Source organism: Lientehia hominis (genome assembly GCF_021044755.1).
GTDB lineage: Bacteria > Bacillota > Clostridia > Lachnospirales > Lachnospiraceae > Lientehia > Lientehia hominis.
In genome coordinates, this window is the sequence record NZ_JAJNOR010000002.1 from 1 (window position 1) to 57,671 (window position 57,671).

The 57,671-nt window shown below is 49.0% G+C and carries 56 protein-coding genes (1 of these 56 running past the window's edge); 8 read left to right on the forward strand and 48 right to left on the reverse strand.

Annotation, left to right across the window (positions count from 1 at the left end; genetic code table 11):
• The 7 genes from LQE92_RS04880 to LQE92_RS04910 form a co-directional block, all read right to left on the reverse strand.
• On the reverse strand, positions 1-353 hold a 353-nt coding region (locus tag LQE92_RS04880; protein ID WP_231061884.1), incomplete at its 3' end, for an aldolase/citrate lyase family protein.
• A gap of 5 nt (positions 354-358) precedes the next feature.
• Entirely contained in the window at positions 359-1,573 is a 1,215-nt protein-coding gene (locus LQE92_RS04885) for a hypothetical protein (protein ID WP_231061885.1), read from the reverse strand.
• Between the two features lie 17 nt (positions 1,574-1,590).
• The gene (locus LQE92_RS04890) at positions 1,591-2,550 is read right to left on the reverse strand and encodes a D-2-hydroxyacid dehydrogenase (RefSeq protein WP_231061886.1); all 960 of its coding nucleotides are present in this window, start codon (positions 2,548-2,550) and stop codon (positions 1,591-1,593) included.
• A gap of 100 nt (positions 2,551-2,650) precedes the next feature.
• A complete protein-coding gene (locus tag LQE92_RS04895; RefSeq protein ID WP_147595999.1) occupies positions 2,651-3,445 on the reverse strand; it encodes an HpcH/HpaI aldolase family protein in 795 nt (264 codons plus the stop codon).
• A 71-nt stretch (positions 3,446-3,516) separates the two neighbouring features.
• Positions 3,517-4,653: a glycerate kinase gene (locus tag LQE92_RS04900; protein WP_231061887.1), complete on the reverse strand. Its 1,137-nt coding sequence runs from the start codon at positions 4,651-4,653 to the stop codon at positions 3,517-3,519.
• A gap of 154 nt (positions 4,654-4,807) precedes the next feature.
• Positions 4,808-5,764 (reverse strand): phosphoglycerate dehydrogenase, encoded by a 957-nt coding sequence (locus LQE92_RS04905; protein ID WP_231061888.1) that lies wholly within the window; start codon positions 5,762-5,764, stop codon positions 4,808-4,810.
• Between the two features lie 21 nt (positions 5,765-5,785).
• Positions 5,786-6,697: a dihydrodipicolinate synthase family protein gene (locus tag LQE92_RS04910; protein ID WP_147596002.1), complete on the reverse strand. Its 912-nt coding sequence runs from the start codon at positions 6,695-6,697 to the stop codon at positions 5,786-5,788.
• A gap of 255 nt (positions 6,698-6,952) precedes the next feature.
• Here LQE92_RS04910 and LQE92_RS04915 point away from each other — a divergent pair, with 255 nt between their 5' ends.
• From LQE92_RS04915 to LQE92_RS04925, 3 genes are read left to right on the forward strand one after another with little or no spacing between them, the layout of a single operon-like run.
• A complete protein-coding gene (locus tag LQE92_RS04915) occupies positions 6,953-7,846 on the forward strand; it encodes a shikimate dehydrogenase family protein (RefSeq protein WP_231061889.1) in 894 nt (297 codons plus the stop codon).
• Positions 7,847-7,873: 27 nt separating this feature from the next.
• A complete protein-coding gene (locus LQE92_RS04920; RefSeq protein ID WP_231061890.1) occupies positions 7,874-9,004 on the forward strand; it encodes an aldo/keto reductase in 1,131 nt (376 codons plus the stop codon).
• A 16-nt stretch (positions 9,005-9,020) separates the two neighbouring features.
• Positions 9,021-10,217, forward strand: coding sequence for a hypothetical protein (locus LQE92_RS04925; protein WP_231061891.1), 1,197 nt, complete (start codon positions 9,021-9,023; stop codon positions 10,215-10,217).
• 34 nt (positions 10,218-10,251) lie between these two features.
• Here LQE92_RS04925 and LQE92_RS04930 read toward each other — a convergent pair whose 3' ends face one another.
• The 9 genes from LQE92_RS04930 to LQE92_RS04970 form a co-directional block, all read right to left on the reverse strand.
• Entirely contained in the window at positions 10,252-11,379 is a 1,128-nt protein-coding gene (locus LQE92_RS04930; protein WP_231061892.1) for a CdaR family transcriptional regulator, read from the reverse strand.
• 86 nt (positions 11,380-11,465) lie between these two features.
• On the reverse strand, positions 11,466-12,404 hold the full coding sequence (locus LQE92_RS04935; RefSeq protein ID WP_231061893.1) for an AEC family transporter: 939 nt from the start codon (positions 12,402-12,404) through the stop codon (positions 11,466-11,468).
• Positions 12,405-12,489: 85 nt separating this feature from the next.
• The gene (locus LQE92_RS04940; protein ID WP_231061894.1) at positions 12,490-13,221 is read right to left on the reverse strand and encodes a class I SAM-dependent methyltransferase; all 732 of its coding nucleotides are present in this window, start codon (positions 13,219-13,221) and stop codon (positions 12,490-12,492) included.
• A 104-nt stretch (positions 13,222-13,325) separates the two neighbouring features.
• Positions 13,326-14,765, reverse strand: a complete 1,440-nt coding sequence (locus tag LQE92_RS04945; RefSeq protein ID WP_231061895.1) for a phospholipase D family protein — start codon at positions 14,763-14,765, stop codon at positions 13,326-13,328.
• Positions 14,762-15,463 (reverse strand): site-2 protease family protein, encoded by a 702-nt coding sequence (locus LQE92_RS04950; RefSeq protein ID WP_231061896.1) that lies wholly within the window; start codon positions 15,461-15,463, stop codon positions 14,762-14,764. Before LQE92_RS04950 ends, LQE92_RS04945 begins: the two co-directional genes overlap by 4 nt.
• A 2-nt stretch (positions 15,464-15,465) precedes the next feature.
• Positions 15,466-15,903: a MarR family winged helix-turn-helix transcriptional regulator gene (locus LQE92_RS04955; protein WP_231061897.1), complete on the reverse strand. Its 438-nt coding sequence runs from the start codon at positions 15,901-15,903 to the stop codon at positions 15,466-15,468.
• 122 nt (positions 15,904-16,025) lie between these two features.
• A complete protein-coding gene (gene ltaE / locus LQE92_RS04960) occupies positions 16,026-17,051 on the reverse strand; it encodes a low-specificity L-threonine aldolase (RefSeq protein ID WP_231061898.1) in 1,026 nt (341 codons plus the stop codon).
• A gap of 34 nt (positions 17,052-17,085) precedes the next feature.
• Entirely contained in the window at positions 17,086-17,748 is a 663-nt protein-coding gene (locus LQE92_RS04965) for a helix-turn-helix transcriptional regulator (protein WP_231061899.1), read from the reverse strand.
• Positions 17,749-17,848: 100 nt separating this feature from the next.
• On the reverse strand, positions 17,849-18,331 hold the full coding sequence (locus LQE92_RS04970; RefSeq protein ID WP_231061900.1) for a prolyl-tRNA synthetase associated domain-containing protein: 483 nt from the start codon (positions 18,329-18,331) through the stop codon (positions 17,849-17,851).
• Positions 18,332-18,567: 236 nt separating this feature from the next.
• On the opposite strand from LQE92_RS04970, the gene LQE92_RS04975 reads away from it, so the two are divergent.
• Both LQE92_RS04975 and LQE92_RS04980 read left to right on the forward strand, forming a co-directional pair.
• Positions 18,568-19,761 (forward strand): M24 family metallopeptidase, encoded by a 1,194-nt coding sequence (locus LQE92_RS04975; protein WP_231061901.1) that lies wholly within the window; start codon positions 18,568-18,570, stop codon positions 19,759-19,761.
• Between the two features lie 2 nt (positions 19,762-19,763).
• Positions 19,764-21,041: a threonine synthase gene (locus tag LQE92_RS04980; protein ID WP_231061902.1), complete on the forward strand. Its 1,278-nt coding sequence runs from the start codon at positions 19,764-19,766 to the stop codon at positions 21,039-21,041.
• A 75-nt stretch (positions 21,042-21,116) separates the two neighbouring features.
• Here the strand turns inward: LQE92_RS04980 and LQE92_RS04985 are convergent, their stop codons facing one another.
• The 10 genes from LQE92_RS04985 to LQE92_RS05030 all read right to left on the reverse strand — a co-directional run bounded on the left by LQE92_RS04985 (position 21,117) and on the right by LQE92_RS05030 (position 33,668).
• Positions 21,117-22,028 carry an RluA family pseudouridine synthase gene (locus LQE92_RS04985; RefSeq protein WP_231061903.1) on the reverse strand — a complete coding sequence of 304 codons (912 nt, stop codon included), beginning with the start codon at positions 22,026-22,028 and terminating at the stop codon, positions 21,117-21,119.
• 82 nt (positions 22,029-22,110) lie between these two features.
• Positions 22,111-23,550, reverse strand: coding sequence for a 6-phospho-beta-glucosidase (locus LQE92_RS04990; protein WP_231061904.1), 1,440 nt, complete (start codon positions 23,548-23,550; stop codon positions 22,111-22,113).
• The gene (locus tag LQE92_RS04995) at positions 23,540-25,441 is read right to left on the reverse strand and encodes a beta-glucoside-specific PTS transporter subunit IIABC (RefSeq protein ID WP_231061905.1); all 1,902 of its coding nucleotides are present in this window, start codon (positions 25,439-25,441) and stop codon (positions 23,540-23,542) included. The genes LQE92_RS04990 and LQE92_RS04995 overlap by 11 nt, the downstream gene beginning before the upstream one ends.
• Before the next feature lie 264 nt (positions 25,442-25,705).
• Entirely contained in the window at positions 25,706-25,993 is a 288-nt protein-coding gene (locus LQE92_RS05000; protein WP_231061906.1) for a hypothetical protein, read from the reverse strand.
• Positions 25,994-26,115: 122 nt separating this feature from the next.
• Positions 26,116-27,363 carry a DUF6273 domain-containing protein gene (locus tag LQE92_RS14520; protein ID WP_231061907.1) on the reverse strand — a complete coding sequence of 416 codons (1,248 nt, stop codon included), beginning with the start codon at positions 27,361-27,363 and terminating at the stop codon, positions 26,116-26,118.
• A gap of 931 nt (positions 27,364-28,294) precedes the next feature.
• Positions 28,295-29,482 carry an elongation factor Tu gene (tuf, locus tag LQE92_RS05010; RefSeq protein WP_231061908.1) on the reverse strand — a complete coding sequence of 396 codons (1,188 nt, stop codon included), beginning with the start codon at positions 29,480-29,482 and terminating at the stop codon, positions 28,295-28,297.
• Positions 29,483-29,598: 116 nt separating this feature from the next.
• Complete coding sequence (gene fusA / locus LQE92_RS05015; protein ID WP_231061909.1) at positions 29,599-31,716, reverse strand: elongation factor G; 2,118 nt, start codon at positions 31,714-31,716, stop codon at positions 29,599-29,601.
• 15 nt (positions 31,717-31,731) lie between these two features.
• On the reverse strand, positions 31,732-32,202 hold the full coding sequence (rpsG, locus tag LQE92_RS05020) for a 30S ribosomal protein S7 (RefSeq protein ID WP_231061910.1): 471 nt from the start codon (positions 32,200-32,202) through the stop codon (positions 31,732-31,734).
• Between the two features lie 154 nt (positions 32,203-32,356).
• Positions 32,357-32,770, reverse strand: coding sequence for a 30S ribosomal protein S12 (gene rpsL, locus LQE92_RS05025; RefSeq protein ID WP_147596027.1), 414 nt, complete (start codon positions 32,768-32,770; stop codon positions 32,357-32,359).
• Between the two features lie 151 nt (positions 32,771-32,921).
• On the reverse strand, positions 32,922-33,668 hold the full coding sequence (locus LQE92_RS05030) for a DUF1653 domain-containing protein (RefSeq protein ID WP_231061911.1): 747 nt from the start codon (positions 33,666-33,668) through the stop codon (positions 32,922-32,924).
• 188 nt (positions 33,669-33,856) lie between these two features.
• On the opposite strand from LQE92_RS05030, the gene LQE92_RS05035 reads away from it, so the two are divergent.
• Entirely contained in the window at positions 33,857-34,597 is a 741-nt protein-coding gene (locus LQE92_RS05035; RefSeq protein ID WP_231061912.1) for a pseudouridine synthase, read from the forward strand.
• A 37-nt stretch (positions 34,598-34,634) separates the two neighbouring features.
• On the opposite strand, the gene LQE92_RS05040 is transcribed toward LQE92_RS05035, so the two are convergent.
• The 3 genes from LQE92_RS05040 to LQE92_RS05050 are packed head-to-tail and all read right to left on the reverse strand — an operon-like array spanning position 34,635 to position 37,013.
• Positions 34,635-35,084, reverse strand: coding sequence for a DUF1934 domain-containing protein (locus LQE92_RS05040; protein WP_147596030.1), 450 nt, complete (start codon positions 35,082-35,084; stop codon positions 34,635-34,637).
• A gap of 39 nt (positions 35,085-35,123) precedes the next feature.
• Complete coding sequence (gene murI, locus LQE92_RS05045) at positions 35,124-35,951, reverse strand: glutamate racemase (RefSeq protein ID WP_231061913.1); 828 nt, start codon at positions 35,949-35,951, stop codon at positions 35,124-35,126.
• The gene (locus LQE92_RS05050; protein ID WP_231061914.1) at positions 35,952-37,013 is read right to left on the reverse strand and encodes a D-alanine--D-alanine ligase family protein; all 1,062 of its coding nucleotides are present in this window, start codon (positions 37,011-37,013) and stop codon (positions 35,952-35,954) included. It abuts the gene before it with no gap.
• 473 nt (positions 37,014-37,486) lie between these two features.
• Here LQE92_RS05050 and spoIIR point away from each other — a divergent pair, with 473 nt between their 5' ends.
• Positions 37,487-38,134 carry a stage II sporulation protein R gene (gene spoIIR / locus LQE92_RS05055; RefSeq protein ID WP_231061915.1) on the forward strand — a complete coding sequence of 216 codons (648 nt, stop codon included), beginning with the start codon at positions 37,487-37,489 and terminating at the stop codon, positions 38,132-38,134.
• 73 nt (positions 38,135-38,207) lie between these two features.
• Here spoIIR and LQE92_RS05060 read toward each other — a convergent pair whose 3' ends face one another.
• The 3 genes from LQE92_RS05060 to LQE92_RS05070 all read right to left on the reverse strand — a co-directional run bounded on the left by LQE92_RS05060 (position 38,208) and on the right by LQE92_RS05070 (position 41,739).
• On the reverse strand, positions 38,208-39,194 hold the full coding sequence (locus LQE92_RS05060) for a uroporphyrinogen decarboxylase family protein (RefSeq protein ID WP_231061916.1): 987 nt from the start codon (positions 39,192-39,194) through the stop codon (positions 38,208-38,210).
• Positions 39,195-39,217: 23 nt separating this feature from the next.
• A complete protein-coding gene (locus tag LQE92_RS05065) occupies positions 39,218-40,504 on the reverse strand; it encodes an L-cysteine desulfidase family protein (RefSeq protein WP_231061917.1) in 1,287 nt (428 codons plus the stop codon).
• A 176-nt stretch (positions 40,505-40,680) separates the two neighbouring features.
• Positions 40,681-41,739 carry a LacI family DNA-binding transcriptional regulator gene (locus tag LQE92_RS05070; protein WP_231061918.1) on the reverse strand — a complete coding sequence of 353 codons (1,059 nt, stop codon included), beginning with the start codon at positions 41,737-41,739 and terminating at the stop codon, positions 40,681-40,683.
• 343 nt (positions 41,740-42,082) lie between these two features.
• On the opposite strand from LQE92_RS05070, the gene LQE92_RS05075 reads away from it, so the two are divergent.
• Positions 42,083-42,736 carry an RraA family protein gene (locus tag LQE92_RS05075; protein WP_231061919.1) on the forward strand — a complete coding sequence of 218 codons (654 nt, stop codon included), beginning with the start codon at positions 42,083-42,085 and terminating at the stop codon, positions 42,734-42,736.
• A 104-nt stretch (positions 42,737-42,840) separates the two neighbouring features.
• On the opposite strand, the gene LQE92_RS05080 is transcribed toward LQE92_RS05075, so the two are convergent.
• The 16 genes from LQE92_RS05080 to LQE92_RS05155 all read right to left on the reverse strand — a co-directional run.
• Entirely contained in the window at positions 42,841-43,653 is an 813-nt protein-coding gene (locus LQE92_RS05080) for an SDR family NAD(P)-dependent oxidoreductase (protein ID WP_231061920.1), read from the reverse strand.
• 48 nt (positions 43,654-43,701) lie between these two features.
• Positions 43,702-44,724 carry a sugar kinase gene (locus LQE92_RS05085; protein ID WP_231061921.1) on the reverse strand — a complete coding sequence of 341 codons (1,023 nt, stop codon included), beginning with the start codon at positions 44,722-44,724 and terminating at the stop codon, positions 43,702-43,704.
• 13 nt (positions 44,725-44,737) lie between these two features.
• A complete protein-coding gene (gene eda / locus LQE92_RS05090; protein ID WP_231061922.1) occupies positions 44,738-45,700 on the reverse strand; it encodes a bifunctional 4-hydroxy-2-oxoglutarate aldolase/2-dehydro-3-deoxy-phosphogluconate aldolase in 963 nt (320 codons plus the stop codon).
• Between the two features lie 21 nt (positions 45,701-45,721).
• A complete protein-coding gene (locus tag LQE92_RS05095; RefSeq protein WP_231061923.1) occupies positions 45,722-46,888 on the reverse strand; it encodes an amidohydrolase family protein in 1,167 nt (388 codons plus the stop codon).
• 22 nt (positions 46,889-46,910) lie between these two features.
• Positions 46,911-47,624 (reverse strand): ABC transporter ATP-binding protein, encoded by a 714-nt coding sequence (locus tag LQE92_RS05100; RefSeq protein WP_231061924.1) that lies wholly within the window; start codon positions 47,622-47,624, stop codon positions 46,911-46,913.
• Positions 47,617-48,408 (reverse strand): ABC transporter ATP-binding protein, encoded by a 792-nt coding sequence (locus LQE92_RS05105; protein ID WP_231061925.1) that lies wholly within the window; start codon positions 48,406-48,408, stop codon positions 47,617-47,619. Before LQE92_RS05105 ends, LQE92_RS05100 begins: the two co-directional genes overlap by 8 nt.
• The gene (locus LQE92_RS05110) at positions 48,408-49,421 is read right to left on the reverse strand and encodes a branched-chain amino acid ABC transporter permease (protein WP_231061926.1); all 1,014 of its coding nucleotides are present in this window, start codon (positions 49,419-49,421) and stop codon (positions 48,408-48,410) included. Before LQE92_RS05110 ends, LQE92_RS05105 begins: the two co-directional genes overlap by 1 nt.
• Positions 49,421-50,296, reverse strand: coding sequence for a branched-chain amino acid ABC transporter permease (locus LQE92_RS05115; protein WP_231061927.1), 876 nt, complete (start codon positions 50,294-50,296; stop codon positions 49,421-49,423). The genes LQE92_RS05110 and LQE92_RS05115 overlap by 1 nt, the downstream gene beginning before the upstream one ends.
• Before the next feature lie 118 nt (positions 50,297-50,414).
• Complete coding sequence (locus tag LQE92_RS05120; protein WP_231061928.1) at positions 50,415-51,635, reverse strand: ABC transporter substrate-binding protein; 1,221 nt, start codon at positions 51,633-51,635, stop codon at positions 50,415-50,417.
• A 556-nt stretch (positions 51,636-52,191) separates the two neighbouring features.
• Positions 52,192-52,386, reverse strand: coding sequence for a hypothetical protein (locus tag LQE92_RS05125; protein WP_231061929.1), 195 nt, complete (start codon positions 52,384-52,386; stop codon positions 52,192-52,194).
• Entirely contained in the window at positions 52,383-53,057 is a 675-nt protein-coding gene (locus LQE92_RS05130) for a GntR family transcriptional regulator (protein ID WP_231061930.1), read from the reverse strand. The genes LQE92_RS05125 and LQE92_RS05130 overlap by 4 nt, the downstream gene beginning before the upstream one ends.
• 15 nt (positions 53,058-53,072) lie before the next feature.
• Entirely contained in the window at positions 53,073-53,948 is an 876-nt protein-coding gene (gene ispE / locus LQE92_RS05135; RefSeq protein ID WP_231061931.1) for a 4-(cytidine 5'-diphospho)-2-C-methyl-D-erythritol kinase, read from the reverse strand.
• 94 nt (positions 53,949-54,042) lie between these two features.
• Positions 54,043-55,341 (reverse strand): amidohydrolase, encoded by a 1,299-nt coding sequence (locus tag LQE92_RS05140; RefSeq protein WP_231061932.1) that lies wholly within the window; start codon positions 55,339-55,341, stop codon positions 54,043-54,045.
• Positions 55,342-55,650: 309 nt separating this feature from the next.
• Positions 55,651-56,184 (reverse strand): peptidylprolyl isomerase, encoded by a 534-nt coding sequence (locus tag LQE92_RS05145; RefSeq protein ID WP_231061933.1) that lies wholly within the window; start codon positions 56,182-56,184, stop codon positions 55,651-55,653.
• Positions 56,185-56,262: 78 nt separating this feature from the next.
• The gene (locus LQE92_RS05150) at positions 56,263-57,114 is read right to left on the reverse strand and encodes a TPM domain-containing protein (protein ID WP_231061934.1); all 852 of its coding nucleotides are present in this window, start codon (positions 57,112-57,114) and stop codon (positions 56,263-56,265) included.
• Positions 57,111-57,671, reverse strand: partial view of a hypothetical protein gene (locus LQE92_RS05155; RefSeq protein WP_231061935.1) — the 3' portion only. Its footprint extends 549 nt past the window's final position; 561 of the gene's 1,110 nt are visible here — the last part of the coding sequence; its start codon lies off the right edge, out of view; its stop codon occupies positions 57,111-57,113. Before LQE92_RS05155 ends, LQE92_RS05150 begins: the two co-directional genes overlap by 4 nt.

Sequence of the window (57,671 nt, forward strand, 5' to 3'; positions counted from 1 at the left end):
CCCCGGATCCCCTTCGGCGGATAGCAGCATGACTGGATCGCCAGCTCCACATCCTCCTTTGTGAAGATCATCGGGAAGATGATCCCTGTCGGGCCCATCTCCAGGATCGGCTTCACCTGGGCCGGATCCAAGATCGGCACCCGGACAAAGGTCGCCAGCTGCGGACCCACCGCCCTGGCCGCCAGAAGGATATCGCACACATCATGCTTGGTGATCTGGGTATGCTCCATGTCGATCCAGAAATAGTCATAGCCGCAGTGGCCCAGGATCTCCGCGTTGTGCATGTCCGCGTTGGTGATATGGGTGCCGAACAGCACCTCTCCGTCTGCAATCTTCTGTTTCCATCTGTCCATAACTTTTAGTCCTCCTCAGGAACGCTCTTCGGCATATCCGGATTGTTGGGTCCGAAATGCTTCAGGATCACAATAGGCTCATATTTACTCTTGTTCTCGATCACAATTCCTGCTTTCGCAGCATTTTCCGATACAAAATACTCATCTGCACTCTGCTGTCCGAATCTCAGCATAGTTGCAGTCTCCGCGTCAAAGCAGCCAAATGTTCCATGGCCCTGTACGAAGATACAGCCATATGCGGCAGGATCTTTAATGGTCACTTTCTGTCCGGGATATACCGTCAGTTCCTTCGCGCAGAAATAGTCGTTGGCGTAAGAAACCCACTTTTCCACATACTGATCTGTTTCCTTATCCACTACAGGGGGACGGAAATATGTCTTCCTATAATGAGGGTCTGTGTTCTTTTCCCAGTCTAAGAGGCCAAAAATATAATCGATATCGTCTTTTTTGTCTTCCGGGCACTCTTCCACCAGCATCTCGCGGGGATAGATCTCGCCGGAAACCACATTTTCCTCAACGGAATTTACATCTGAATTCCACTGGGGCTCATAGGTCAGCCAGGACGCAGGCGCATGAATCACTCCGGCAGGCGTATACCAGCCCGTGCCAAGCTCCACTCTGTATGCTCTGGACAGCTCCGTGATCCTTGTGTCCGCAGAATTATAATTGCGAAGGCGCTCTTTTACATCTTCCGGCTTCGTATCCGGATCAAATCCAAAATAAGTGGCATTGTTTTCACCAGGATAATTGTTAAGCTGCCTGGGGAAATAATAGGATTCCGGCTTTCCCAGTTTCCCCACCCGCGCGGCATCCTCAAAGGTAAGGTGCACATGATGGAAAAGCGGATTTTCAAAGTCGAAGAACTTGGAATACATCGGCCAGCCGCCATACTCTTCCATAAGCTTTTTGCCCACTACCTCCTCACCCAGAAGGTCGATTGCTTCCTTCAAAGTGAATTTCTCATCGGAATCAGGCGACACAGCCACATAGCTCATGCCTTCATCCGGTGCGGCCAAAGGTCCGTTGTTCGCTGCAATTGTGGAAGAAAACCAGCGCTCTTTGATGGAGCCTCTCTCGATGCCCAGCGCATAATAATCGTCCGGATGCAGTTTCAGACGGTGTCCGGCTTTTCCGAACCGTCTGGGTACGAAGGTCGGCATCAAACGAAATACTCCCCGTCCTTCCTCAAAGGTTTTTTTGATAAGTTCCTTGTCCGCCATTGTAAAACCCCCTTTTGTTATTTGTTCACTACGTTGACAGGCTCTCCGTCCAAAAATGCCTTTACATTATTTACAGCAATATCCATAAGCCTCTGTCTGGACTCCTTAGGTGCCCATGAGATATGAGGTGTGATAATGCAGTTCGGTGCGTTCAGAAGCGGATTGTCGCCGCGGATGGGTTCTGTGGAAACCACATCCAGGCCGGCAGCGTATACCTTGCGGTTTACCAGCGCGTCAGCCAGATCCTGCTCAACGATGAGCGGTCCTCTGGAATTGTTCAGGATGATCACGCCGTCTTTCATCTTCGCAATGGTGTCTTTATTGATCATTCCTTCTGTGGAAGGGAACAGCGGGCAGTGGAGAGCGATCACATCCGACTGGGAGAGGACCTCGTCCAGCTCTGCATAATGGCAGTTCTCATTTTCCAAGGCAGGATTCTTATACGCATCATATGCCAGGACCTTCATACCCATAGACTGTGCAATCCTGCCGGTAGTCTGGCCAATCCTTCCGTAGCCCACGATACCCATGGTCTTGCCTGCCAGTTCGATCAGCGGATAATCCCAGAAACACCAGTCCTTATTGTTTTCCCAGCGTCCCTTATGCACAGCTTCACTGTGGTGTCCGATATGGTGGCAGATTTCCAAAAGAAGCGCGATGGCAAACTGTCCTACCGCATCCGTTCCATAGGTGGGGATATTGCTGACCACGATTCCCTTTGCTTTTGCCGCATCCGTATCGATCACATTGTAGCCAGTCGCCAGCACTCCGATATAACGGATGGAAGGGCATTTCTCCATGGTATCTGCAGAAACAGGCGTCTTATTGGTGATGACGATTTCTGCGTTTCCGATTCTCTTTACGATTTCTTCCTCAGGAGTCCTGTCATATACCTTTAATTCACCCAGCGCCTCAAGACCGCTCCAGCTCAGATCCCCGGGATTTTCTGTATAACCATCTAATACAACAATTTTCATGATCTAATCTCCTTTTCATTTCCCTCTTTAAAACAAAAGAAGCCGGCCGGCCGGAATGATACCGCCCCCGGCCTGCCTCTGCTTTTGTCTATCTAATTCATTATTTCAGTTTATCTGCTGCCGCGCGCATAGCCTCTCCGGTCTGTGACCAGTAGGTGGTGACGATCTTCAGCTCGTCGCCGATGCAGAAGTGCTTAACGCCCAGGTCAATGTAGTACTGCGCGTCTTCAGCCGTATAGATCTCACATCTGGGCTGAACGCCATGCTTCAGGGCAACTTCGATCATCTTTCTCTCAGCAGCCTTGCACTCATCAAGGTGATCCTTCATATTATAGCCACAGCTCATGGAATAATCGGAAGGTCCAAACTGTACCATATCAACTCCGGGGATAGAGCAGATCTCTTCGATGTTGTCCATAGCTTCTTTTTTCTCGATCATCAGAGCAATTACCGTATTTTTCACCATGTCTGCATAATCCATCTGTGCATTATGAGGCTGATATCCGATCCAGCGGCTGTTGGGATATCCGAATCTTCCCATATCCTGAGGCCTGTCGGGTTTCAGTACATGCAGAGACTCTCTTACTTCGTCAGGAGTCTTGTGATCTACCAACAGTACGGACTGAAATCCGGAAGCCATTGCCTTCTGTGCCACAAAAGCGCGGTTCTGGAAATCCACTTTGATCATGGATGACATGTTGTAAAGCTCTGTAGCACGGCAGATATTTTCAAAATCGGACAAGTTATAGGGTGCATATTCCGCTACAAACTCGATATAGTCATATTTTCCTGTGCTTCCTACGATTTCCACGATTGTCGGCCATACGCTCTCCACTCTGGTCGCAACGGACGGAAGATTATTGTCCAACAAATAACGCAGCTTGTTCTCCTTCATTTTTAAAGCCCTCCTGTTTCCTTTTTCCTTAAATTATTAGTTATTTATGTAAAAACATCTGAAACTCACGTTTACAGTGTTTTTCCAATCTTTATCATGCGGAACATCCTGTCCGCGGCGTCCTCCAGAAGCTTTCCGGCGTCTGCAATGGCCTGTTCCAGATCCATCACGCCGTTTACGATCACCATGACGGAATTGACGCCAAACTGGTATATGGCATCCGCACCGTCGGTCATGCCTCCCACAAGCGCCACTACCGGTACTCCCCTCGGCTTACAGGCGCTTCCTATTCCGTGGATCACCTTGCCCCGGACCGACTGCGTATCAAGCCTTCCTTCTCCGGTCACCACTAAATCTGCGCCGTCCAGGCTCTTTTCAAATTCGCTGGCCTCCAGCACCACGGAGATTCCAGAACGCAGCTTTGCTCCGGCAAAAGCCACCAGTGCGGTGCTGATTCCGCCGGCTGCGCCGGCTCCCGGCATCTCATGAAACGCCATGCCTGACTTTTCTCTGATGACATCTGCGTAATTTATCATCCCGGCTTCCAATTCCGCGAGAATCTCTTCTGTCCCGCCCTTTTGAGGGCCATAGACATAAGTTGCACCATGGGGTCCGATGAGCGGATTGTCCACATCACACATCACCGTGATCTCTGCTTCCGACAGCTCCGGACAGAGACCTTCCGTCCGATAATCCGCGATGGATGCCAGATTTTCTCCCGTGGGTTCCAGAACATTTCCTTCTTTATCCAAAAATTCCATCCCCAAAGCGGTCATAGCCCCAATGCCCCCATCATTGGTGGCGCTTCCTCCCACCGCGATGATAATCTTCCGATACCCTGTCTCCAAGGCCTCCCGAATCACCTGCCCGGTCCCAAAGGACGAAGCCCGGAGCAGATCTCTTTCCTTTTCCGGTATCAAAGGCAGTCCGTCAGCGGCGGCCATCTCGATCACAGCAGTGTCCTTATGTATGATTCCATATTTTGCTTCTACGGGGCTCCCAAGCGGACCTTTTACCGTCACGGAGCGGAACTCTCCCTTTGCCACTCCGACCAGGGCATCCACAGTGCCTTCCCCGCCGTCCGCTATGGGAAACTTTACAACCTCACAGCCCGGAAAGTTCCGCATGGCGGCCGCTTCTATCTTTTCTATAACCTGAGCTGACGTCAGGGAACCCTTAAACGAGTCTGGTGCCAGTATTATTTTCATACGCTTCAACGCCCCTTAAACTTAAGATAATTCTTTCAATCAACGCCTAGTATAATGGTACAATCAGGCGGATATATATTCACTAGCTATCGTTCCAAATTAAAACGCAGGTTTTGTGTTTAAAACACAAAGCCTGCATTTTACTATTTTTCCATTATACGAGCTGATGTTCCGGAGCCTCGCCATTTAACATGGCAACAACAGCTTTCGCCGTGGCCACGCCGGTCAAAGCATAATTTTCATAGGATTCTGCAGCCGTATGGGGAGTGCAGATATAATTATCCAGGCTGAATAACGGATGGTTCAGATCCACAGGTTCTTTTTCAAACACATCCGTACCGTGTCCGGCGATCTTTCCGGACTTAAGCGCTTCATACAGATCGTCTTCCCTGATAATAGGGCCGCGGGCCGTATTGATCAGGTAAACGCCGTCCTTCATGCGGGAAATCGTATCCCGGCTGATCAGTCCTCTTGTTTCATCGGTACAGGGCACATGAATGGAGATGATATCACTCTTCTCGATCACATCATCCATGGAACACAAGGTAACGCCCAGTCTTTCCGCTTCTTCATAGTTGGGATATGTATCAAACGCGATGATTTCCACACCAAAGGGTTTCAACTTCTCAGCAACGCTCCTGGCAATCCCGCCGAATCCAAGGAGACCCACTGTCTGGCCTTTCAGCTCATGGGTGATGAAACGCGCCCAGGCGCCTTCCCGAGTACTCTTGTTGAGCTGGGGAACATTCCGGACCACGCTCAGCATAAGTGTGACCGCATGCTCCGCAACAGAATTCCGGTTGATCCCCGGTGTGTTGGAAGCATGAATCCCATACTTTTTCATATCCTCCAGATTAAAGTTGTCCACACCGATTCCAAACCGAGCGACGCCTTTGAGCTTCTTCGCATGTTCAAACACAGCGGCATCCCAGGTATCCACGCCGGCGATCACCGCGTCGATGTCCCCAATCAGCTCCTTCAGTTCTTCAAAGGTATAGGGGCGCCCGTTCTGCGTGATGATGAGTTCACAATTGTTGTCTTCCAGTATCTTTACGCCCTCTGTACACCGTTCTTCATAATGGGGCACAGAAATCAATATCTTATTTTTCATTACAGCTGCCTCCCGTCCGGCCTATAAAATCACTTCTCTGAAATTATTCTTCTCCAATGTCTCAATCAGCTGCTTTGCATATTCATCACTGATTCCCATCAGGGGCTCTTTCATCGCTGTGCAGGAGATGATCCCCATATATTTCAACATCACCTTGTAACAGGAAATGTTATTCTGTGCACAAAGGATATTATTGAGCATGGTGGTCCTCTTCTGGATCATCCTTGCCTTCTCCATGTCCCCGGCCTCAATGGCTTTTCCGAGCGCCACATAATGCTCCGGAATAATCTGTGCGTTCCCGGATACGGTTCCGTCGCCGCCACCGCACATCAGCACATGATAGAGCTCGTCGGGACCGCAGAGTACGGAAAACGTATTGTTTCTGATGTTGGTCATTTCAAGCATTCTGGACAGATTGGGATAGCTGTATTTAATGCCGATCACGTTCGGGCATGTCTCCGCTACTTTTTCTGCCACATATACATTGATGTCATTCACAGAACACTGAGGAATCCCATACAGATAGATCGGGAAATCCGCGGGCACGCTCTTGGATACCTTCTGGTAAAAAGCGATCAGCGCGTCATCAGACATCTTAAAATAGGACGGAGTCACAACGCCGATTCCGTCAGCTCCGATGGCAGCCGCATGTTTGGACAGCTCCACTGTATCATCCAGACTCATCGCGCCGGTCTGTACATAGACTCTGGCTCTGCCTGCAGATTTTTTCACTACGGTCTCTGCTATCAATTTTCTGTCCTCAACGGAAAACATCAGCATCTCTCCGGTCGTCCCGTTGGGATACAGGCAGGGAATCCCCTTTCCGATCAGAAATTCCGTCAGTTTCTCCAATGATTCCACGTCCACCTTCTGATTTTCATCCAAAGGCGTCACAATGGGAACTACGCACCCATAAAGCTTATTCTCCAGCATTCTTTATCCTCCTTCATAATCTTCCGCAAATCTGCGGCTCGTCTCCTGACAGAAACCCACAGTTTCCACCATTAAGAAAATAGTATCATTCTTCCTCGGAATCGCACATTGTGCCGTCACACAAAAATGCAGGCTTTTTTTAGTCCTGCATACAATTGTTGGTAATTTTATCTATGCTATGATTAAATAAGTAATTTTTGTCCCCTTTACTGTTATGTTATAACAGTAAAACATCAAACATTTAGGGAGGTTTTTATGGCACATTCTAATTTAATCTGCAACGTTGAGACTCGCTTGATGCCTATCATTGGGTATCCCATGGACCACAGCAGCGCATCCCAGGTCTATAACAAACTGTTCGAAATCTACAACATCAACCGGGTCATGTTCCCCATAGAGATTCAGCCGGAAGGGCTGGCAGACTATGTGGCGGCGGCCAAGACCCTGAACATCGATACATACAGCCTCACCATGCCGCTCAAGGCAGCTATCATCCCGTATCTGGACGATGTGGACCCCTGCTCCAGAGTCTTCAATTCCGTAAACATCGTAAAAACGGTCGACGGAAAGACCTACGGCGCCGGAATGGACGGAAAAGGCTGTGTAGGCGCGCTTTTGGCAGCCGGCGCATCCATCGAGGGAAAAACCATCGTTTTAGTGGGAGCCGGGAGCATCAGCGGCGCCATCATCTACGAACTAATCCAGCATAAAGCCGGAAGAATCATCCTGATGAACCGTACTTTGGCTCACGCAGAATCCATCGCAAAGACCATCGAAGACAACTGGAGCCATCCTGTGGAAGCTTATGAAGCCACACCGGAACTGCTCGACAAATACTGCAGCTGCGCCGATATCTTCATCCACAGCTCACCGGTGGGAATGCACGGTTTCCCCGCCACTCATTCCTATCTGGGCTACATTGAGAAAATGCCGAAATCTTGTTTCGTACTGGATGCCATCGTGAATCCGGAATACACCGAGCTTTTGAAAAAAGCCCAGTCCTGCGGCCTGACCGTCATTCCCGGCATGCACATGATGATCTCCCAGATGACTGAGATCTTTGACTTCTGTTTCGGAGTGCGCCCCGGCGAAAAGGAAAAGGCAGAATGCCGTGAAGTGCTCATCGCTTATTTAGATTCCGTAAAATAGTACTGACTGCAAAAGGAGGACACGCTTATGACGGAACTTTCCCCCGGCAGAAAGCTGGGCTTCGGTTTCCTGCGGCTGCCCCAGACTGATGAGGAAGACCCCGCCGCCATTGACTATGAATTAACCGGACAGATGGCAGATTACTTTCTGTCTCAGGGATTTCGCTATTTTGATACTGCTTACAACTACCACAAAGAATTTTCTGAAATCGCCATCCGGGAGGCTGTCGTCAAGCGCCATCCCCGGGAGGCTTTCCTCCTGGCAGACAAGATGCCCACCTTCCTTGTGACAAAGACCGAGGATTTTGAACGGTTCTTCGCAGAGCAGCTCACCCGCTGCGGTGTGGATTTCTTTGACTATTATCTGCTGCACAATCTGGGCAAGGAACGCTATGGAAACATGGAGCGGCTCGGGGCTTTTGAATTTATGAAAAAAGTCAAAGCTGAAGGAAAAGCAAAGGAGATCGGGTTCTCCTTCCATGACACCGCCGACGTGCTGGACCGCATCCTGACAGAGCATCCGGAGATGGATTTCGTCCAGCTTCAGTTAAATTACATAGACTGGGAGAGTGAGGTCATCCAATCACGAAAGTGCTATGAAGTAGCCAGGAAGCACGGTAAACCTGTCACAGTCATGGAACCGGTCAAAGGCGGCGCGCTGGCGCGGCTGGATCCCGAAGCGGAAAAAATACTCAAGGAATGCGAGCCGGACTCTTCCAACGCTTCGTGGGCCATACGCTATGCGGCGTCTCTGGATGGCGTCCGTATGGTCTTAAGCGGCATGTCCACTCTGGAACAGGTAAAGGACAATACGGCTTATATGAAGGATTTCCAAAAGCTTGACAAAAACGAACTGGACTTAATTTCCAGAGTAACGGATATCCTGAAAAAATCTCAGGCCATCCAGTGCACCAACTGCAAATACTGTATGGACGAATGCCCGATGAACATCAATATTCCGGGATATTTCTCTTTTTACAATTCTGCATCCCAGCAGGATAATTTTATTGATGTCCTTTTCAGGAGAATATCCCACGGCCATGGCACTCCCTGGGACTGTATCGAATGCAGGTCCTGCGAAAGCCACTGCCCCCAGCATCTTCCCATCACTGACTATCTGAAGACCATTTCCGAATATGTGAAAGAAAAGGTACTGTAAAAGGAGGAAACATTACATGAGTAAAATAAAAGAAGCCTTGGAAAAGGGGCATGGCGTATTGCAGCTGATGCCCACCTGGGTGCCCCGCCCTTTTAATGAACCGGGCAGGCGCCTGAAGCTGCATCCCGACGATTATTTCGCACTGGGAATGGACCGGGGCGGTATCTGTGAGCGCTGGATCGGTTCCGTAGCCCACGCGGACAATGGACCCCTCACCAAACCGGACGAGGGTATGAGTTACGTGGTCCTGGATAAGTCGACCGGTGAAAAGGCCCTCTTAAAAGAGGTCATCGAAGAACTGGGCGCAGAGATCATCGGACAGGAATTATACGAAAAATACGGAACCTGGCCCTCCTATTCCAAATTCTTTGATTACGACAAGCCTCTGTTCCATCATCTCCATCTGATGGACAAGGATGCCAGCCTCATTGGGACCAACGGAAAGCCGGAAGCCTATTATTTCCCGCCTCAGTATAACTGCAGCCAGCTGGGCCGCCGTCCTTCCACTTATTTCGGTTTTGACCCTTCTACCACCAAAGAACAAGTAAGACAGTGCCTGGCCGACTACAGTGTCCGTGACACCCATATCCTGGAGCTTTCCAGGGGCTATCAGATACAGCTCGGCACGGGCTGGTATACTCCGGCCGGCGTCATCCACGCCCCGGCTTCCGTAGTCACTTATGAACCTCAGTGGAATGCAGACTGCAATGTCATCATGGAAAATGTCACCATGGGTGAGGTGAACTCCTATGACCTCCTGACCGGATGCCAGCCTGAAGAGAAAAAAGGCGACCTGGACGCTCTCATGGACTGTCTGGATTGGGAGGAGTGTGTACGGCCCGATTACAAGGAAACGTATTTCCGCGCTCCTAAGGAAAAAGAAAGCAGCCAGAACGGTCTTTCAGAAAAGTGGATCACTTACGCCAACGACTGGGTAGCTGCCAAGGAAGTCACGATTGCGCCTCAGTCGTCCGTTGTCGTAAAGGATGCCGCCTGCTATGATGCTGTATTCGTGCAGGGACACGGCAAATTCGGAGTCTATAACTGTGAGGCTCCCGGTCTCCTCAGATACGGCCAAATCTCCGGCGACGAGTACTTCGTCAGCGAGTCCGCAGCAAAGAAAGGAATTGTCGTAACGAATGAGAGTGAATATGAGCCTCTTGTGTTCCTCCAGCACTTCTCCAATAATAATCCGGAAGTTCCTATGAAATAAGATAACTTCCATATGAAACAGAAACAGCTGTCCGTCAGGACAGCTGTCTCAGATAATAGTAAAAATAATTGACCAGCTCCCTGTCCCGTGCGTTCTGCATGGGGTTCAGGCCCAGCTGGTTTTTTATCTTATCCAGCCGGAACGCCAGGGTATTCTTATGGATATACAAACGCTTGCTGCTCTCCTGCATGCTGTAGTTGTTCTCATACAGCGCGCCGATATGCTCCGTATACATTTTTTTGAATTCATCGGTATAGCGTTCTGCAAACACGTCAAACACCTTGTGAAGCTCCATAAACGGCAGCTGATGCTTTAAATACTCATCCAGATAATCATAGAAAAAGATGCTCCTCTTAGGCACGGAAACCGACTTTTCAAGCCACAGGCAATGCTGATAGCCGTATTTATAATGTGCCATGCTGGCTTGCAGGGAGCCGACACAAATCTTGCAGTCTATCTCATTTTCCGCCACATGGCGGAGAAACCGTCCCAGGTATTCCCCGATCACATATTTGTAATTCTCAAAAAACCCTTCGATGGGCTCCGTATAGCTTTTGAATATGAGAATCTTTCCATCCCTGCTGGTGACAAAAATATCCTCTCTGCCGCTTCTCCCGGCTCCGCCTTTAATCTTCTCAGACATCTCTTTCAAATTCACACTGTCGCTGAAGGATATCAGGATAGGAACCCTGGTCACATCGGAATATCCCAAAGCCTGGGCCATATTATGGAGCTCCCGTTTATTGATGTCCTCGTAAAGCAGGCAGTTGATAAAATGCTCTTTATCCGTCCTTCTTTTCAGTGCGTCTTCCTTCTGGGTCTCATATTCCAGCATGGTTTCCACCATCTTCTTTATGACGATCACCACAGGACGTATCTTCTCAATTTCTCCGGTCAGCCCCAGGACTCCGATGACATCTCTCTTATACTCCAAGGCCATGTTGATCCCGGCCTTTGTCCCAAGGAAAGTATCCTCTGCTTCCACTTCCTTAAAATCCAGCTTTTTATTGATGATCTCAAACGCAACCTCATGAAACGTCCCCACACGGCTTTTATCCGTGCTGGCAACAATGATCCCTCTTTCATTCATTATGTTAATGTTATAATCGGTGCACTCTGTCAGCTTCTCTATGATCTTCTCAGCCAATTCCACATCCAGCATCCGCATTAACCTCCCATCTCGTACCTCACGCCGCTCGAAAACGGCGCCCTCATCCTACGATATCGAACCACTCCTATTTCTCTCTCTTACACTGCAAATACCATGACTAACGCCGTCATCACCACCAGGCTGATGACGATCGTACACGAATTACATGCGCTCGCCAATTCCGTATCGCATCCAAGTCTGTCCGTATAAACAAGCGCCAGAGCCGACAGCGGAGAAAAGGCGATCAGCACCAGTGTGCGTCTGATCTCCAGCGGCAGCGGCAGAAGAAAATAAAAGCATGCCGCCACCAGAACGCTGATCCCATACCGAAAGATCAGGAGCCTCGCCATCTCCCGAAGCTTGTCCGGCACCAGCCGTATTTCAAACATCATACCGATCATGAACATTGCCAAAAAGGAATTGGCACTGCCGATGATCCCCGCCAAAGTGATAGCCGGCGACGGCAGCCGCAGACGGAGCAGGGACAGTAACAGCATGATCACATACGTCATCAGCGGCACAGACCGGACTACTTTCATCCCAATATCCTTAAGCTGCCTGCCCACACTGATCTTTATACCGCCCTTCTGCCTTTTGCTGTCCATCTCAGACACGATGGCATATGTACTTCCGCTGCACATCACAGAATTTCCGGCGTCAAACAGGCATGTGGTCACCACACCTGTAGGCCCCAAAAAGCTCTGGATGAACGGAAGAGTAAAGCAGCCGATACTGTATCCCGAATAGTTTAACATCCGAAACATCTGAATCTTCCAGGGCGCTCCTTTGCTGAATACCCTGGCTGCGCCCAGCATGATCAAATTTCCAAGGACTCCCAGAAGCACCGCTGACAACAGATAAGGCGGCACGTCAGTCGACGTGAAATTTACGATCACTGCCGCCGGAAGCGTCACATTCAGAACGATTTTAGAGATCAGACGGTAATCTTCCTTCTTAAAAAAACCAATCCTCTTCAGAAAATATCCCAATGCAATAATCAGGATAAATGATCCCGCCCGAATAAATATATCCGCCATCTCCAATTCCTCCCATTTTTCGCATACTCATTCATCATACCTCCATTGGGTAAAAATGAAAAGCACTTTTCATTGGTGAAAGGGATTATTTTTTTCGAGCCGATACAATGAGCATCATGGGGCGGCGCATTTCGTCTTTCATTCCTTCCATGGACATCATGCGGGCCGGCGGCTGAGGCTCCGCCACATGCAGCAGCTCATATCCGCCTGTCAGCAGAGTTTCCAGATAAGTGGTCAGCGTCTTATGATACTTGGTGACCTCTTCACCCAGAAACCGGGCTTTTCTCTCTCCTTCATAAAAATAGCGGTCCACAGGAAAATGAAGGATCTCCCCCGACTCTCCGTAATACCAGTCCTGAGTTCCTTGAGAAGTGAAGACCGGATGTTCCGCTGAAAAAATAAAGTCACCGCCGCTCACCAGGCAGGAGCTCACCTTCTCCACAATCTCCGGAAAAGACTTAACATAATGGAATGCCAGAGAACTCAGGACCACATCAAAGCTGTCCTTTTCAAAATCGATCTCTTCTATGGGCATCTGGAAATACCGGACCTGGGAAGAAGCCGTCTTTTTCCTGGCCACCTCCAGCATCTTTTCCGACAGGTCAATTCCGGTCACCGACGACGCTCCGTGTTCCATGGCATATATGCAGTGCCATCCATAGCCGCAGCCCAGATCGAGCACGCGCCTGCCGCGGAAATCAGGCAGGAGCGGTTCCAGTGTCTCCCACTCTCCCGCACCGGCAAGTCCCTGTTTTGAGCGTTCCATTTCACTGTATTTTTCAAAAAAAATTTCATTGTCATATTTGTTTTCTTTCACGTCCTCTTACTCCTTTTCCATGCGATTTCATGGCAGGGAACACTGTCTATAGTCTAATCCCAACAGCCTGAACTGTCAAATCCCTTCTTTTTCCAAAACTCTTTTCAGACAAGGAACCGGAACAGCTGCATGATAAGTCCGACCGCCCACATGGCCGGTCTCTTCCACCAGGGCAGAGATTTTGCCTCTTCCGGCCGCTCTCCCTCATAAGTATCCGTATCCACTGCCTTCCGGCAGTCCTGATGCAGCTCTTCCATATTGGCAGAAAGCTGCCTCGTAAGCTCTTCGCTCTTGACCGCCACCATCATCTCTGTATCCATATAGGCGCTCCTCAGATCAAAATTGAATGAGCCTACCACGCTGATATTGTCGTCAATGATCACGGACTTTCCGTGGGTAGAGATTCCTCCGTCATATTCCAGAATCTCCATTCCTGTACCCATTACCTTCTTTTTATTCCACAGATAATCGGCTGAGCCAAAGAAATTATCCCCGTTGTCGACGGAATTTATCATCATCTTCACGTCTTCCACAGAGGATGCAACCTTTTTAAGCTCCCCATACATGTATTTATTGCATACTACATAAGGGGTATGAATCAGGACCCTCTCCTTCCCGCGCTTCATCAGCTCGCATACCTGCTGGAAGACAAGCGGCTGTTTTTCATAGATCCCGGTCTCACCCGTCATCAAAAGGACTCCCTTTGTAGCGACTGTTTTCTCCTCCAGAAGGCTTCCGTCGAAAGCTTCCGGATAGGCTTCCCGAAGCCCGTCATACCGTTCTGCCAGCTCTTCCCTCTTCTCTTTCACATTCTCTTTATCCGCCAGCTTTTCACTCTCATGGAAATACTTGCAGGCTTTAAGCTCCCATACTCCTTCAAAATATTCCCGAAGCTCAAACAGGGAGCTGTCTTTCGCGCCGGCCTGTTCCCATTCCGTATTATAGATCAGGATCTCCCGGTCCAGGCTTTTATTGGCCGTATGATAGTCACCCAGAAAATAGTCAAAGGTGTTCCTGCCTCCCATGATGTAAGCCGTATGATCCGCGATCACATATTTATCGTGCATCCTTCCCTGGGTCTTCCAGGGAAACAGAAGGTTTAAAGGATTGTAGGCCTTCAGCTCGATATTGGGATGAGAGGACAGCGCATAAAAGGTCTCTTCTCCCTCCATGCGGATCACAGAACTGATGCCGTCCACCAAAATCCTGATTTTCACCCCTTCGTCGGCTTTATGCAACAGCATGGCGGCCAAGTCCTCAGTGCTCTCTCCCGGCCTCATGTCAAAGGTGGAAAGGATAATCTCCTCTTCCGCTCCCTCCATCAAACGCAGCCGCTCCGCCAACGCATCCCTATTTGATTCCACGATGGCGGCCCGGTCCGCCGATGTATCCGAATCCATAAAAACATTCAGTTTCTCTCTCTGTCCGGCTGAAAGCACCGGCTCCGGATAGTGGCCAAAAGGAGCGACTGCCCCAATGACCAGATAAAGAATAATGCCTATGATCAGCCACATGATAAGTCTCCGTATCCATTTTCCACTCATATTGTCATCCCGCCATTCAGTCTGAATATATCAATTCCCAGAATCCTCCGCACCATTTTCCAAAAGCCGTTCAGGATCAGATCGCTGCCGGCGCTGAGCGGTACACTTAAAATCCCTAAGAACAGAAGCCCTGCCAGAATCCATACGCTGTATCTCCTGATACGGGCAAAAAACCTCCCGGCCGCCGGCACGAGCTCCGCCAGGACTGTGGAGCCATCCAGGGGCGGAAGCGGAATCAGGTTGAACAGCCCCAGACCCACATTGATGACCGCCGAGCAGTAAAAAAGCTGCTGCAGATATCCCAGGATGCCCGGCAGACTGCCCTGCTTAAAGAGCAGACCGTAAAAAAACACCGACAGAAAGGCCAGGATAAAATTCATGATCGGACCTGCCAGCGCCACCAGCACCATATCTCTCCTGGGTTTCTTATAATTTCGCACGTTCACCCGTATGGGCTTTGCCCACCCCACGTGAAACAGAAGCAGGCAGAGGGTTCCCCACAAATCCAGATGCCGGAACGGGTTCAGCGTAAGGCGTCCGTCCCGCCTCGGAGTCGGGTCTCCCAGACGCACCGACATATAACCATGGGCAAATTCATGAAATGATATCGCCAATAAGATAGCCGGAACCGTATACATCAGCACTGTAAGCTGCCGGTACAGATAACTTCCTGCCAGCAGATTCCTCAAAAAATACATGTTCACTCCATCCCTTCATATGCTGCTTTCAGATTCTTTGAGATTTTTTCCTGACTGTTCATCAGGTTTAAGAATTCCTCCGAAGATAAGCCCTCAAACATCACCCGGACAAACTCGGCCTGCACAAGATGTCCCTGTTCTGAGACTTCCTGCCCTTCCTTTGTCAGGCGCAGATGAACGTTCCTCTTCCGGCCGGGCTGCTTTTCCAAAAACCCTCTCCTGCACAAAGCTTCTATGGCGACAGACACATGGGATTTTGGAAACATTCCTATCTCCGCTATATCCCGCGCCGTATCATAGCCCGGATAATTGGCCAGGAACATGATGATATCCATTTCCCTGACCGTAAGCCTGTATTCCCGGCACAAACCGCCCATCATTTTTTCATATACTTTTTTCCGGTAACGGCTGACCGTCAGTATTTCAATCGCAGACCGCATAAGCACCACCTCAAGGTTCAAAAAAGAACTATAAGGACATTATACTGATAATAAGGTATTTGTCAACTGAAACAAAGAAGCTTCCGGCACGTTCCCCGCAATGCCAAAAGCCTCTTTTTATTCTATGCCAGATATTCCGTTAACGCTTTAAGGATCACATCCATATCCTTCCGTTCCACACCGGCGTTGGTCACCATTCGGAAAAGGCCCCCGTCCTCCGGATTGGTTTTTATCCCCCTTTGCAGCAGCCACATCGGAAGGCCTTTCCTGATCTCCTCTTCCCTGTCTATCCTGAAAAAGACCATATTGATCTGTACAGCGTCCTTTTCACAGTCGATGCCCGGAATCTTGCTCAGCCCCTCTGCCAGATATCTGGCGTTCTCGTGGTCAATATGCAGGCGCCTTGGCATTTCCCGGACCGCGATCAGACCCGGAGCCGCCAGCACCCCCGCCTGCCGCATGCCTCCGCCCAGAAGCTTCCGGTTTTTTCTGGCTTTCGCGATAAACTCTTTTTTTCCGGCCAGGACACTGCCCACCGGAGCGCAGAGACCTTTGGAAAGACAACAGGAAACAGAATCCACGTACTGTGTGATTTCTTTTACGTCAACCTCCTGTGCCACAGCCGCGTTGAAGCACCTGGCGCCGTCCATGTGGACCGGTATCCCATGGCGTCCTGCCATCTCATAAATCTGCCTCATGTTCTCCACCGGCACAACCCTGCCGTTTGCCAGAGCATTTTCCAGACAGATCAGAGCCGTCTCCGGACAGTGGATATCCTCCCTGCGTATGGCCCTTTCGATCTGGCCGCAGTCCGGAATCCCGTCCTTAAAATGCAGCGTCCGCATGTTAGCCCCGGAAAGCACCGCTGCCGCTCCCACTTCATGTTCATAGATATGCGCCATATCACTGACGATGATCTCATTGCCCCGGTTCGTCCAGCTCATGATCGCTGCCTGATTGCACTGGGTACCGCTGGGAAAGAACAAAGCCGCCTCCTTGCCCAGAATCTCAGCCGCCGTCCGCTCCAGCTCATTTACGGTCGGGTCATCGCCATATACATCGTCACCCACCGGGCACTCCGCCATGGCTTTCCGCATCTCATCTGTCGGCACGGTCACCGTGTCACTCCTCACATCGATCACTTTCATCTTTCTCTCCTCCTGTTTTTTATAAAATCGCGGCTCATTGGCCGCCGCGCATCACTTCATTCAAATACCGGTACACCGACGACTCGGAGATCTGCAGCCACTCTGAGACGACCGTCACGCTTCCTTTCAGTCCAAAGCATCCTCTGTCATAAAGCTCTTTTACGAATCTGCGCTTCTCAGCGGCTTTCAGACGCTCCGGCGGAAGTGAGAACAGTTCGCAGACATTCTCAAAAGTCTGTGCCAAAAGCGCTTCCCGGGATACTGTGAAATTTTCCGCCGCGCAGGGAACCGAAGCTTCCAAAACCCCCGTTTCCCCTCCCATCATGATCACGGCGTCCAGCGCTTCCCGGGCAGATAAAAATGCCGAAACATCAATATTGATACAAAGCATCCCTACGATCTCGCTGCCTTCCCGGATAAAATAAGTGCTGCTCCGGTAAGTGGCAGGACTTCCTTTCGTCCTGCCCACATAGTTGACCACAAAGGGCCGGTCCACATAGGATTTATTGTGCAGGACCATCAATGCCATATCTGTGATCGCATCCCCTGTCTTCCGTCCCGTAAGAGTATGGCTGCTGACCGCGACGACCGAATGGTTCAGGTCGCTCAGGTCATGCAGGATGACCTCGCAGTTCCTTCCGATGACCTGCGCGATATATTCTACCATCGGTATATATTGTTCCACTGTCCCGTTCATCTTGACCTTTTCCTCTTATCATTGATTCGTTTCTTGTGACATCTGTTTAAATCATGGTGTTCCCCAATAAAGTATATTAAATGCACCTGGCAAAGGGAAATTACAGTTCAAAAATTTCCACATCATTTCCATGCTCTTTTATTATATTTATAAGATCGAGAGCAGACATCCAAACAGTAGCAGTATTATCATTGGGATGAACGCCGATTTTGTTTTCTATGAATTGAGAATCAAGATAAAAATGTACCCGATGCCTGCTGTCATTCAAAAGTCCAAACGGTGTAACAGAGCCCGGAGTCAGATTCATAATCGCAAGTAAATCGTCTGATGATGCAAAAGAAAGCGCACGCAAGCCGTGTTTTTTACGGAACTCTTTCAAATCAACCCGCTTATCCCCTTTAACTGTAATCAAGTAATAATTACACTTTTTATCGTCTCTCACAAAAAGATTTTTAGCATCCCATTCCGGATAAGGAAGCTCGACAGTGTCAAGTTCTTCCATATTGTAAACAGCAGAATGCTCTGTTACTTCATATTTTATTTTATGTTCGTCCAAATATTGATATAGTTCTCTTTTATCCACAATACACCTCGTTAGCATCCAATTTATCAATTCAGTATAGCTGCTCTGACATGATTTCAAAAAGTATTATAACATAGTTTATAATACTATAATGACATCGTCAATATATTTATCCGAAAATTGATAATTTTTTATTGTAAATTGATAATTTTTTATTGATTTCTCTGACGGCATATGATACATTCAAACCATAAGATATTGTTCTGTATTTCTTCACAGAAAGGAGTTGATTTTCAATGGATTCAAACGTTTCCTTGTCCGCTTTCCGCTTCCAGAGAGCTGTGTCCATATGCGGTCTTCATTCTCTGGAGCTTCTTGTCGCCTCCCTCCCGGAGAATGTGGAATACCTGTCCGGTTTTTTCCCTGTCAGTGTATCCGCTCTGTATTCCGCCGAGGCCTATCTTGTATTTAAGCCGTCCACCGGTGAAAAGGCGCTGATAACCTCCGCGGCGGACGCTCCTACTTTAACGGAGCTTGGTTTTGAGGGGACCCTGTTTCCCGTCGGAAGCTTCTGCTTCCGCTATGAAGATGGGGACGCTGTCTCCGATTCTGTCAGGGAACAACTGAAGACCCGATACGACTCTGTCTCCAGCGCGCTGGTCTCCGCGATTACCGCCCTTAAATTTTCTGGAGGCAGGATTGCGATGGACGAAAGCCGGATGCCGGTCGGCACCTGGAACCAGGTCAGAAAGGCTTTTCCGGACGCAGATTTTATAGAAGGCGCACCCGTCTTCCGTCAGATCAAATATATTAAGCATCCGGACGAAGTCGCACTGATAAAAAAGTCCACCAATATTACGGAAGCTTCCTTTCAAAGGCTTCTGCCGCTTATCCGCAGAGGAATCAGCGAAGAGGAAATGTGCCAGGCCTTCTATGAGGGGGTCACAGCCCAGGGAGCGGCGCCTTATTTCTGTACGGCCACGGTCGACAAGCGTTCCGCCTTCGTGGATACCTATAACCATCCCCTCTCCACGGTAAAAGAAGGCTCTGTCATCCGGTTTGACTTCGGTTGTATCTACAAGGGATTCCGTTCCGACATCGCACGCACGGTCATAACCGGAGAAAACGAAAAAGCCGCCTGTTATTACCGCGGTATTCTGGAAGGCGAAGAAGCGGCCATTTCCGCTCTCCGTCCAGGTGCCACAGCCGGTGAAATCTTTGACGCGGCCGTTACAGCCGTCCGGAAGACCATCCCCCACTATGACCGGCACCACTGCGGACACGGCATCGGGCTGGCCTGCTATGACCTGCCTTCTATATGCCCCGGGAGCGACGTACCAATTGAAAAGGATATGGTGCTGTGCATTGAGACTCCATACTACGAACTCGGCTGGGGCGGTGTCCAAGTGGAAGATACGGTCCTTGTGACGGAGCGGGGCGCCGAGTATCTGACAGAATCGTCCCGTGAATTAATCTATCTGGAGGTATAAGGATGACATTTTTTACAAATAAAACCGTATGTGTGGCCTGTGGGCACGAGGTTTCCGGAGACAAGATCTTCGAGGGCTGTCCCAAATGTAAGGAACGGGGCATCTCTGCCAATCTCTCCACCAAATATGACTTCAGCGGCTACAGCCAGAAGGAACTAAAAGATATCTACTACAATGCGCCGAAAGCGAAAGGACTATGGACTCACCGTGCGTTCCTTCCCATTGACGACAACATAGAGCCCGTCTCCATCGGAGAGGGCAATACCCCCCTCATCCACTGCAAATCCCTCGGAAAAGCACTGGGACTCAAAAACCTGTACATAAAAAATGAATCGCAGAATCCCACCTGGTCCTATAAGGACCGTCTGGCCGCGGTGGGAGTGACCAGAGCTAAGCAGGAAAAAGCCGTGGCCGTTACAGTTTCTTCCACCGGAAATCACGGAGCAGCTACGGCTGCCATGTGCGCCGCTGCGGGCATTCCCTGCGTGGTGTTCACCGTCGCTCAGGTCCCCCAGACCATGAAGACTCTGATGCAGTCATATGGGGCCAGTGTCATCGTCACTCCTACCATGGAGGACCGCTGGATCCTCAGCAAAAAATGCGTGAAAGAGAAGAACTGGTATCCGCTGACCGGATTCCTGAACCCTTCCATCGGAAGCAATCCTTATGGAGTCGACGGCTACAAGACCATAACCTTTGAGATCTTTGATGAGCTTGGAGAACTTCCGGACTACATTTCCGTACCATGCGCCCACTCTGACGGACTATATGGAATCTGGAAAGGCGCCAAAGATTTGGTGGAAGCCGGAATCGCGGAAAAACAAACACACATGGTCGCCGCAGAGGTCTACGGTTCTCTGAAAAAATCCCTGGAGCTCCGCTCTGAAGGCACCGTCGCCGTACCAACGGACGGCTGGAGTGTTTCCTTCTCCATCGGAGGCGGCAAGGCCACTCACCAGGGTTACATGGCTTTAAAAGAATCTAACGGCCTCGCTCATTTCAGCAGCGATCCGGAGACCATGGAAATGCAGCTTCTTCTCGGAAGGCATGAAGGCATCTATGCAGAAGCTTCCTCAGTCACCTCCCTTGTGGTAATAAAAAAATTAGTCGATGAAGGCAAGATCGATCCCGATGCAAAAATTGTCGCGGTCATCACCTCCAGCGGCCTTAAGGACCCGGCAACTACAGCCGGATATCTCCCGGAGGTTCCCGTCATCAAACCAGAAATCGACTCCTTAAAAGAAGCCTTGGAAAAGAACTATCATGTAACTCTCCTTTAAACCTCAGAAGTTTGTCCGTGATAAATTAATCAGAACGGCCGTCCTTTCCTGGAACGGCCGTTTATTTTCCTATGTTCATAACTGGCCGGCATCTGATGGTCCGTCTAAAACCATCCGCATATCCTCCGGAAGCGGAGCGGAAAAATCCATCTCCTCTCCGGTGATGGGATGCCTAAAAGCCAGACGGGCCGAATGGAGCGCCTGCCTCCCGATATGTTCCATATCCGGGTTATAAAGATAATCCCCGATCAGCGGAAAACCAAGATATTTCATATGAATCCGTATCTGATGCGTACGTCCTGTCTCCAGCCGCAGAGAGATCAGACTATGTCCGTTCTTCTCCTTCAGAAGCCGGTAGTGGGTAACTGCCGCCTCCCCGTTTTCAAAATCCACTTCACGTTCTATGATGGAGCCCGGCTTCCGCGAAAGAGGAGCGTCAATGGTGCCCTCCGGGGGCTCCACACGGCCGCGCACGACAGCCAGATATTCCCGGTGCACCTCCCGCCGGACAGCCATGGAAGACAGTATTCCTGAGCTGAGCATATGCTTGGCTATCACCGTCAGTCCTGAGGTGTCACGGTCCAGCCGGTTGCCGCACCGGAAAATAAATGGCTTTCCCTGTTCCTTATAATACCAGGCCAGAGCGTTTGCCAGTGAATTCATATAATTATTCATGGAAGGATGCGTGGGCATTCCTGCCGGCTTGTTCACCACGAGAATATCCTCATCCTCGTAGACCAGGTCCACAGGAAGCGGCACCGGCACAATTTTTTCAGAAGATTCTGTCTCCCGGATATGAATCGTAAGCTCATCTCCTGCGGACAGCCGCCAGTTCATATGACAGCAGGACCCGTTCAGCATCACTCCGTCCTGTATTTTTTTAAGCCGGATGAGATTCTGCCTGGAATAGCCTCTGCGTCTCAGATATTGTTCTACTTTAAGCGCCGCATCTTTATCGGCAATCCTATAAATCAGAGTACGGTTCATGATCACATTCTCCAGTATTTTCTGTATCCTATCATACATCATTTCCGGAGATTTTGCAGCATCCGTCTGCACTTTCTCTTGTCTAAAGGATCTCTCCGCCTGACTCAATGACCTTTTTATACCAGAAGAACGATTTCTTCCGTCTTCTCTCCAGCGTCCCATTTCCCTCATTATCCCGGTCCACATAGATAAACCCATATCGTTTTTTCATCTCTCCTGTGGTAAAGGAAACGCAGTCGATGCAGCCCCAGGGAGTATAGCCGATCAGATCCACACCGTCCAAAAGGACCGCTTTCTTCATCTCTTCCACATGCGCTTTCAAATATGCGATCCTGTAATCATCCTCAATGGTACCGTCACCGTTCACCTTATCGATCGCACCAAACCCATTTTCCACGATGAACAGCGGTTTTTGATACCGTTCATACAAAAGGTTCAGCGCGTACCGAAGTCCCACAGGATCGATCTGCCATCCCCAGTCGCTCTTCGGTACGAATGGATTGCCCACGCTGCCCAGAAATCCGTCCAGACCGTTCCCTTCCTCTTCTTTTCCCGCTTCCACCACGTTCGTCATATAATAGCTGAAGCCGACATAATCCACGACTCCTTCCCGCAGGATCTTTTCATCCTCCTTTTCCATATGGATGTGGAATCCTTTGCGTTCCCATTCCTTATGGATATACGACGGATACTTTCCTCTGGCCTGAACATCCCCAAACAGATACCGGTCATGCATGGCTTCTACGGAGTACATCATGTCCTCTGGCCGGCAGGAAAAAGGATAGAGCGGAACAAACGCTATCATGCAGCCGATCTGAAAATCCGGATTTATCTCATGTCCTTTTTTTACTGCCAGCGCACTCGCCACCAATTGATGATGGACCACCTGATACATACATTCCTCCGGATTCTCTTCTTCTGTGAAAATCACCCCGGAACAGCTGTATCCAAATAAAGGGTAACGATAATTTTTCTGATTATTGATCTCATTGAAGGTCATCCAATATTTCACTTTATCCTTGTACCTCTCCATGACTGTCACAGAATACCGGACAAAAAAATCCACCAGCTTCCTGTCTTTCCACCCGCCATACTGTTTAACGAGATAAAACGGCATTTCAAAATGAGATAAGGTCACAACCGGCTGAATCCCATATTTTAAGAGTTCATCAAACAGATCGTCATAAAACTGAAGCCCTGCCTCGTTCGGTTCCTGTTCATCCCCTTTCGGAAAAATCCTCGTCCAAGCGATCGAGGTGCGGAAACATTTGAAGCCCATTTCCGCAAACAGCCTGATATCTTCTTTGTAATGATGGTAAAAATCAGACGCCACATGATTAGGATAATAAAATCCGTCTTTCACCTCTTCTGTTATCTTCCGGTCCACGCCATGGGCGCCGGCCGTCAGGACATCCACCACACTGGGGCCTTTGCCGTCCTCGTTCCAGGCGCCCTCCACCTGATGGGCAGCCACAGCCCCGCCCCAGAGAAAATCCTCCGGCAGCTTATTTTCAATCCTCATCTGCACCCTCCAAAAGTGCGGCAGTCATGACTGTCTCCAGCGCTTCTGCCTGTCTGTTGGTCCATATCTCCAGCTTCTTTACATCATTCATATTCGTAATGATAAAGATCACGGTGGAATCATAGCCAGCTTTTTCTATCTGCCTTCTGTCAAATTCAACCAAAAGATCTCCTTTTCTCACGGTATCACCCGGCTTCACATAAGCATGAAAACCTTTTCCGTCCAGTTTTACCGTATCAATCCCGATATGAATCAAAGCTTCCAGCCCATTGTCAGCCGCCAGTCCCACCGCATGGCCTGTGGGAAACACAGTCTCCGCCCTTCCGTCAAAGGGCGCATATATCTTTCCTTCTTCAGGGAGTATCCCCACGCCTCCGCCCATCGCTCCTGACGCGAATACTTCATCCCTCACTTCTTTTACGGATATCACGCTCCCTTTCGCAGGACTGCCAATCTTAATCCAGGATTCTGTTTCCGTCTCTTCCTGAATAACGTCCTCTGCCCGTGACGGTTCTTCCGCGATCTCCCCACCGGCCGCAGATACTTCTTCAAATCCCACCACATAAGTGAGGACCGTACTGAGCAAAAACGCGATCACAATGGAAAGCACGAACCCGGCAAACTGCATCATGTGGCCGTCTTTAAAATACGCGGGCATTGTCGCGATGCCCGGCATATTGTAGCTCCAGGAGACCGCATTGAAGGCTCCGGCTACTGCCCCGCCCACTGCTCCAGCTATGCAGCCACAGACCATCGGTCTTTTCAGCCGCAGGTTCACACCGTAAATTGCCGGTTCCGTGATGCCAAACAGACCTGTGACGGATGCAGAAAGGGCGACTCCTTTCATGTCCTTATCCTTTGTCTTAAGGAATACTCCGAGGGCCGCACCGGCCTGGGAAAATACCGCAGACGCCTGCAGGCCCGTAAACGTATCGTACCCCAAGCTAGCATAGTTCCCGACAGTCACCGGGGTGATTCCCCAGTGCACGCCGAATATCACGAGTACTTCCCAAAGTCCGCCGACTATGATTCCGGCCACGATGGGACTCAGCCGGTACAGATAATTATATACTCCGCCGATGGCCCCTCCGATGGCATTTCCGATAGGACCGAAAGCAAGAAGAGTCAGGGGCACCATGATCACAATGGTAAACATGGGGGTGAACAGATTCCTTACCACGACCGGCAGGTAGCGGTCAAAAAATTTCTGTATATAAGAAGCGATCCATATGGACAGAATAATGGGAATTACGGAAGAAGTATAGCTGAGAAGCTGAACTCTCATACCCAGGAAATATATCGTCTCTCCCGCATTCACCATGCTGATATAGTCCGGTGAAACCAGCGCACAGGCAATCACGACCGCTATAAAAATGTTGACGCCAAATTTCTTCGCGGCAGTGACGGCAATCAGTACCGGCAAAAAAGTAAACGCCGTCCAGGATATGAAATTCAGGACCTGATAAGTCCCGCCGGCCGTATCGATCGCGTCCAGGGCTACAAAAATCCCCAGTATTCCCTGAAGGATACCGCATGCTGCCAGCGTATATAAAAACGGCGCGAAAATACTGGATATGATATCTATGATCCTACTGAATATCCCAACCTTCTTGGCCGGTCCAGTTCCCTGGTTTTCTTCGACAGAGACCAGTTCCATCACGTATTGATACGCATCCTTCACATGGTTTCCGATCACTACCTGGAACTGCCCTCCGGCTTCTACAGTCGTGATCACCCCGGGAATCTTCGATATCTTTCCCGCGTCCACAGCGGATTCATCCTTCAAAATAAATCGCAGACGAGTCGCACAGTGTGTGACGTTCATTATATTCCCGTCACCGCCAAGCTCCTCTACCAGCGCCTCTGCTGTTTTCCGATAATCAATAGCCATACCAGCTATCTCCTCCTATTCTAACTGTATTTCATCTCCGATACTATGGCCGCACTGGGACAAAAAGTATGTGTGTACACATTTTGTCCTCTGCTGCTCCTACAAAGTAAGTGTGCCGCTATCATGGAAGTTTTATGTATATCTTTACAGAAATTAAAATACCCGGAATCCCAACGGTCCCGGGTATTTCTAATAAGGATTTGAAAAATCTCGATATCTGGAACAGATTTAGTTTGAAAAACCAATCGAACTCCAAAGATTTATTTACAATGGCGGCAATTCATCATCCGCCGTTCTGACAATCAAAAGATTTTCATCCATTGAATTTTTTTGATTTTTAACCGCTTCTAAAATATCCTCCTGGTTTTTTCTGGCTATAAGATCAGGCAGAGCAATCACGTATATATACCCCATAAATCCAATCAAAAGGCAGATTGCAAAGGAATGAATACTAGTATCATAGCCCTTCGCAAACGCCACCTTCTGCATTAAATTTGCCATTACGATGTCAATAATTAAAGCTACTATCAATGTACTTATTATTATAGCCATTTTCTAATCCCCTTTATTTATTATTACAACAATGTTCTTTTAGGTCTGCACTTGTCAGAGACAGACTGGACTTCGCTACAAAATCATTTCCGCAGAATTAAAATTTAATCGATATATGGACATTACATTTCTGAAAACTGATTCACATCAATCCATAAGGCAGGGCGGACCCCCGAATCTGACCAACAATTAATTCCACCTTCATTGATAGAGCCATCTGCAGAAACATAGGCATAACCTATATTGTTGGGTGAACGTAACCACCATAAGCAGGAACTATCTGAATACGAATACATACCTTGTTCGTTAGTATAGGCTGTTGCTCTGGATATTCTTTCTTCATTTGTAAGAAAATATTTTTCTGCCTCCTCTATGCTCAGTAAAAACACCTTATCTACTGTATTTCCGCCCCCCACAGTGACATGATTTTTGTAAACTTGATTCTTTACAGATACTGGCGAAATCATTTCTTTTTCATCGTCTACAAAAGAAATATTTATAAAATCTTGATTCAGCCAACTGCGAAGAGAACTATCTCCCCAATACTCTACTTCACGAAAAGCACTATCCATTTGTTTAAAATCCAGCACATATTCACTAACAACAAGAATCTTATCCTGATCCCTGTCCAATATCCGCCACTCAATTATCTCCGGTCCATTGTTTAAATCGTTATCCTGCTCATAATGTCCAAACCGAACATGACACCCCACCTGTAAAAAGTCTTTTCCATACGCAAGCTTTTCAGCATCTTTATAATCTCCCAAAGATATCAGAAGCCGCTGTGCCTCCGCAAAATTGCCTTCCTCGCACAAGCTCAGTGCTCTGTCGTAATCCATGCCTTTTTGTGCGAACTCTGCCTCTTCTGCGGAATTTTTATAATCATTCAATTCCAAAAAAATCTCATGGGCTTCTGCGTAGTTTCCCTCCTCGCTCAAATTCTTTGCATTGTTATATTTTTCTTCTATCCCCGCAGATTCCGCCTCCTCTGCGGCTTTCACAGAATCCTTGTAGTCTCCCAGCTCAAGAAATGCCTTCTGGGCTTCGATATACTGTCCATTATCATAAAAAGCCCTGGCCCTATTATATTTTTCATCAAGCTCACTGATATGTGCATTCTCTGCCTGCTCCGCCGCGTCTTTATAGCCGCCCAATGCCAAAAACGCTGCCTGGGCCTTTGAATATGCCCCCTCCTCTAAAAATACATAAGCTTCTTTATACGCCCTGGCGTTCTTAACAAAAGGAACCACTACTCTGCTAACAATAATCACCGCTATAATTATAAAACATGCTGCTATTGCAGATACCCATATGACTTTTTTCCTCTTTCTTGTCCGAGCTTTTTCAACGGCCGCTTTTTCCTGAGCCACTTTTTCATCAGCTTTCTGTTTCTCAATTAAAAGCCGCTCTTCCTCCTCCAGACGAAGTTCTTTTGCCTTTACCAGATTATCCCGGTTCATCGCTTTTTGCAGTTCATTCAGAGAATGACCACAGCGATGACACACCGGTTCACCCACATGATTATAGGCGCTGCAAGTACATTGCCACAAATCTTCAAATTTAATCGGACAAGTAAATCCATTTGTATTGGTCTCCAGCCGGTACTGTTTAACAAGCTCTATGTCTCCCAATTCTTTTATCAGCAGAGAAGGGACAGGAAACGTCCTCCAGACTTTTTCTGAAGAATTCCAGACACTGTTATCTATAAATATCACTTCATTTACTGAAACAGAAAATGCCCTAGCAGACGCATCAGATAATATGATTGGAGACTGCTGACCAAATTCGGCATCGCGGCACACATCTAAGTCAAGATACTGGTATACGACCGCCTTCCCCAAAGGTCTCTCAGCAGCATCAAACGATATAACTTTTGCTTTCACCGCTTTTATTTTTATGGAAACTAAACTGCGCAGTTTTAACTGCACCAGAACTCTTCCGGTTTTATTGTCTTTCAGCAAAGCCCCTGCCGCTATCATGATTGGAGAATTCTGTACATAAAGATTTTCCGGAAGGCTAAAAAGCCTTGTATAACGTTCACTCATATACTGCTTCACTTCCTCCCCCAAAAATTAATCAACTATAGGATATAGACATTTAATTACAAATAACATACACATTTCGACTATGTTAATAATATAATATCACAGAATTCATGATATATCTATTCAAATATAAACAAGTGTTTCTCTTCTTAAAAGCATCACACTTTTAGATTTAAGCAAAATGAAAGTCAAAAAAAGCCCCGGAAATCCACATTTCCGAGGCTTTTAGTTCACTTATATAATCTTACAAATTAAATTACTCGATGATGGTAGCAACACGGCCTGAACCAACGGTACGTCCGCCTTCACGGATAGCAAAGGTAAGACCCTGCTCCATAGCGATGGGATGAATCAGTTCGATGGTCATCTCTACGTTGTCGCCAGGCATGCACATCTCGACACCTTCAGGAAGGTTGCATACGCCGGTCACATCGGTTGTTCTGAAATAGAACTGAGGTCTGTAGTTATTGAAGAAGGGGGTATGACGGCCGCCTTCATCTTTGGTCAGTACGTAAACCTGAGCAGTAAATTTCTTATGGCAGGTTACGGAACCGGGTTTAGCCAAAACCTGACCTCTTTCAATCTCATTTCTCTGAACGCCACGAAGCAGAGCGCCAATGTTATCGCCAGCCTGGCCTTCGTCCAGAAGCTTGTGGAACATCTCAACACCGGTACAAACTACTTTTCTGTTCTCATCCTTCAGACCAACAATCTCTACTTCGTCAGATACATGGATAACACCACGCTCTACTCTACCAGTAGCAACCGTACCACGGCCTGTGATGGAGAAGATATCCTCAACAGGCATCAGGAAAGGCTTGTCGGTTTCACGCTGAGGATCGGGAATATAGCTGTCTACTGTATCCATCAGCTCCATGATCTTGTCGCCCCAAGGGCCCATGGGATCTTCCAGAGCTTTCAGAGCAGAACCCTTGATGATGGGGCAGTCTGTGAAATCATACTCTTCAAGCTGCTCGGTAACTTCCATCTCAACCAGCTCAATCAGCTCTTCGTCATCTACCATATCGCATTTGTTCAGGAATACGATAATGTAGGGCACGCCTACCTGACGGGACAGAAGGATGTGCTCCTTTGTCTGAGCCATAACGCCGTCAGTTGCAGCTACAACCAGGATAGCACCGTCCATCTGAGCAGCACCGGTGATCATGTTCTTTACATAGTCCGCATGTCCGGGGCAGTCAACGTGTGCATAATGTCTATTTGCCGTCTGATACTCTACATGAGCGGTAGAAATTGTGATACCACGCTCTCTCTCTTCGGGAGCCTTATCGATATTTTCAAAGTCTACTTTCTCATTACCGGCAACTCTCTCTGCCAGAACCCTTGTGATTGCAGCAGTCAGAGTGGTTTTACCATGGTCAACATGTCCGATCGTACCAATGTTGCAATGGGGCTTTGATCTGTCAAATTTTGCTTTAGCCATTTTAAAAGTCCTCCTTAAAATTTGCCCTGACGGGCCTCTCTCATTTTATTATTATTTCGTTTCGATGTTTCATAGCTGAGTATCATTATATTGCAAAACCATAGGTTTTTCAAGCCTTATTTGCCTCTTTCGGCAAGAACTTTTTCCTGTACGCTCTTCGGAACCTGCTCATATTTTTCAAAGAACATGGAGTAAGCCGCACGTCCCTGAGTCTTGGAACGAAGGTCCGTAGCGTAACCGAACATCTCGGCCAGGGGAACAAAGCCCTTGATCAGCTTGGAACCGTTGACATCTTCAAACGCCTCGATACGTCCGCGGCGGGAGTTGATGTCGCCGATCACATCACCCATGTAATCTTCAGGTGTGGTAACCTCTACTCTCATGATAGGCTCGAGAAGCACCGCTCCGCCCTTCTGCATCGCATCCTTAAACGCCATGGAACCGGCGATCTTGAATGCCATTTCGGAAGAGTCGACCTCATGGTAGGAGCCGTCGTATACGGTTGCCTTGATGCCCAGCACTTCAAATCCGCCTAAGATACCGGATTTGGAAGCCTCGCGGATACCCGCGTCAACAGCGGGAATATATTCCTTGGGAATCGCGCCGCCGACCACTGCGGAAGTGAACTCATAAGTTTTCTCAGAGTTGGCGTCCATGGGCTCGAAACGAACCTTACAATGGCCGTACTGGCCGCGGCCGCCGGACTGCTTCGCATACTTGCTGTCGACTTCAACGGTCTTGGTAAAGCCTTCTTTATAGGCAACCTGAGGTTTTCCTACATTTGCTTCTACTTTGAATTCACGAAGCAAACGATCAACGATGATTTCCAGATGCAGCTCGCCCATACCTGCGATAATGGTCTGGCCGGTTTCCTTATTAGTGGAAACGCGGAAGGTGGGATCCTCTTCTGCGAGTTTTGCAAGAGCTTCGCCCATCTTATCCTGACCGGCTTTCGTCTTGGGTTCAATGGCAATATCGATAACGGGCTCCGGGAACTCCATGGACTCCAGGATGACCGGATGCTGTTCGTCACAGATCGTATCGCCTGTAGAAGTCATTTTGAATCCTACCGCCGCCGCAATGTCACCGGAATATACCTTTTCCAGCTCCATCCTCTTGTTTGCATGCATCTGCAGAATACGGCCCACACGCTCTTTTTTGCCTTTTGTGGCATTGAGCACATAAGAACCGGAATTCATGGTGCCTGAATACACACGGAAGAAAGCCAGCTTGCCTACAAAGGGATCGGCCATGATCTTAAACGCCAGTGCCGCAAAAGGCTCTTCATCGGAAGAATGTCTTTCAATCTCGTTGCCTTCCATGTCGGTTCCCTTGATAGCGGGGATATCCGTAGGAGCGGGCATATACTCGACAACAGCATCCAGAAGCTTCTGTACGCCCTTGTTCCGATATGCGGTTCCGCACAGCACGGGGATGATCTCCACAGAAATCGTGGCCTTTCTCAAAGCTTTTTTCAAATCCTCATTGGACGGTTCCTCGCCCTCCAGGTATTCCATCATCAGGTCGTCGTCTGTCTCACAGATGGCTTCCACCATCGCGGTCCTGTATTCTGCGGCCTTTTCCTTCATATCTTCGGGAATCGCCTCAACCGCAACATCTTCGCCCTTGTCGTCATTGTAGATATAAGCCTGCATTTCAAACAGGTCGATGACTCCCTTGAAGTCATCTTCTTTCCCGATGGGAAGCTGAACCGGCACTGCGTTGTGGCCGAGACGGGTCTTGATCATCTCTACCGCATTGTAGAAATTCGCACCCATGATATCCATTTTGTTGATGAATGCCATTCGGGGCACGTTATACTTATCAGCCTGACGCCATACAGTTTCTGACTGAGGTTCCACACCGCCCTTTGCACAGAACACGCCTACGGCGCCATCCAGCACGCGCAGGGAACGCTCTACCTCAACGGTAAAGTCAACATGTCCGGGAGTATCAATGATATTGATACGGTGCTCCAGAGCACCCGGCATCTTATTGTTTTCTTTTTCCAGAGTCCAGTGGCAGGTGGTGGCTGCAGAGGTAATGGTGATACCTCTCTCCTGTTCCTGCTCCATCCAGTCCATGGTAGCTGTGCCCTCGTGGGTATCGCCAATCTTGTAGTTTACGCCCGTGTAGTACAGGATACGTTCTGTCAGAGTGGTCTTACCCGCATCGATATGAGCCATGATACCAATGTTCCTGGTCCTCTCCAATGGATATTCTCTTCCAGCCAAGGGATTTTCCTCCTTTTAGAATCTGTAATGCGCAAATGCTTTGTTCGCTTCTGCCATCTTGTGCATGTCTTCTTTTTTCTTTACGGCTGCACCTGTGTTGTTGGCGGCATCCATAAGTTCATTTGCCAGTCTCTCCATCTGAGTCTTCTCGCCTCTCTTGCGGGAGTAGAGAGTGATCCAGCGCAGAGCCAGCGCCTGACGTCTTTCCGGCTTAACTTCGATGGGAACCTGATAGGTTGCGCCGCCGATACGCTTTGCCTTTACTTCGAGCACAGGCATAATATTGTTCATTGCCTCTTCAAATACTTCGATCGCAGGCTTGCCTGTCTTTTCGGCAACCTTGTCAAACGCTCCGTATACGATCTTCTGAGCAACACCCTTCTTGCCGTCTAACATCATATTGTTGATTAACTTCGTAACAACCTTATTGTTGTAAAGCGGGTCTGCTAACACATCTCTTTTTTGGGTATGTCCTTTACGTGGCACGTTACTTCCCTCCTTAATTAATAAATTAAATCCTCGGTACTCACACGTTTTGTATGTTCGCGCTCGGTCTGGATAACTATTTCGAACCCGTCTTACAGGGAAAAATATGCTACATTCCGTGCACTAATACAAATCAATGCTGACTTTGATCACCTTACTTTTTCGGTCTCTTCGCGCCGTATTTGGAACGGGCCTGACGTCTGTTTGCAACGCCTGCCGTATCAAGTGTTCCTCTTACGATATGGTATCTGGTACCGGGTAAATCCTTTACCCTGCCGCCTCTGATGAGCACAACACTATGCTCCTGAAGGTTGTGGCCTTCTCCGGGGATATAGCTTGTAACTTCGATACCATTTGAAAGACGTACTCTGGCGATCTTTCTCAGTGCTGAGTTAGGCTTCTTGGGGGTAGCCGTCTTAACTGCTGTGCAGACGCCTCTCTTCTGAGGAGCCGCCTCATCAGTCGCTCTCTTCTTTAAAGAGTTATATCCCTTTAACAATGCGGGAGCGGTTGCCTTCTTTGCAGATGTCTGTCTACCCTTTCTTACTAACTGGTTGAATGTGGGCATGTTTTTCACCTCCTGTAATATTGGTAAATTTCTGATTTTCGTGCACAAAAACTGCATACGTTTTTATGCACGCCATATTATTATATATAGGGAAGTTCTGATTGTCAAGATAAATATGGGAAATCCCCTGTAAAATCAAGGCAATCCGTACTCATCGGAGCCTTTCGTCCTCATATCGGGCCATGGTCTGAAGGCATTGCCTGAGCTGACGATACCGCCCTTCCAGCGGCCCCTCCGGTATTTCCACATCGACTGCCAGGGCAAGACCGTCGATCATCTCATCGTCCAGCTCCTCCCTCATCGATTCCAGGATCACAGCTTTGGACTCAAAGGTACGCGCCTCCAGGAAATCCAGGAATCTGGGGCTTACGCTCTCCGCCTCGTCCTGATGGCCCGCCGCCTGGGCTACCTCATCAGTCAGAGATTCCCACAGCTCATCCTCTTCCTTTTCCGCGCGCCCCGCTCTGGGTATCACGACGCTTTCCTGATCTGACAGCAGTTCCGCTTCTCCGTAGTCCTCCAGATCACAGATTCCGTCCTCTGGTTCAGTACCGCCGCCTTCCCTGTTCCCGGATTTCCACGTTTCCAGCCTGGATTCCCTTTCTTTTTCCCTTAAGATTTCCTGTCCCGCATCCCTGCGTCCGTTCTTGTCCGTTTCCTCCGGCGAAGTGACCAATTCAAATCTGTACTTCTGGGATACCTTGGGATATTTATCAGAATCCACTTCACTGACGAACATATCTAATGGCCTCGCAAATATACGGAAATCTCCGTACAGGGCCTGATAGACCACCAAAGTCTCTCCCGTTTCAGAGTGTTCCGCGATTGCCACGATCTGATACATCTTATTTTTAAAATGCCTGTAAAACTCTCCCGGTTTCGGTATTCTTTCTGCCATATCCGTTCTGTCTCCTCTCCTGACGGCTTCCGGAGGCTGTGCCCCGGAACTTTACCTGCTTTCCCATTTTACTCTAATCCTCCATCTCCGTCAATCAAAAGGTCCGTCCAGGCCTCGCTTGACATCCCGTCCGCCTGTTGCTATAGTGAATTTGTCAAATCCATGGATTATCCTGAAAGGAGCTGCCGATGAAGATCATGCGCCTCGACAAATTCCTGGCCGATTCCGGCCTTGGTACCCGCAGCCAGGTAAAACTGCTTATAAAAAAAGGACTTATTTCTATAAACGGTGAAACCGGAGGAAAGCCGGAGCAGAAGATCGACGCAGAACAAGACAGGATCTTCTGCCAGGATAAGCCTGTATCTTCTGTGTGTTCCTTCTATTATTATATGTTAAACAAACCAGCAGGCTATGTCTCCGCCACCGATGACAATACCGCACCTACCGTCCTCTCACTCCTAAAAGACGCTCCCGGCAAAAACCTTTTTCCCGCCGGCCGTCTGGACAAGGATACGACAGGACTTCTGCTCATCACCAACGACGGTCCTCTGGCCCACCGCCTTCTGTCTCCTAAAAATCATGTGGATAAAACATATTTTGTCCGGGTATCCGGTATCGTCACCTCAAGGGAGCTTCAGCTTTTGGAGGCCGGACTGGACATAGGTGAAGAATCTTTCACGCTTCCGGCCAGGGCCCGGCTTATCTCAGTCCTTTTTCCCCAAGAATCAGATGGTCCTGTCTCGGAGGTGGAGCTGACCATCCATGAAGGAAAATTTCATCAGGTAAAACGTATGTTCCAGGCTGTCGGCATGCCCGTGCTGTACTTAAAACGCCTTTCCATGGGCAGCCTGAAGCTGGATGCTTCTCTGGCCGAGGGAAGCTACCGCCCTCTCACACCGGAAGAAACAGCGGCGTTAAAAAAGGAGTGAACAGGCACAAGCCGTTCACTCTCTAATATCCGCCGCTTTATCGGCCCAAATTCATTTTGCAGTTCTCTTTTGATTCTATCCGAATCTCCACAAGGCAGTCCGCCATGTGCTGATAATCGATCTCTAACCGGTAATCAATCTTCACGGAAATGCGGTCCTCTTCTTCCCGTATATCCAGCCGGTTCGTTTCCAGACTCACAAACATCTTCCCATACGGCATATCGTAATAGGAAAAATCCTTCTTGTGTTCCTCAAAGACCATATGGACGCTGGAATCTCCGCTTTTGATTATCTCCGTCCCTCCGTCGTAGATCTTGATGATATTTTTCACAGTCTGGCCGCTCTCCTCTGAAATCTCGTCATAGATGACGTAATGCTTGCCATTTTTATAAAAATACTGGCCGGCAGTAATCACCTCGATCCTGTCCTGCTCCACAGCGCCTCCGGTCTGATCGCTCACCAGAAATATCAATACCTCTCTCTGCATGTATTCTCCCTCCCGGCCGCCCAGGCCGGTCTTTCTCTGTCAGTCAGCTTCATAACATTCCACATTCAGCTGCTGCACCTTTTCAATATCATACGGCAGGATGGAATTGGCAAAATCGCAGAATTTTTCCGCCGCATCGCTGACATAGAATTCATATTTTCTGCCAGCCTGCTCCACATTCTGACCGCATCGGAGTCCCTTGCTGTCCAGCAGGCTGCTGAGTTCCATGGCCGTCTCATACGCCGGATTCACCAGCGTGACTCCCTCTCCCGCCACTTTCCGAAAAATGGAGCGCAGAAGAGGATAGTGAGTGCATCCCAGAATCAGCGTATCAATGGATTTATATTCCAGATCCTTCATATAACGGCTGACCACTTCCTCCGTCACAGAATCGTGCAGCCATCCCTCTTCTACCAACGAGACGAGCAGCGGGCATGCCTTTCCATAAACCTGCACCTGCGGATTGTATTCTTTCAGCGCTTTCTCATACATTCCGCTCTCGATGGTACCTGTGGTGCCGATCACCCCGATTCTTCCGTTCCGGCTGACTTCGCTGGCTACCCGCGCTGCCGCATCTATCACGCCGATCACAGGAATATCCAGCCCATTCTTTATCTCCTCCAGCGCTTGAGCCGTGGCCGTATTACACGCTACCACAATAGCTTTCACCTGCTTAGTCTTCAAAAAACGGATAATCTGTTTGGAATACCTTATTACGGTCTCTTTGGATTTTGTTCCATAGGGAAGGCGGGCCGTATCGCCAAAATAGACCATGCGCTCATCCGGAATCTGGCGCATGATCTCCCTGGCCACCGTGAGCCCGCCCACGCCGGAATCAAACACTCCAATGGGTGCGTTGATACCCATTTATTTCTCCTTTCTGGAAAAAGCCATCTGGATCAGCTTCTCGATCAGCTGCGGCTTTGCAATCCCACGATTCTCCCAAAGCATAGGATACATACTGATGGACGTAAAGCCTGGAAGCGTATTAATCTCATTGAACACTACCTCGCCGGTGTCCTTCGTGACAAAGAAATCCACACGGGAAAGACCGAAACCGTCCACCGCCTTGAAGATCGCGACAGCGTCTCTCCTCAGCTCTTCCACGGTTCCAGCCGGCAGCTCCGGATCCATGACAGTCTTCGATTCTTCGTTGTGATACTTCGCTTCATAATCATAAAATTCTGCGGCAGCTAAAATCTCTCCCACACCGGAGGCCTTCACTTCGTTTCCTCCCAGCACGGCGCATTCTATCTCTCTGCCTTCAATAGTCTCTTCCACCAGGATCTTACGGTCGTGCTTCACCGCCTCCAAAAGGCCGTTTATCAGCATTTCCCGATTCTCCGCCTTGGAGACTCCCCTGGACGAACCCGCATTGCATGGTTTAATGAACACCGGATAAGGAACTGTCTCTTCTACTCTTTTCACCACTGCGTCCATATCCTGCAGGTCTTCTTTTCTGACAGCCGCATATTTAGCCTGGCGGATCCCCAGTGTATCCACGATGATCTTAGTATAGAGCTTATCCATAGAGACAGACGAAGCCAGAACTCCGCAGCCCACATAGGGAATCTGGGACAGCTCGAATATCCCCTGTACGGTTCCATCCTCTCCATAAAGGCCGTGCAGTACAGGGAAGATCACATCCACCTTCCGGCAGACGGCTTTCCCGTTTTCTATCAGCAGGACGCCGCTCATATCCGCGTCGGGCGACAGCACCGCCCGTGTCTTGCCCTTTACCCACGCACCGGATCGGATTTCCTCCGCTGATTCCGTATGAATCCATTTTCCGTCCTGAGTGATACCGATCAGTATGGTATTATATTTATCCGTATTAATATTCTCAATGACTGTTACCGCGGAAATGCAGGAAATTTCATGCTCCGATGACTGTCCCCCAAAAAGTACCGCCACTGTCTGTTTTATCATAGGAACTCCCTCTTTTCTTCTATATTCAAAAATGCCTTGGCGTCTTCACAACAGGTTAGCATCAGTGGACAGGGGAACATACGCCTCAAAGCGGGATAATCCGGGCATTTTCTGCGTTATCCTCAGTCGGCGTACATCCAGTACGCCTTCATCGTCTGCCTTGAGAATGACCGGATTCTCTCCGCTTGAGGTCGCAGAGTCAGGCAGAAATGAATTTTGCGCCCTGCAAGGCGCTTGAACGACGCGTACTGGATGTACGCGGAGTGAAAAGCAACACAGCAGGACGTAAAATTCACCCTGCCCTGACCGTATGTCCCCCTTGTCCACTGATGCTAAGGATCTTTCTTTCTCATTTTACCCTTCTTTTGCCATTTCTTCAACGCCTAATTGTAATAAATCCGGAAAAACGGGCAAGACTCCCAATAGAAGATTCTATTCATTACTTTATATTTTACATAAAGGAGCTGCAAATTATGAAAAAAGAACGACTGGCACTGACCTTTCTCCTGGCGCTTCTCTGCCTGGTATCCCTGGCCCTCTGGCTTTCGGCCTCCCGCTCTGTCCAGACGGTCCACGAAGATCTGTCTTCTCATATCCTTCGCTTTCACGTTTTGGCAAACAGTGATTCCGAGGAAGACCAGGCTCTCAAGCTCAAGGTAAAGGCATCTGTCCTGGAATACTTAGAAGAAGCCCTCCCGGAAAACGCCGGCCTGGAGGAGACCAAAACTTTTATAGAAAGCCATGAGGGGGAGATCCACAAGATCACCAGCAGTGTAATAAGCGAAGAGGGATACGACTACTCTGTATCTCTGTATCTGGAGCCCTGGTATTTTCCCACTAAATCTTATGGCGATCTGACCTTTCCCTGCGGTACTTATGAAGCGTTCCGGGTGGTAATCGGAGAAGGAAACGGAAAAAACTGGTGGTGTGTCCTCTATCCTTCTCTTTGTTTTGTGGACGCCACCTATGGCGTCGTGCCGGAGGATTCCAAGCAGGAATTAAAAGACGATCTGCGTCCGGATACCTATGCTTCTCTGGTGGACGAGGACGAAAAAAAAGCGGGAAATGAAAAACCCGAGATCTCCTTCCGGCTGGTGGAATTCTTATCTTCCTTATTCTAGGTGGATAAACCGCAGAAGCTGCGAAAAGAGTCCGGCTGCCCGGACTCTTTTCACTTCACTTCCCATTATTCCGTTATAATTCTCTCACCGCGTTTCTGCATGCGTAGAAATTTTCTGCCGGGGTTTTCATGGACGCACAACACCCCGGTGACAAGATCAGACCTCTCCTTCCCCCCAGTTCCACGGCTTCCTTTATATGTACCTTTATCTCACCCGGAGCCGCTTTCCCCAGCCACGACTCATTGATGCCTCCCATCAGACATTTGTCCGTGATCGTCCTCGCCTGTGCCAAATCCGGTGCCACCCACCGGTCATGCCAGTTTACACAGTTCACGGGATAGGAAGAGAGCAGCTTGAACATCGTATTTTCTCCATGAATATGAATGACATTAAAGAAAGTATCATCTTTTATGGAATTCAGTATCGGTACATCATATCTGGCTCCGAATTCCCGGTACTCTTCTTCCGTCATCAGATCATAGGAGGAACACTGGCTAGCGAAGAAAAATCCAGAAACCCCCGCGTTTACATTCTCTTTCACGAAATTGATCGATGTTCTCATGATGGCATCCAGCGCATGGTGGAGCAAGGCGGGCTCTTCTTTCATATCGGTAAAGATTCTGTCGCCCGCCAGCTTTCTCGCTATCGTGAGGGGACTGAAAATAGTCTGAAGAAAAGGAATCTCAATTCCTTTTTTCTTCTGCTGTTTGGCGATCTGCATGGCAGCCGCCAGTGTCTTTCCATGACAGCCGTAACACCCCGGCAGTTCTTTCAGTTCTCCCCATTCCTCCACGCTCTCGATATCATATTTCCGCTCAAAGACCGCCTGAGTCGGTGTGCAGTAATAAGTACAGCTCAGTCCATAGTCGACTGCCTGGTAGTTACCGAATGGCATCATCTTGATAAAATCCAGCCCATAATCCTCAGCCATGTGGATCTGGGTCTCCGCAAGAGCCACCGCATCCTGATCCACATGAGGGAGATGATACCACATCCCAAGCGGTATCCGGTCCACCTCTTCTTTTGCCAAAGCCGCCATAATCCTTTCTTTTCTTGTCATCTTCTCTTACCCCCTGTATAGTTTTAACATTTCTCCTGCATGATGCCGACGATCACCCCGTCCGCCGATACCATGCCCTGTACCGATACCTTTGCCATATTCATAATGGACTGTTCCGGTGAATCCGAAAGAATACCGTTGTCTCCCGGTATATGTACCTTGGAAAGAGCCATATTGGAAGCGTCCGCAGCGGCATCCACCGCCACTGCAAGCTTATAGGCGCATCCCAGCTTCGCTCCGTCGCAGAGCATTCCAGTCAGACCCGATATCATATTGAGGATAGAAGCCTCAATCTGATGGTCCGTCCCCTTTCTTAGGAAAGTAAGCCCCGCCGCACACCCCACCCCGGCTGCTACCCCGCAGCCGCAGATAGGAGACAGAGCCCCCAAATAGGATTTCACAAATATCGTCACCATATGACTGAATGCCACAGCCCTTCTGATCTCATCGTCACTGTATCCCAGTTCTCTGCCAAATATATGAATGGGAATGACCGCTGTCAGTCCATGATTTCCGCTCCCGGCGCTGCTCATGACCGGAAGCGGCCATCCAGTCATTCTGGCTTCCGATGCGGCGGCGGTATAAGCCTTCGCTTTCCCTTCTGCCGTCCCGTTTGCCTTGCTGAGGACATACTGTCCGATGCCCACACCCACATCATTTTTAATTCCCGCCTCTGCCATGCGCATATTCATATCGATGCCGTCCTGTATGAACGCAAATTTGTCGGATGGGATAATTTTGGCCAGCCGAATCATCTCCCGTATGGAATATTCTTTGATCTGCTGCTGCAGTGATGGAGCCAAAGGAGTCTCATCCATGTCGGAAATGGACAGCATCCTGTCAAACAGCACAGTTCCGTCTTTTTCTTCACGGGCGATATTGGTGTGGTTTTTATAAATCGTAACCTTCGATGAGTGAGCGGCGCTCTCTGCTTCAGCCGTAATCTCCAGACAAGTCGCTTCTGGATTATACTTCACAGTTACCGTCCCATCCTGCAGCATCTTCTTTGCGGTTTCAATCGCCGTTTCATCCACATCCTTCAGCACTTCAAGTCCGTATTCCGATTTTCCACATGCCATGGAAAGCGCCGCTGCGAAACCGTTCCCACGCTCTTTTGTCCCCGGAATCCCCACACCCAGGCCATTTTTCAATACATTCTTGTCCACATTCACGATCATCCTGACAGCCCGTTCACCAAGAAGCTCTTTCGCCCGAGCTACAGCCAGCGCGACCGCTCCAGGCTCCGTGCATCCCAGCGCCGGCGTCACCTGGTTTTTCAGGATTTCAATAATCTTCTCTTCTTTCTCCATCTCACCTTTTCCCTTTCACAGATTCGTTCAGGCATATAAGCCATTTACATTTCTTCCCATATTTTCCAATTTATGTGTATCGGTTAACAAAGCAATTAATAAAAAAACGATATATCATCGTTTTTTTATCTCATCTTCACACCGTTTACCACCTGGAGAACTGTTTCATCCTGCCCTCATGCTTCTTTTTTCAACAATGTAGAGGCGCGGACAGATAGGGTACACGGCACTTCTACTGTTTCCACCGGTTTATCATTGTCTTTGATCCTGTCCACCATAAGCCTTGCACACTGACGCCCCATTTCCTTTGAGTCTATCCGGATCGTGGTTACCGCCGGATACAGAATCCCGGCCCAGCTGACATCTTCTTCCCATCCCCAGTCATCCGGCCCGCAGATTCCCATATCGCCGGGAATCGAAAGACCCTCTCTCTGCAGACAGTTGAACATACGGAACGTAGTCATGGTATTGACACATATGATGGCCGGTTTTTCTCCCAGCTTCACTGAAGCCCGGAACTTTCTCAGCTGGGATATAGCTCCCGGCACATCGCTGATATGAATCGTATAGATATCCTCTTTATTCACATATCCGTATACTTTTTCCATGGCCTTAAAATACGCATCTATTTTTTTGAAACGTGAGGAATTGTTGTGCCAGTCCTGCGTGAAAATGACCGGACGGGTAAATTCCTGGGACTTTAGATGTTTCACCAGAGCCAACATGGAATCATAGGGCTCAAAGGTCGCTATGTCAAGCTTATAATCCCTGATATAGCGGTCGCACAGCACGATCGGAAGTCCCTTCACCGCATACTCCATCAAGTACTTGCTGTCATACGAAGCAGTATTTATGATGAGCCCGTCTACTCCTTTGGCGACCAGTGTGGCAACTACGTCTTTTTCACTCTCTTCCTTATTGTTGCTGTCCATGAACAAAGCCGTATATCCATGCCGCTTAAGCTCCGCGCCGCAGGAAGATATGATAGAAGAAGACCACGGACTCTCAATATCTGAAATGACCACTCCGATCATTCTGGTCTTATGGCTCTTTAATGCCCTGGCGTATTCACTGGGACTGTAATCGCTGAGCTCAATCACTGTTTTTATCCGCTCTGCTGTCTTTTCACTCATCAAGTCCAATCTGCCGTTTAAATAACGGGAAACTGTGGTCTTAGACACTCCCACGGCATTCGCAATTTCATTAATCGTCACTTTCGACCCATTTTTCGCCATACCGCCTCCTATTCCAGGTTGTTCAATGTTGTTTACTGGTTTCATAGTGTCTGACAAGAACACTTTTTCTGCAATCAAAAGAAAATCGATGTTGGTTATCTCTTCTTAAAAAGTATCTTAACATATAACTGATAGAAATTCAACTCTTTTCCAACGGCAATTTCGCACAAAACCGCCCTGGTTATCTCGTCATTTTCGACAAATCCAAAATTGTACCCACGATTGATATGGACTTTTCTGATTTTCAATGATATACTAAAAAAAACGATGCATGGACTAATGCATTATTTTTATCAGATTTTACGAAATCGATACACATACGAATTATTAAGGAGGATTTTACATGAACCAGGAAAAAATGGCCGAACTCAAAAAAATTCTTTACTCCGGCATCCTATGTGATGTGCTCGACGGCATGGGATATCGCAACCAGTCAATCGGAATGGAAATCCGGCCTCTTATGGAAGATACCGTGATTTTCGGCCCTGCTTTCACCAGCATAGGCACCGAGGTTTATTCCATGCCGGAAAACCCTCTGATTGCCCAGTGTAAAGTGGTCGACCAGATAAAAGAAGGGGAGATCTACATTTTAAAAACACGCGGAGAATATAATTGCGCTGTATTCGGAGAGCTTTTTGCCACCGCCGTTCAAAAAAGAGGAGGGGCCGGCGTCCTTCTGGACGGTCTGGCCCGTGATCTGAAGGAATTGAAAAAGATGCAGTTTCCTCTTTTTTACCGCGGGACAAGTCCCAAGACCTCAAAAGGAAGATGTGAGATCAATGAATGTCAGATTCCGGTAGAAATAGGAGGTGTAAACATCCGCCCCGGAGATTATATTTTCGGCGATGCAGACGGCATCGTGGTGATACCGGCGGAGGTCTCAGAGGAAGTATTTGAAAAATCCATTGAGACCATTGAAAAAGAAAACATGGTACGGGATGGACTCATAAACGGCCAGTCCCTGGAACATGTCTATACAGAAATCGGCGCCATATGACCGCCGTTTGCTACATACCTATTTTACCTTTATTCACAGGAAAAGGGCCGCTGCATTCGCAGCGGCCCTTTTCCATTTGCAGGCAGTCAGCATACCGTCTATATTCATTCTCTAAGCAGCTCCACATTTTCTTCTATCCATCTAGTCTCATATACGGCATCAGCGCCTCCGTCCACCCGGATATCAGCCGCGGTGGTAAAACCAAAGGCATCGGAACAGAGCAGAACAATGGGCGCTCCCACCTCTCTGGCATCTCCCGGCCTTTTGATCAAATATTCCGTAAAAAAGTTCTGAAAATCCTCTGTCCCTTCTTCTGGCACGACGGGCCTGGAAAGCTCTGTGAGCACAAGGCCCGGAGAAACTGAATTGACTCGGATATGAAACGGCGAAAGCTCGGCTGCGAACGCCGTAGTCAGCTTTTCCAGCGCTGCTTTTGTACAGCCGTAAAGCGTCCTTCCGGCGGCCACTCTGTGGGCAGCCATAGAGGAAACATTTACAATGGCTCCTCCTCTCTCATTTCTTTTCATATACTGTGCCGCCGCATTGCATCCTATAAAAGCGCTTTTGAAATTGACGGCTACCGCCCCGTCAAATTCCTCCATCGTCACTTTATTTAAGGGCTTACGAAGACTTCCTCCCGCCACATTCACCCAATAGTCTATGGTACCAAAGCGTTCGGCCGCGCAGCGGGCGAATTCATTTACCGCATTCTCGTCGGTGGCATCCACTGATTCCATCATGACATCTGTATAGCCCATACCTTCCAGCGCCGCCTCAGCCTCCATAAGCTTTCGGGTATTTCTGGAAAACAATGCAACTCTGCACCCCTCCTCAAGAAAACATACTGCTGCTGCGAATCCTATCCCCGTACTTCCCCCGGCCACCACGGCCACCTTATCCTTCATATGCAGATCCATATACTCCCCTCCGATTCCTCATCCTGTCACAGAAATCTCCTGTTTTGATCACCGCTGGACCCTGCCGGAGCCGTCTCCCTCTGCGAGCTTCCTGACTTCTTCGATGGAAACCATATTAAAGTCTCCTTCCACCGTATGTTTCAGGCAAGATGCCGCCACGGCGAATTCCAGAGTATCCTGCGTCTCCTTCCCATTCAGAAAAGAATAGATCAGGCCGGCTCCAAAGCTGTCTCCTCCTCCGACCCGGTCAACAATATGTACCGGATAGCTTTTGGAAAAGTAATGACGGCTGCCGTCATACAGCATAGCAGCCCAGATGTTGTCACTGGCTGACAGGGATGTCCTGAGGGTGATCGCTACCATATCAAATCCATATGTCCCAGCCAGCTGCTCCGCCACCGCTTTATAGCCTTCATGATTCAGCTTTCCTCCCTCAATATCTGTCGCAGGCGCAGAGATTCCAAATACATCCTTCGCGTCTTCCTCATTTGCGATGCACACGTCGATATACCCGGCCAGCTTTGTCATGGTCTCCTTCGCCTGATCACGGCTCCAGAGTTTTTTCCGGTAATTCAGGTCACAGCTGACCTTCAATCCCTTCTTTTTGGCGATTTTACAGGCCTCCTCACAGATGAGCGGAAGCTCCCCTCCCAGGGCAGGCGTGATTCCTGTGAAATGGAACCATTCCGCTCCGTCAAAAATAGCCTCCCAGTCAAATTCTTCTGCTTTCGCTAGGGCGGCCGCAGAATTTGACCGATCATAGATCACCTTCGACGCACGCTGGGCAGCCCCCTTTTCCAAATAATAAATTCCGACCCGATCTCCTCCACGCACGATTTTTTCTGTCCCCACTCCAAATCTGCGAAGACTGTTCACGGCTCCCTGTCCGATCTCATGGGCCGGCAGCTTCGTCACATAATCCACATCCACTCCGAAATTAGCAAGAGATACTGCCACGTTGGCTTCTCCTCCCCCGTAAAGAGCCTGATACTGATCGCTCTGCAAAAATCGGTAATATCCGAGAGGCTCCAGCCTGAGCATGATCTCGCCAAAGGTCACTACTTTTCCCATTTATTATTCCTCCTTATTTATTCACCAGCTGAAGCACAAACCCCCCCAGCTGTTCCTCCAGATTCACAACTTTCAGTTTTCCTTCATCACTGTATTTTCTGGAAGATTCAACAAATCGTACTCCTCTTTCCGAAAAGTACGCACAGGCCCTGTCAAGGTTATTCACAGCCATACAAATATGGCCTTTTTCTCCGCACGTCTCTGATTTCATCATTTCAAAAGCTTTCCCGGCAAACACGGATGAATTTCCAGCTTTTACTTCCAGCCCGAACAAGTCTGCGGCCCTCCGCGCCCTTTGGAAAGCCTGTCCTTCATCGGTGCAGTTGATTCCCACATGCCTCAGTTCGAATCCCAGCATATTCATCACTGTGTTTCTCGTCAGCCTCTCGATCTCATCAAAACGACGTTCACGGATCAAATCTTCTTTTACCATCCAGGTACCGCCGCACGCCAGGATTTTGTCATAAGAAAGATATTCATTCATATTTCTGTCATTCACGCCTCCCGTGGGCATAAACCGCACCTTCGTGTAAGGCGCGCAGAGCGACCGGATCATCGGAAGGCCTCCGCTCGGCTCTGCCGGGAAAAATTTGAGATCCGAGATTCCCAGTTCCAGCGCCGCCTCTATGGACGCGGGATCACTGCATCCAGGAAAGACCGGTATCCCATGCTCCACGCAATAACCGGCGGTTGTCGGATTAAAACCCGGAGTCACTATGAACCTGGCGCCTGCGGCGACTGCCCGTTCAATTTGTCCGACTGTCAGCACAGTCCCCGCACCCACCAGCATATCCTTACATTCCTGGCTTATGTTCCGAATCGCCTGTTCCGCGGCATCGGTGCGGAACGTCACCTCGATACATTTGAGGCCCCCCGCCATCAGCGCATTGGCCAGCGGCACTGCCAGGCCGGCATCCTCAAGCTTCACCACCGGCACGATCCCATATTCATAAATTCTCTGAGAAATACTTTTCATTTTATTTATCCCCCTAGGCAGTTATCTGTCCATTCTTTCTTTCAATTTCGAATAACATTCCAGCGCGTTATCATACAGAATCATCCTTGCAAACTCAAGCGCCCGTTTTTCCCTTATAAATCCTTCCTCCGCAAGCTGTGTCAGGACCCGTGCCAAAACCTTCCGAAAATAACCGTGCCCGAACCATGCAAGTTCCGGAAACATCACGCCGTCGGAGCCATACATCAGTTTATTCATCGGAGTCCTTTCCATCAGCGCGCGCAGCCGGTTCACACCGTTGACCGTACATAGGTAAAAAGTCCCGGAGCAGTCTGTGTATACATTGGAAAATTGAGCTGTGAGGAAACTGGCATCTTCTTCGTGAGGATGTCCCCCGTGGAGAAGCACGATCTTCGCCCGGTTGAACACCCTGGAATCCCGAAGAAAGTCCGTCAGGCCCACCGGATCAAAGCTTTTAAAATCCAGTGTCCCTCCGCCGGCCCCTGTATGTATCTGGAGCGGGATGCCATGCTTCACAGCCGCCTCCACACCCAGCATGAGCGTAAACGTATAAAGGCATTTTTCATCTTTCCCGGTTCCCGCTCCCGACACAATATGCTCGTACGCCTCCTCGGCTTTTTTTTCGTCTGCCAGCTGTATATTCAGTCCTCCATAGTAAGCAACTGAGGATTTAAGCCCCACCGCTGCCTCTTTTATAATCCTGTCATCCAGGTCCGCCGTCAGTTTTTCCGTGAATTCCCGGTATGATAGCTTTTTATCCAGCAGTTCATCCACGGAACGTTCAATCCTGATGATGACGCTGCGTTTTCCCTTTGGAACAGATTCATAGAAGTAAGCGGCTTCTTCTCCGGTAAATGCCCTTCCCCGCAGGGGGCTCCCCGTTTCAAAGCAGCTCATTGCCACATTCCCCTCTGAAAACAGCTCCCGCATATATTTCTTTGGCTCTGACGTATATCTCCGGAAACGTTCCGCCTCCACTTCAGCATCCGACGTATCCTCAGGCATTCCAAAACGTTCTCGAAGCGCCTGAATCACCATTTCATATAGAATCGTCTGTCTGGAGTTTCTGTCCTGTCCCGGCCCGTCGATATAGCCGCCGGCAATCTTCCCGAACTCCGGCTCCCTGTCCGGATGGACACGGTGGACATGAGTATCGATCAATGGCATGTCTTTTAAAGCCTCATACATCTTATTCTCCTTTCCGGTGTCCTCAATAATCTCCGAGATACGCCCGTTTTACTTCGTCATTCACAAGCAGCTCCTTTCCTGAACCGGTCAGGGTTATCTTTCCGTTTTCCAGAACATACCCCCTGTCAGCGATGGAGAGGGCCATGGACGCATTCTGTTCGATCAGGAGCACGGTCTTTCCGTTGTTCCGTATCCGGCATATCATATTAAAGATCTCTTCCACGATTATAGGCGCAAGGCCGAGAGACGGCTCATCCAGCATGATCATTTTGGGATCCATCATAAGCCCTCTGGCAATCGCCAGCATCTGCTGCTCCCCTCCGGACAGACTACCGCCCGCCTGATTCTGCCGCTCTTTAAGGCGTGGGAACATTTCATACTGCTGTTCCAGAAGCTCCTTAATTCTTTCCTTCGTCAGCTTTGGATTCCCGAGAGTACCTGTCATCAGATTTTCATATACCGTCAGGGAGGGAAAAACCTTCCGCCCTTCCGGCACATGCGCCAATCCAAGCTTTACAATCTTCTCCGGCGCCATTTTTGTGACGTCCTTCCCGTCAAAGGCGATTCTCCCTTCGGCCTTTTCCACAAGACCGGAGATCGACATCAATGTCGTTGTTTTTCCCGCTCCATTTCCGCCGATCAGCGTGATGATCTCATTCTTTCCAACCTCCATGCTGATACCGTGCAGAGCCTGGATATATCCATAGTTAACAGATATGTTCGTCAATTCAAGCATGGTTCAGCACCTCCCCGCCGATCATTCCGGAACCAAAATAGGCCGCCTGGACCTCCGGGTCCTTTTTCACCACTTCCGGCGTCCCCTCGCAGATCTTCTTCCCGAAATTTAAGACCAGGATATTATGGCAGCAGTTCATGACAAATTTCATATCATGCTCTATCAGCAATATGGTCTGTCCATTCCGGTTGAGCTCCTGGACAAATTTACGAAGGTCCACCGTTTCCATTGGGTTCATCCCCGCAGCCGGCTCATCCAGAAGCAGGATCTCCGGATCGGTGGCAAGAGCTCTGGCGATCTCCACCCGTCTCTGGATACCGTAGGGGAGACTCCCCGCCATAGTATACGCATATTTTGTCAGCCCCGCCTTTTCAATTGTCTCCAAGCTTTTTCTGGTCACATATTCCTCGTCTCTTTTATATCTTCCGGTATGGAATATCGCATCAAATATGCCGGATTTCGTGCCCTTGTGACATCCTATTTTGACGTTCTCCAGCACTGTCATGAACTTAAACAGCTGCATGGACTGAAAGGTCCTCGTGATTCCCAGCCGGCTGATCGTTTCTGGCCTCATATTTGAGATATCCCTGCCGCAAAGATAAACTCTTCCCTTTGTCGGCTTATAAATCCCGGAACAAACATTAAAGAATGTCGTTTTTCCGGCGCCGTTCGGTCCGATTATCCCGAAGATCTGGCCGGAGTTCACAGTCATGCTCACATTCTCTACTGCCTTAAGGCCCCCGAAATATCTGCAGACTCCCTCTGTCCTTAATACCTCACCCATTACGCACTCTCCTTTGCCGCCTTCTTTGACTTGGATTTCATCTTTATCCTGCCTCCTGCGAGGATGCTGTCGGACGCGCCGACAAGTCCCTGGGGCCGGAGCCACATCATTATGATGATCAGTAAGGCATACGTGACAAATCTCCAGGTTCCCACCGGTCTCAGTATCTCAGTCAGGAAATTGACAAGCGCGGATCCGACAATAGGCCCCGCCAGGGTTCCCTGTCCGCCGATGATGACCATTGACAGGATATTGAAGCCCTCATCCAGGCTGAATACTGTGGAATCAATATACTGAAGGTACGGTGCATATGCCGCTCCGCAGATTCCTGCCCAAAATGCTCCATACATAAAATTGCTGGCTTTGTAATAAGAAGTCTGCACGCTGAGAGCCTTCGCCGCCAGCTCGTCCTCCCGAATCGACATCCAGGCGCGGCCGGCGCGGGACCTTATGACCCGTGAACTGATAAACAAAAAGATGACCGCTAAGATCAGGAACAAGTAATAGAATTTCATCGGAGAATCCACCAGAAATCCCCCTGCCGAGGGCCTGGGAATGTCCTTAATTCCAAAGGATCCTCCGGTCAGACTCTCCCAGTTCAGCGCCACAATACGAATCACCTCAGACGCCCCCATGGTGATAATGGAGAGATAAATCCCTTTCAGCCGGAGAGTCGGTATGGAAACGATCAAGCCGACAAGCATCGCCATAATTCCCCCAAGGGGGAGCAGGATCCAGAACGAGATACCAAATCTGGTGGACAATATTGCCATAGTGTACGCTCCGATACAGAAAAAGCCGGCTTGTCCGATACAGGTCTGTCCGCTGTATCCGTTTATCATATTCAGAGAACCAGCCAGAGTACAGTACATCAGAATTCGGCACATGATACGGATCGTCGATTTCTTAAAACCCAAAAACGGCAGTATCAGCAGCAGAACTACAATAACTGCCAAAAAGAGCACTTTGTGTTCTCCATAAACCTTCTTAACAGCATTGATCAGCGTATTCATCACGGCCTGGCTCCTTTCTTCACAGAGAATCCGTGGGGTCTTATGATCAGTACGAGGATGAGAAAGCAGAATGCAAACGCATCCCGGAAGCTGGCGCTGGAGAAGGTGATCCCAAGATTTTCAATCACACCGATGCAGAGTCCGCCCAGCGCCGAAAACCGGACGTCTGTCATCCCGCCCAGTACCGACGATGAGAAAGCCTTCATACTCATAGTGCTTCCCATTGTGGCATAGCAGGTCTGATAATAAATGGCCATCAGCATACCGGCCACGCCTCCGATTCCACACCCGATACAGTTTCCGATCATAGCCGTCTTCTTAACGCTGATACCCACCAAGTACGCTGCGCTTTTATCCTGGCTGACGGCTCTAAGGGCCATTCCTGCCCGAGTCCTGTTAAAATAAACGGTCAGCAGCACCGCCAAAGCCAGTACGATCACAACGATCGCCACCTGGATCATGCTGATCCGCACCGGGCCAATCTTAAAGACCCTGTTTTCAATGATGTTCAAGACCGGCTTTTTGTTGGCTCCAAAGCAGATCTGAGCCAGATTCTGTACCAGCATGCTGAAGCCCACTGTACAGATAAGAGATATATGCCTCGGCGCATTAAAAAAGTGCTCGTAGCAGATTTTATAGACCAGCATGCCCAGAATCCAGGACGCGGCAAACGCTCCAAGAAGTCCGAGTACTATGTGGCTGCCTGCATACTGAAAAATATAGAAAGAAGCAAAGGCCCCTATCATCATCACTTCACCATGAGTAAAAGTCACCATGCCGGTAACGCCGACTACCACCGAGTAACCAATTGCCATCAATGCATAAATGGCGCCCTGGCATACACCATTGATCAACTGGTTAAGTATGTATTCCATTCTGTTCCTCCCTCCGGACGAAACCACTTCCAATAAAGACAATGTCCTGCACAACAGTCATGAAGCGCAAGACATTGCAGATTTATTTAAAACATGGGTTTCCCTTTATGTAAGCTCCTCACTCTTCGGCATAGTCATAGCCGCATCTCACTACGTATTCTCCTTCGGATACTTCACAGATCAGATAAGAGCGGGAGATATCACCGACCTCACTGAATTTGATCGGTCCGGTCAGATAGGTGTCATCCGTCTTTGCCAGGCTTCCCCGTATGCCATCGCGTGTAATATCATCGCCCAGCCTGGCAATCGCATCCGCCAGTACATAGATGCTGTCGTAAGCATATCCTGCCATGACTGTAGGCTGAAATTTTGCGCGTTCTGCAAATTCCTGCGCAAACGCCCAGGCTTGCGGGTCTTCTTCAGAATAGAATACGGAAGCCGTTGTCAGGACACCTTCGCTGTTGTCAGCACAGAGTTCTATGATCTGCTGCGAAGTACTGGGGCCGACCATGACGATCTGGCAGTCCCAGCCGTAGCCGCGAATCTGATTGATCAGATTGGAGGTACTCGACTGGTCAATGATCACGACACAATCAGGTTCGGAAGCTTCCGCTTTTGTGATCAGAGAAGAAAAGTCGCTCTCCCCTTCCGCATATGCTTCGTCAAATACGACGTTCAGCCCCGCGTCCTTACTTGCTTCCGCAAAATAATCCCGGGTAGAAACGCCCCAGTCTGTATTCATGGAAAAAATGGCGATATTCTTGGCGCCCACATATTTTCCGACGATATATTCAGCGGCGTATATGCCTTCACCGTCAGTGCGCCCCGCAATCTGGAAGCAGTAATCACTCATGGGAGCAAAATCCACATTGGATGCAGTGGGAGAAAAAAGTACAATGCCCGCCTCATCGCAGATGGGAGCAGCAGCCATGGCACATCCCGATGAGAAATCACCGAGAACCGCCGCGTACTTATCATTCTCGGCAAAGGAAGCCGCCAAATCTGCCGATTCGTTCTGTTCTCCTTTGGAATCCGCAAAATCCAGAACCAATTCACGGCCGTTTATCCCGCCCGCCGCATTGATTTCTTCCATCGCCATTGTCATGGCGACTTCATATGTTTTGCCATACTCGGCCATAGTACCGGTCAATGGTGCCAGAACCCCTACGTAGATGGGTTCTTCGGAAGCGCCATCGGCTTTTTTCGTTTCTTTAGAAGGCGTTTCTGTTTCTTCCGTCTTCTCTTCACTTCTGTTCTTCGTCTCCGCCTTTCCTCCAGAACAGGCCGTAAGGCTAAATACCATAACCACTGCCAACAATACTGCGATAATTCTTTTCATCTTCTTCCTCCTTTATGTTTTATTATTTCAAGGATTTTCCAATCCTTTACTTCCAAATATAGGGTATGTTACCGTTTTCATTTATTGGTGAAAAATAGAAGACAATCTTCTTTGGCATTTTCTCAAGACTTTAGTTCATTACATTCAATATAGCATTTTTAGAAACCGATTTCAATAGCAATTTGAGATTCGTACATTACGACAATTTAGCCTTAATGTTTTTGTATGTTTTGCACAAACATTGACATTATTCCCTCTATTTATGATGTTTTTTGTCAAATTATACGCTTTTTATTTATTACTTTTTATTTCTTTATACCTCTCTGCATTCTTCAAAAAGAATTAATTATTTAATTTACGCAACCGTTTTCATTTTGATTTTCAAAAAACCTTTTTTCCGCATATCCCTTTAATACCCCCTCCCAGTAACCTATTCCTTCCACATTTCCATATTATGGAAACGATAAACATATGTGGGCTGCAATGATGCTATTTGGACGCAATCAAAAACGGCGCCGTCCAACGACAGCACCGTCTTTTCTTCTCATTATCACATTTATTTTTTCTGACTGTCCAGCATTTCCTGCAGAGCCTCGTCACTTTCCTCTATCCAGATATCCTCTTCTTCTGCGTTTAAACCCAGATATTCCCGCAGCGTCCGCATATCATCGCTGTTGTTCCAGCGGCTGATATATCTGTCTATCTCTTCAAATTCGATTTCTCCGGCCAGATACCGTTCTTTAAATGTCATCTCTCCTGCTCCTTAATACTCCTGGCGACCGTCACTTCCTGTTTGTTTATGTGATTCCTGATCGTCCGCCTGGTCAGGTCCACGTCCCGGCCTGACAATGCCCGCATGATATCCTGATGTTCCTGAACAAGAATCTTCCTCTGTGACCTGTCCTTTATATGCTCTATCCTGTAACGGTACATCTGTTCTCTCAAATGATTCACCATCTGCACGAGACGCTCATTATCCGTCGCCTGATAGATCAGGGAATGAAACTCTTCATCTGCCTGAGCGATCACTGTGATGTCATCACTGCTTATCACTGCCGCAAACTTATGGTTGGCCTGCTCCAGAAGCCGGAATCCTTCCTCGGTCATCCTTTCACAAGCCAGCTCTCCGGCCAGCTCTTCCAAGGCGCGGCGTACCTCTAAGACATCTCTGAGATTCTTTCCGGAAATGTGCGCCACCTCAGCGCCTTTCCTCGGGACCATGACGACCAGCCCTTCCAGCTCCAGCTTCCGAATAGCTTCCCTGACCGGTGTACGGCTGACCCCCATCCTCTCCGCCAGCTGTATCTCCATCAGCCTCTGACCAGGTGTCAGCTCTCCCCTCAGAATCGCGCGCCGCAGCGTATTGAACACTACATCACGCAGTGGAAGATATTCATTTTCGTTCACTTTCCAACCGTCCATCTGACACCTCCGCCTTTATTCTTTGCTGTTGTAGGGTTTTACTGTATATGCCTGCTTCGCGAGTCCCTCTCTCCGAAGCATCCGGCAGGTTCTGTCTGCCGTTTCTTTTTTATCAAAGATTCCGAATACAGTCGGTCCGCTCCCGCTCATCAGAGCCATTCTGGCGCCCGCATCCATCATGATATCCTTGAGCTTCTGTACCTGGGGATATGCCGGTATCGTCACCGTCTCCAGTACATTTCCCATACAAGCCGCCACTCCACTCAGATTGTTTTTTTCCAGCGCCTTTATCATACCGTCCAGATCCGGATGAAAGGGGAGGATGTCCGCTTTCAGATTTCCGTATACAAATCGTGTAGATACGCTGACCGGCGGCTTAGCCAGAAGTATAAAACAATCCGGCATGGGAGGCAGGCGCCGCAGTTTCTCTCCAATCCCCTCTGCCAGGGCGGTCCCTCTCATGACACAGTAAGGAACGTCTGCTCCAAGGTTTACTCCGCGCTCCATAAGAGCTTTTCTAGAGAGGCCCAGGTGAAACAACTTATTGACTCCGACCAATACCGCCGCTGCGTCGCTGCTGCCTCCGCCCATCCCAGCCGCCACAGGTATTCTCTTATGGAGTCCAATGGACAGCCCTTCTTTCACTCCGAATTCCTTCATTAACATGTCCGCGGCCCGATAGACCAGGTTGTCTTCCCCCGTGGGGAGAAAATAGAGATTCGTCGTCACATGGATTCCCGGTTCTTTCTTCCGTTCCAGCTTCAGGCTGTCATATAGGCCTACCGTCTGCATGACCATCTTGACCTCATGATATCCGTCAGACCGTTTTCCCACCACATCGAGCCCCAGGTTGATCTTTCCATACGCCCGAAGGCTTATCTGATCGCTCATGATCTTCTCCATCGTATTTTGTATACATAGTATACACAATTTTCTTTAATAATACAATTCTTCTGTCTTATCTTTTTTTAAAATACGCGATTTTTCACTGTTTTACAGATGATTTCGCGGCACTTTCCTTTTCTTTTTCTTTTCTGAGTTTTTGAAACCTTCCTCTAAGGCCATGATCCTGCGGAAGTTGGCGTTCCTTCGGTCTGATGCCCTTCGCTGCCTCGTTTCTTCTGTTCACATATTCCTGAACATAGGCTAAATACACCATCACAGAATTCGTTACAGCTCTTTCATCAATATTGAACTTCTCATGGTGATTGGGATAAGCTCTGCCCATTTCTTCATTTCCCGCGCCAATAAAAGCGAACGCACCCGGAATCCGCTGCTGGTATACGGAAAAGTCCTCCCCCAGCATCATCTTCGGAACCTCAATGAACGCATCCTCCTTAAAGACCTTCTGCGCCCCTGAAAACACGATTTCCGCCACGTCCGGATCATTGTCCACGGCTGGGTGAGCAGATAAAATATATTCCACATCGGCCGTAGCATGATAAGTGGCCGCCGTCCCCATGGCCACACGCTTCACGGCATTCTCTATCCGTTTTCCCTCCGCCCGGGAAAAGGTGCGGACAGTCCCCTCCATGACAGCGGAGCCGGCCACCACATTCCGCACCGTCCCGCAAACCATATGTCCAATGTTCACAACCGCCGCATCGATCGGATTCGTCTCCCTGCTGACGATCTGCTGCAGGTTCATGATAGTCGCCGCCGCTGCCACAGTCGCATCTACGCATTGCTGCGGTTTCCCCGCATGGCCCTGACGGCCTTTGATCGTAATCTTAAAAAGATCGGACTCCGCCATGCGGGGCCCCGGCTCTATGTTAATATATCCGACCGGGATATCCGCGAACACATGCAGCCCGAAAATCTGCTCCACATGATCCATATATCCGGCATCCATCATCATCTTTGCGCCCTTGCAGACTTCTTCCCCCGGCTGAAACACCAGCTTGATCGTACAGTTCAGCTCTTCCTCATGAGTCTTAAGGATCCTGGCCGCTCCCAGGAGCGCCGCCGTATGAGCGTCATGACCGCAGGCATGCATGACTCCTGGTGTGCAGGATTTATAGCCCACATCCGTCTTTTCATCCACCTTGAGAGCGTCCATATCTGCCCGCAGGGCGATCACCGGCTCTCCATGCCCGAGAATGCCTATCACTCCCGTTCCCGCCGTCTCAATGAAGGGGATGTCCATTTCCTCCAACTCCGTCTTGATGCGTTTTGACGTTTCCCATTCTTCCAGGGAAAGCTCCGGATTCTGATGGAAATGTTTTCTCAGATTCACAACATAGTTGCGGATCTGTTCCGTTTCCTGCCTGATTTCTATATTCATCCGGCGCCTCCTTCCATATCATTATTTATCGTATATATATCAGTATAAAATTGTATATGAGGAAAAACAATCTTTTTTTGATGGAAATATTGACAATTCAGCATATCAAGCTATAATGTAATTATACAGAACAAAGGCGTGCTCGTATAAGAGGCATGCTTTATTTTTTTGTATAATAGCGGCATTGACCGCCAGCATTTTGTTTTCCCTCACATTAAAATATTTTATGACATGGAGAGCCGCTCTGGAATATCCGGAGCGGTTCTTCATGTTCATGTTTCCGCAGGTAATTTCAGGGAATCCCGATGTCTATTCCTCACATTTCTCCGGTTCCGGATATTCCACGTCAAAGGTCTCTACCGTCACGGTCTTCATCCTCTGGGGTTTGACCGGCCTGTCGCCATAGGAAGTGGCCGTCTCAGCAATGGCGTTTACCACGTCCATTCCTTCTACCACTTTTCCAAACGCCGCATACTGTCCGTCGAGATGCGGGGATTTTTTGTGCATGATAAAGAACTGGGAGCCTGCGGAATCCGGGTGCATAGCTCTCGCCATGGACAACACACCAGGCTCATGGGCCAGAGTGTTCTCCACGCCATTATCAGCGAATTCCCCTTTGATCTGGTAGCCGGGCCCGCCGGTCCCCTGTCCCAGAGGGCATCCGCCTTGAATCATAAATCCGCGGATTACTCTGTGGAAAATCAAATCATCATAAAAACCCTTTTTCACAAGGCTGATGAAATTATTGACTGTGTTCGGGGCGATCTCCGGATAAAGCTCCGCCTTGATGACACCGCCGTCTTCCATTTCAATTGTTACAATCGGATTTTTCTTCTCTTCCATTTTTATTCTCCTTCAATATTCTGTATGGTTTATCATAACACCCTATTCTATGTTCTGTCTACGTCTAAACATAGCAAATCAGAAGCTCCTGCCCCCGCCTCCGTGACTGTGGCCGCCGCTGCTGGTATGGGAAGAGCTATATCCTCCTCCAGAAGAATGACTGTCATTGTCTCGGGGAATATGCCTGGTCACCACCGTCGTATGAGTGAAGCGGTCGCTCCGCGCCCGGAAGCCCAGCTGCCCGTCCTTCAAATAGGTCCCGCTTCCCACGCTCATTTTTGTTTTCCGGTTGTGGGCAATGCACGCCACAATGATGCCGGACAGGACAAACGCCGCCGCAAGATGAATCAATATCCTGGAGGGTGTGAATACCTTCTGCCATCCGGAAAGCTCTGCGGAGACAAACTGGTCCGAATCCGCATCGTAATACCCGTTCTGTGCCTCGTCTCCTCCGGTCAGGCGTCTTCCGGCATCCTCTATGAAGGTTCGGCACACCCCCATATAATCCTTTTTCTTCATTAAAGGAATAAGGGAATCCAGCGTGTTGTCTATCTCCGCATCCGTATAATTCTGTATGGCAGTCCCTGCCGTACTGATATAGACTTCTCTTCCGTCCATGTCCAAAAGCAGCAGGACCCCGGAACCATTTTCTTTTTCATATCCGAATTTATGGGTATCATAAAAGTCATCTGCATAGCTTCTCGCACTTTTCCCCTCATTGTCGTCTGTCGTCACAATAATAAAATCCTGTTCCGTCTCCTGGGCTTTTTTCACAAGAAGATCCTGTAGCTCCTCTTCTTCCTGCCCGGATAAAAGTCCGGCTTCATCGTATATCTTCTGTTCCTCACTGTCAAAGCCGCACAGGATGAAGAATATGAAAAGAAGCAGGATACACAGCATATTTTTTCCAATTAGTCTTTTTCTTATCATCCAAATACCCCTCCCAGCACCGTAAGAAGCGCAAATATACCAACGGTCATCCCCGCCATCCAGCCGGCGATCTTTCCTCTGCAGATCGGCAGAACTCCCACAAGCTTTCCGCTCTGCCCGTTAAGAGTGAAGGAATAATCCTTTCCGTTATATCGGTAGTTAAGCATCCAGACCGGCAGCATGACATATTCCGCTTTCGTCTCATCGATGCGGAGCCGCTGTTCCGTCACGCTGACCCCGCTGTAGCCGGTAATGGTATTCCTGGCCGCTTTCAGGGCGTATTCCCGGATCCGATTCTTCCCGCGTCCTTCCATATCTTTATCCGTATATGAATAGACCTCCGCCAGATAGCCCGACAGATACGGCATCTCAAAGGGCTTAAGCTCCTGATAATTAAAAGGCTCCAGCAGGTCCATGGTAGAATCATCCATTTTGGCGGATGCGTCCAGAGGGAGACGTTCATATTTTGCATCCACATCCCGCGTTACATCAAAATGGTCGGTATATATGTACTCTGTGTCCCCTCTTCTGGTAGTCCTGGTCCTGGTGCAGTGGGC

What these genes read in the sequence shown, in the direction of transcription:
- LQE92_RS04885 (WP_231061885.1), bottom strand. Translation starts at nt 1,573, where the DNA reads ATGGCGGACAAGGAACTTATCAAAAAAACCTTTGAGGAAGGACGGGGA.
- LQE92_RS04890 (WP_231061886.1), bottom strand. Translation starts at nt 2,550, where the DNA reads ATGAAAATTGTTGTATTAGATGGTTATACAGAAAATCCCGGGGATCTG.
- LQE92_RS04895 (WP_147595999.1), bottom strand. Translation starts at nt 3,445, where the DNA reads ATGAAGGAGAACAAGCTGCGTTATTTGTTGGACAATAATCTTCCGTCC.
- LQE92_RS04900 (WP_231061887.1), bottom strand. Translation starts at nt 4,653, where the DNA reads ATGAAAATAATACTGGCACCAGACTCGTTTAAGGGTTCCCTGACGTCA.
- LQE92_RS04905 (WP_231061888.1), bottom strand. Translation starts at nt 5,764, where the DNA reads ATGAAAAATAAGATATTGATTTCTGTGCCCCATTATGAAGAACGGTGT.
- LQE92_RS04910 (WP_147596002.1), bottom strand. Translation starts at nt 6,697, where the DNA reads ATGCTGGAGAATAAGCTTTATGGGTGCGTAGTTCCCATTGTGACGCCT.
- LQE92_RS04915 (WP_231061889.1), top strand. Translation starts at nt 6,953, where the DNA reads ATGGCACATTCTAATTTAATCTGCAACGTTGAGACTCGCTTGATGCCT.
- LQE92_RS04920 (WP_231061890.1), top strand. Translation starts at nt 7,874, where the DNA reads ATGACGGAACTTTCCCCCGGCAGAAAGCTGGGCTTCGGTTTCCTGCGG.
- LQE92_RS04925 (WP_231061891.1), top strand. Translation starts at nt 9,021, where the DNA reads ATGAGTAAAATAAAAGAAGCCTTGGAAAAGGGGCATGGCGTATTGCAG.
- LQE92_RS04930 (WP_231061892.1), bottom strand. Translation starts at nt 11,379, where the DNA reads ATGCTGGATGTGGAATTGGCTGAGAAGATCATAGAGAAGCTGACAGAG.
- LQE92_RS04935 (WP_231061893.1), bottom strand. Translation starts at nt 12,404, where the DNA reads ATGGCGGATATATTTATTCGGGCGGGATCATTTATCCTGATTATTGCA.
- LQE92_RS04945 (WP_231061895.1), bottom strand. Translation starts at nt 14,765, where the DNA reads ATGAGTGGAAAATGGATACGGAGACTTATCATGTGGCTGATCATAGGC.
- LQE92_RS04950 (WP_231061896.1), bottom strand. Translation starts at nt 15,463, where the DNA reads ATGTATTTTTTGAGGAATCTGCTGGCAGGAAGTTATCTGTACCGGCAG.
- LQE92_RS04955 (WP_231061897.1), bottom strand. Translation starts at nt 15,903, where the DNA reads ATGCGGTCTGCGATTGAAATACTGACGGTCAGCCGTTACCGGAAAAAA.
- ltaE (WP_231061898.1), bottom strand. Translation starts at nt 17,051, where the DNA reads ATGAAAGTGATCGATGTGAGGAGTGACACGGTGACCGTGCCGACAGAT.
- LQE92_RS04965 (WP_231061899.1), bottom strand. Translation starts at nt 17,748, where the DNA reads ATGAACGGGACAGTGGAACAATATATACCGATGGTAGAATATATCGCG.
- LQE92_RS04975 (WP_231061901.1), top strand. Translation starts at nt 18,568, where the DNA reads ATGGATTCAAACGTTTCCTTGTCCGCTTTCCGCTTCCAGAGAGCTGTG.
- LQE92_RS04980 (WP_231061902.1), top strand. Translation starts at nt 19,764, where the DNA reads ATGACATTTTTTACAAATAAAACCGTATGTGTGGCCTGTGGGCACGAG.
- LQE92_RS04985 (WP_231061903.1), bottom strand. Translation starts at nt 22,028, where the DNA reads ATGAACCGTACTCTGATTTATAGGATTGCCGATAAAGATGCGGCGCTT.
- LQE92_RS04990 (WP_231061904.1), bottom strand. Translation starts at nt 23,550, where the DNA reads ATGAGGATTGAAAATAAGCTGCCGGAGGATTTTCTCTGGGGCGGGGCT.
- LQE92_RS04995 (WP_231061905.1), bottom strand. Translation starts at nt 25,441, where the DNA reads ATGGCTATTGATTATCGGAAAACAGCAGAGGCGCTGGTAGAGGAGCTT.
- LQE92_RS05000 (WP_231061906.1), bottom strand. Translation starts at nt 25,993, where the DNA reads ATGGCTATAATAATAAGTACATTGATAGTAGCTTTAATTATTGACATC.
- tuf (WP_231061908.1), bottom strand. Translation starts at nt 29,482, where the DNA reads ATGGCTAAAGCAAAATTTGACAGATCAAAGCCCCATTGCAACATTGGT.
- rpsL (WP_147596027.1), bottom strand. Translation starts at nt 32,770, where the DNA reads ATGCCCACATTCAACCAGTTAGTAAGAAAGGGTAGACAGACATCTGCA.
- LQE92_RS05030 (WP_231061911.1), bottom strand. Translation starts at nt 33,668, where the DNA reads ATGGCAGAAAGAATACCGAAACCGGGAGAGTTTTACAGGCATTTTAAA.
- LQE92_RS05035 (WP_231061912.1), top strand. Translation starts at nt 33,857, where the DNA reads ATGAAGATCATGCGCCTCGACAAATTCCTGGCCGATTCCGGCCTTGGT.
- LQE92_RS05040 (WP_147596030.1), bottom strand. Translation starts at nt 35,084, where the DNA reads ATGCAGAGAGAGGTATTGATATTTCTGGTGAGCGATCAGACCGGAGGC.
- murI (WP_231061913.1), bottom strand. Translation starts at nt 35,951, where the DNA reads ATGGGTATCAACGCACCCATTGGAGTGTTTGATTCCGGCGTGGGCGGG.
- LQE92_RS05050 (WP_231061914.1), bottom strand. Translation starts at nt 37,013, where the DNA reads ATGATAAAACAGACAGTGGCGGTACTTTTTGGGGGACAGTCATCGGAG.
- spoIIR (WP_231061915.1), top strand. Translation starts at nt 37,487, where the DNA reads ATGAAAAAAGAACGACTGGCACTGACCTTTCTCCTGGCGCTTCTCTGC.
- LQE92_RS05060 (WP_231061916.1), bottom strand. Translation starts at nt 39,194, where the DNA reads ATGACAAGAAAAGAAAGGATTATGGCGGCTTTGGCAAAAGAAGAGGTG.
- LQE92_RS05065 (WP_231061917.1), bottom strand. Translation starts at nt 40,504, where the DNA reads ATGGAGAAAGAAGAGAAGATTATTGAAATCCTGAAAAACCAGGTGACG.
- LQE92_RS05070 (WP_231061918.1), bottom strand. Translation starts at nt 41,739, where the DNA reads ATGGCGAAAAATGGGTCGAAAGTGACGATTAATGAAATTGCGAATGCC.
- LQE92_RS05075 (WP_231061919.1), top strand. Translation starts at nt 42,083, where the DNA reads ATGAACCAGGAAAAAATGGCCGAACTCAAAAAAATTCTTTACTCCGGC.
- LQE92_RS05080 (WP_231061920.1), bottom strand. Translation starts at nt 43,653, where the DNA reads ATGGATCTGCATATGAAGGATAAGGTGGCCGTGGTGGCCGGGGGAAGT.
- LQE92_RS05085 (WP_231061921.1), bottom strand. Translation starts at nt 44,724, where the DNA reads ATGGGAAAAGTAGTGACCTTTGGCGAGATCATGCTCAGGCTGGAGCCT.
- eda (WP_231061922.1), bottom strand. Translation starts at nt 45,700, where the DNA reads ATGAAAAGTATTTCTCAGAGAATTTATGAATATGGGATCGTGCCGGTG.
- LQE92_RS05095 (WP_231061923.1), bottom strand. Translation starts at nt 46,888, where the DNA reads ATGTATGAGGCTTTAAAAGACATGCCATTGATCGATACTCATGTCCAC.
- LQE92_RS05100 (WP_231061924.1), bottom strand. Translation starts at nt 47,624, where the DNA reads ATGCTTGAATTGACGAACATATCTGTTAACTATGGATATATCCAGGCT.
- LQE92_RS05105 (WP_231061925.1), bottom strand. Translation starts at nt 48,408, where the DNA reads ATGGGTGAGGTATTAAGGACAGAGGGAGTCTGCAGATATTTCGGGGGC.
- LQE92_RS05110 (WP_231061926.1), bottom strand. Translation starts at nt 49,421, where the DNA reads ATGAATACGCTGATCAATGCTGTTAAGAAGGTTTATGGAGAACACAAA.
- LQE92_RS05115 (WP_231061927.1), bottom strand. Translation starts at nt 50,296, where the DNA reads ATGGAATACATACTTAACCAGTTGATCAATGGTGTATGCCAGGGCGCC.
- LQE92_RS05120 (WP_231061928.1), bottom strand. Translation starts at nt 51,635, where the DNA reads ATGAAAAGAATTATCGCAGTATTGTTGGCAGTGGTTATGGTATTTAGC.
- LQE92_RS05125 (WP_231061929.1), bottom strand. Translation starts at nt 52,386, where the DNA reads ATGACATTTAAAGAACGGTATCTGGCCGGAGAAATCGAATTTGAAGAG.
- LQE92_RS05130 (WP_231061930.1), bottom strand. Translation starts at nt 53,057, where the DNA reads ATGGACGGTTGGAAAGTGAACGAAAATGAATATCTTCCACTGCGTGAT.
- ispE (WP_231061931.1), bottom strand. Translation starts at nt 53,948, where the DNA reads ATGAGCGATCAGATAAGCCTTCGGGCGTATGGAAAGATCAACCTGGGG.
- LQE92_RS05140 (WP_231061932.1), bottom strand. Translation starts at nt 55,341, where the DNA reads ATGAATATAGAAATCAGGCAGGAAACGGAACAGATCCGCAACTATGTT.
- LQE92_RS05145 (WP_231061933.1), bottom strand. Translation starts at nt 56,184, where the DNA reads ATGGAAGAGAAGAAAAATCCGATTGTAACAATTGAAATGGAAGACGGC.
- LQE92_RS05150 (WP_231061934.1), bottom strand. Translation starts at nt 57,114, where the DNA reads ATGATAAGAAAAAGACTAATTGGAAAAAATATGCTGTGTATCCTGCTT.